The 40,571-nt window shown below is 61.7% G+C and carries 38 protein-coding genes; 16 read left to right on the forward strand and 22 right to left on the reverse strand.

All coding sequences use genetic code 11. From position 1 onward, the window contains the following. The 5 genes from iolD to VF436_RS18875 form a co-directional block, all read right to left on the reverse strand. Nucleotides 1-1,465, reverse strand: a 1,465-nt coding sequence (iolD, locus tag VF436_RS18855; protein ID WP_330905588.1) for a 3D-(3,5/4)-trihydroxycyclohexane-1,2-dione acylhydrolase (decyclizing), incomplete at its 3' end; no start/stop codon positions are given. Then, the gene (locus VF436_RS18860) at nt 1,462-3,414 is read right to left on the reverse strand and encodes a bifunctional 5-dehydro-2-deoxygluconokinase/5-dehydro-2-deoxyphosphogluconate aldolase (RefSeq protein WP_330905589.1); all 1,953 of its coding nucleotides are present in this window, start codon (nt 3,412-3,414) and stop codon (nt 1,462-1,464) included. The genes VF436_RS18860 and iolD, both read right to left, overlap by 4 nt. Before the next feature lie 155 nt (nt 3,415-3,569). Then, entirely contained in the window at nt 3,570-4,373 is an 804-nt protein-coding gene (locus VF436_RS18865) for an ATP-binding cassette domain-containing protein (protein ID WP_330905590.1), read from the reverse strand. An 11-nt stretch (nt 4,374-4,384) separates the two neighbouring features. Continuing rightward, the gene (locus VF436_RS18870; protein ID WP_330905591.1) at nt 4,385-5,512 is read right to left on the reverse strand and encodes an ABC transporter permease; all 1,128 of its coding nucleotides are present in this window, start codon (nt 5,510-5,512) and stop codon (nt 4,385-4,387) included. Nucleotides 5,513-5,576: 64 nt separating this feature from the next. After that, nucleotides 5,577-6,623: a sugar ABC transporter substrate-binding protein gene (locus VF436_RS18875; protein ID WP_330905592.1), complete on the reverse strand. Its 1,047-nt coding sequence runs from the start codon at nt 6,621-6,623 to the stop codon at nt 5,577-5,579. A gap of 263 nt (nt 6,624-6,886) precedes the next feature. Between VF436_RS18875 and VF436_RS18880 the strand changes: the two genes are divergently transcribed. From VF436_RS18880 to VF436_RS18890, 3 genes are all read left to right on the forward strand, one after another. Further along, the gene (locus VF436_RS18880; RefSeq protein WP_330905593.1) at nt 6,887-7,753 is read left to right on the forward strand and encodes a MurR/RpiR family transcriptional regulator; all 867 of its coding nucleotides are present in this window, start codon (nt 6,887-6,889) and stop codon (nt 7,751-7,753) included. After that, on the forward strand, nt 7,746-8,747 hold the full coding sequence (iolG, locus tag VF436_RS18885; protein WP_330905594.1) for an inositol 2-dehydrogenase: 1,002 nt from the start codon (nt 7,746-7,748) through the stop codon (nt 8,745-8,747). Before VF436_RS18880 ends, iolG begins: the two co-directional genes overlap by 8 nt. Before the next feature lie 230 nt (nt 8,748-8,977). Beyond that, the gene (locus VF436_RS18890; RefSeq protein WP_330905595.1) at nt 8,978-10,003 is read left to right on the forward strand and encodes a Gfo/Idh/MocA family oxidoreductase; all 1,026 of its coding nucleotides are present in this window, start codon (nt 8,978-8,980) and stop codon (nt 10,001-10,003) included. Here the strand turns inward: VF436_RS18890 and dbpA are convergent. From dbpA to VF436_RS18920, 6 genes are all read right to left on the reverse strand, one after another. Continuing rightward, nucleotides 10,000-11,376 carry an ATP-dependent RNA helicase DbpA gene (gene dbpA / locus VF436_RS18895; RefSeq protein WP_330905596.1) on the reverse strand — a complete coding sequence of 459 codons (1,377 nt, stop codon included), beginning with the start codon at nt 11,374-11,376 and terminating at the stop codon, nt 10,000-10,002. The genes VF436_RS18890 and dbpA overlap by 4 nt on opposite strands. 14 nt (nt 11,377-11,390) lie before the next feature. After that, complete coding sequence (locus VF436_RS18900; protein WP_330905597.1) at nt 11,391-12,803, reverse strand: DUF2867 domain-containing protein; 1,413 nt, start codon at nt 12,801-12,803, stop codon at nt 11,391-11,393. A gap of 13 nt (nt 12,804-12,816) precedes the next feature. After that, complete coding sequence (locus VF436_RS18905) at nt 12,817-13,134, reverse strand: metalloregulator ArsR/SmtB family transcription factor (protein WP_330905598.1); 318 nt, start codon at nt 13,132-13,134, stop codon at nt 12,817-12,819. 163 nt (nt 13,135-13,297) lie between these two features. Further along, nucleotides 13,298-14,017 (reverse strand): pseudouridine synthase, encoded by a 720-nt coding sequence (locus tag VF436_RS18910; RefSeq protein WP_330905599.1) that lies wholly within the window; start codon nt 14,015-14,017, stop codon nt 13,298-13,300. Nucleotides 14,018-14,140: 123 nt separating this feature from the next. After that, nucleotides 14,141-14,914 (reverse strand): ABC transporter permease, encoded by a 774-nt coding sequence (locus tag VF436_RS18915; protein ID WP_330905600.1) that lies wholly within the window; start codon nt 14,912-14,914, stop codon nt 14,141-14,143. Beyond that, a complete protein-coding gene (locus VF436_RS18920; protein ID WP_330905601.1) occupies nt 14,911-15,870 on the reverse strand; it encodes an ABC transporter ATP-binding protein in 960 nt (319 codons plus the stop codon). Before VF436_RS18920 ends, VF436_RS18915 begins: the two co-directional genes overlap by 4 nt. Nucleotides 15,871-15,959: 89 nt before the next feature. Between VF436_RS18920 and VF436_RS18925 the strand changes: the two genes are divergently transcribed. Next, nucleotides 15,960-16,706, forward strand: coding sequence for an FAD-binding oxidoreductase (locus VF436_RS18925; protein WP_330905602.1), 747 nt, complete (start codon nt 15,960-15,962; stop codon nt 16,704-16,706). 152 nt (nt 16,707-16,858) lie between these two features. Here VF436_RS18925 and VF436_RS18930 read toward each other — a convergent pair whose 3' ends face one another. The 4 genes from VF436_RS18930 to VF436_RS18945 are packed head-to-tail and all read right to left on the reverse strand — an operon-like array spanning nt 16,859 to nt 21,530. Continuing rightward, on the reverse strand, nt 16,859-17,878 hold the full coding sequence (locus tag VF436_RS18930; RefSeq protein WP_330905603.1) for a spore coat U domain-containing protein: 1,020 nt from the start codon (nt 17,876-17,878) through the stop codon (nt 16,859-16,861). Next, nucleotides 17,875-20,289, reverse strand: coding sequence for a fimbria/pilus outer membrane usher protein (locus VF436_RS18935; protein WP_330905604.1), 2,415 nt, complete (start codon nt 20,287-20,289; stop codon nt 17,875-17,877). Before VF436_RS18935 ends, VF436_RS18930 begins: the two co-directional genes overlap by 4 nt. After that, nucleotides 20,246-20,983: a molecular chaperone gene (locus VF436_RS18940; RefSeq protein WP_330905605.1), complete on the reverse strand. Its 738-nt coding sequence runs from the start codon at nt 20,981-20,983 to the stop codon at nt 20,246-20,248. Before VF436_RS18940 ends, VF436_RS18935 begins: the two co-directional genes overlap by 44 nt. A gap of 16 nt (nt 20,984-20,999) precedes the next feature. Then, nucleotides 21,000-21,530 (reverse strand): Csu type fimbrial protein, encoded by a 531-nt coding sequence (locus VF436_RS18945; RefSeq protein WP_330905606.1) that lies wholly within the window; start codon nt 21,528-21,530, stop codon nt 21,000-21,002. Between the two features lie 304 nt (nt 21,531-21,834). Between VF436_RS18945 and VF436_RS18950 the strand changes: the two genes are divergently transcribed. From VF436_RS18950 to VF436_RS18975, 6 genes are all read left to right on the forward strand, one after another. Further along, the gene (locus tag VF436_RS18950; protein ID WP_330905607.1) at nt 21,835-22,482 is read left to right on the forward strand and encodes a hypothetical protein; all 648 of its coding nucleotides are present in this window, start codon (nt 21,835-21,837) and stop codon (nt 22,480-22,482) included. A gap of 20 nt (nt 22,483-22,502) precedes the next feature. Next, nucleotides 22,503-22,700 carry a helix-turn-helix transcriptional regulator gene (locus tag VF436_RS18955; protein WP_330905608.1) on the forward strand — a complete coding sequence of 66 codons (198 nt, stop codon included), beginning with the start codon at nt 22,503-22,505 and terminating at the stop codon, nt 22,698-22,700. A gap of 7 nt (nt 22,701-22,707) precedes the next feature. Continuing rightward, the gene (locus tag VF436_RS18960) at nt 22,708-24,300 is read left to right on the forward strand and encodes an alpha/beta hydrolase (RefSeq protein ID WP_330905609.1); all 1,593 of its coding nucleotides are present in this window, start codon (nt 22,708-22,710) and stop codon (nt 24,298-24,300) included. Beyond that, on the forward strand, nt 24,297-25,031 hold the full coding sequence (locus VF436_RS18965) for an ATP-binding cassette domain-containing protein (RefSeq protein WP_330905610.1): 735 nt from the start codon (nt 24,297-24,299) through the stop codon (nt 25,029-25,031). Before VF436_RS18960 ends, VF436_RS18965 begins: the two co-directional genes overlap by 4 nt. Beyond that, nucleotides 25,028-26,233 carry an ABC transporter permease gene (locus VF436_RS18970; RefSeq protein ID WP_330905611.1) on the forward strand — a complete coding sequence of 402 codons (1,206 nt, stop codon included), beginning with the start codon at nt 25,028-25,030 and terminating at the stop codon, nt 26,231-26,233. Before VF436_RS18965 ends, VF436_RS18970 begins: the two co-directional genes overlap by 4 nt. A 146-nt stretch (nt 26,234-26,379) precedes the next feature. Continuing rightward, nucleotides 26,380-28,080: a dipeptidyl-peptidase 3 family protein gene (locus tag VF436_RS18975; protein WP_330905612.1), complete on the forward strand. Its 1,701-nt coding sequence runs from the start codon at nt 26,380-26,382 to the stop codon at nt 28,078-28,080. A 148-nt stretch (nt 28,081-28,228) separates the two neighbouring features. Here VF436_RS18975 and VF436_RS18980 read toward each other — a convergent pair whose 3' ends face one another. Continuing rightward, the gene (locus VF436_RS18980) at nt 28,229-29,068 is read right to left on the reverse strand and encodes an alpha/beta hydrolase (protein WP_330905613.1); all 840 of its coding nucleotides are present in this window, start codon (nt 29,066-29,068) and stop codon (nt 28,229-28,231) included. Next, a complete protein-coding gene (gene hemH, locus VF436_RS18985) occupies nt 29,055-30,173 on the reverse strand; it encodes a ferrochelatase (protein WP_330905614.1) in 1,119 nt (372 codons plus the stop codon). The genes VF436_RS18980 and hemH overlap by 14 nt, the downstream gene beginning before the upstream one ends. Nucleotides 30,174-30,297: 124 nt before the next feature. Here hemH and VF436_RS18990 point away from each other — a divergent pair, with 124 nt between their 5' ends. The 4 genes from VF436_RS18990 (at nt 30,298) to tatC (ending at nt 32,455) form a co-directional block, all read left to right on the forward strand. Beyond that, complete coding sequence (locus tag VF436_RS18990; protein ID WP_330905615.1) at nt 30,298-30,984, forward strand: lipid-binding SYLF domain-containing protein; 687 nt, start codon at nt 30,298-30,300, stop codon at nt 30,982-30,984. A gap of 81 nt (nt 30,985-31,065) precedes the next feature. Continuing rightward, nucleotides 31,066-31,293: a Sec-independent protein translocase subunit TatA gene (gene tatA, locus VF436_RS18995; RefSeq protein ID WP_330905616.1), complete on the forward strand. Its 228-nt coding sequence runs from the start codon at nt 31,066-31,068 to the stop codon at nt 31,291-31,293. Nucleotides 31,294-31,311: 18 nt separating this feature from the next. Then, nucleotides 31,312-31,704 carry a Sec-independent protein translocase protein TatB gene (tatB, locus tag VF436_RS19000; protein ID WP_330905617.1) on the forward strand — a complete coding sequence of 131 codons (393 nt, stop codon included), beginning with the start codon at nt 31,312-31,314 and terminating at the stop codon, nt 31,702-31,704. Then, the gene (gene tatC, locus VF436_RS19005; RefSeq protein ID WP_330905618.1) at nt 31,691-32,455 is read left to right on the forward strand and encodes a twin-arginine translocase subunit TatC; all 765 of its coding nucleotides are present in this window, start codon (nt 31,691-31,693) and stop codon (nt 32,453-32,455) included. The genes tatB and tatC overlap by 14 nt, the downstream gene beginning before the upstream one ends. Before the next feature lie 319 nt (nt 32,456-32,774). Here tatC and VF436_RS19010 read toward each other — a convergent pair whose 3' ends face one another. The 4 genes from VF436_RS19010 to VF436_RS19025 all read right to left on the reverse strand — a co-directional run bounded on the left by VF436_RS19010 (nt 32,775) and on the right by VF436_RS19025 (nt 37,502). Next, nucleotides 32,775-33,773: an alpha/beta fold hydrolase gene (locus tag VF436_RS19010; RefSeq protein WP_330905619.1), complete on the reverse strand. Its 999-nt coding sequence runs from the start codon at nt 33,771-33,773 to the stop codon at nt 32,775-32,777. A gap of 3 nt (nt 33,774-33,776) precedes the next feature. Continuing rightward, nucleotides 33,777-34,907, reverse strand: a complete 1,131-nt coding sequence (locus tag VF436_RS19015) for a DUF6624 domain-containing protein (RefSeq protein ID WP_330905620.1) — start codon at nt 34,905-34,907, stop codon at nt 33,777-33,779. A gap of 91 nt (nt 34,908-34,998) precedes the next feature. Next, complete coding sequence (locus tag VF436_RS19020; protein ID WP_330905621.1) at nt 34,999-36,861, reverse strand: M1 family metallopeptidase; 1,863 nt, start codon at nt 36,859-36,861, stop codon at nt 34,999-35,001. A gap of 146 nt (nt 36,862-37,007) precedes the next feature. Beyond that, on the reverse strand, nt 37,008-37,502 hold the full coding sequence (locus VF436_RS19025; RefSeq protein ID WP_330905622.1) for an Lrp/AsnC family transcriptional regulator: 495 nt from the start codon (nt 37,500-37,502) through the stop codon (nt 37,008-37,010). A gap of 120 nt (nt 37,503-37,622) precedes the next feature. Here VF436_RS19025 and VF436_RS19030 point away from each other — a divergent pair, with 120 nt between their 5' ends. Both VF436_RS19030 and VF436_RS19035 read left to right on the forward strand, forming a co-directional pair. Then, nucleotides 37,623-38,534, forward strand: a complete 912-nt coding sequence (locus VF436_RS19030; RefSeq protein ID WP_330905623.1) for a DMT family transporter — start codon at nt 37,623-37,625, stop codon at nt 38,532-38,534. 33 nt (nt 38,535-38,567) lie between these two features. Further along, complete coding sequence (locus VF436_RS19035) at nt 38,568-39,254, forward strand: glutathione S-transferase family protein (protein ID WP_330905624.1); 687 nt, start codon at nt 38,568-38,570, stop codon at nt 39,252-39,254. Between the two features lie 192 nt (nt 39,255-39,446). Here VF436_RS19035 and VF436_RS19040 read toward each other — a convergent pair. Further along, nucleotides 39,447-40,571: membrane-targeted effector domain-containing toxin (locus tag VF436_RS19040; protein ID WP_330905625.1), on the reverse strand; the 1,125-nt coding region annotated here is incomplete at its 5' end.

A 40,571-nucleotide genomic window follows, 5' to 3' on the forward strand; every position in this document is an offset into this window, starting at 1 on the left:
TCACAGAGGTGGCTATCTCGGCATTAAGCATGAGGTAGCTGCCGTCGCCAAGCATCACGATCACCTCGCGCTCGTGCCTGGCCATCTTCACACCCAGGCCGCCGGCAATCTCGTAACCCATGCAGGAGTAGCCGTATTCCATGTGGTAGCCGCCAGGCGTCGAGGTGCGCCACAACTTCTCCAACTCGGCAGGCAATGTGCCAGCGGCACAGACGACGATATCGTCTCGTGCCGAATCCTTCGATGACCGCTGCACGGCCCCGATGACCTCCCCGTCATAGGGCAGCATATCGGCCGGTAACTGTCGGCGCTGGGTGATCGTGTCGACGATGTCGCGCCATTGGGCAGCTTCGTCGATGGCGCGCTGAGTCCATGCCGCGTCGCCCTGCCAGCCCCCCAGGCTGGCGGACAAGGCCTGCAGGCCCAGATCGGCATCGGCCTGAATCTCCACGTTGCCCTTGATCAGGTCGTGGCCGTTGACATTGAGCGTGATGATGCGTGCGTTCGCGTAAAGCGCGTTCGAGCCGGTAGTGAAATCCTGCAAGCGCGTGCCGACCGCGATCACGACATCGGCCTCGGCCAGCAATGCATTGGCGGCGGTCGAGCCGCATACCCCTGCGGGCCCCAATTGCAGTGGATGATCCCAGGCGAACGTGCCCTTGCCGGCCTGGGTTTCGGCAACCGGCACGCCATGTCGCTCGGCGAAAGCGCGCAGCGTCTGGCTGGCACCGGCGTAAAGCGCTCCACCGCCGGCGATCAATACCGGCCGACGAGCATGTCGCAGCACCTTGGCGGCTGCTTCGATGTCATGCGTGACGGGTGGGAGCTGACGGATGGTATGCCTGCGTTCGGCGAAGAAATCCTCCGGCCAGTCATATGCCTCGGTCTGTACATCTTGTGGCAGCGCCAGCGTGACCGGGCCGCACAGCGCCGGGTCTGTCAGTATGCGAAGTGCGCGTGGCAGCGCCGTGAGCAATTGTTCGGGCCTGACGATACGATCGAAGTAGCGCGATACCGGACGCAGGCAATCATTGGCGCTGACCGTGCCGTCGCCGAAGTCCTCCAGTTGTTGCAGCACTGGGTCCGGCGCACGCGATACGAAGATATCGCCGGGCAGCAAAAGCACTGGCAGGCGATTGACGTGGGCCAGGGCAGCGGAGGTCACCAGGTTGGTCGCGCCCGGTCCAATCGACGTCGTCACGGCCATCATGCGTCGGCGCATGTGCGCCTTGGCATAACCGATGGCCGCGTTGGCCATCGCCTGTTCGTTGTGCGCGCGGTAGGTCGGCAGTGCCTCGCGCAGTTGATACAGCGCCTCCCCCAGGCCGGCCACGTTACCGTGGCCAAAGATGGCGAATACGCCACCAAATAGCGGTACGGCATGGCCTTGGTCGTCATCCATGCGCTGCGCGGCAAGATAACGAACCAGGGCCTGCGCCATCGTGAGGCGAACCGTGGAACTCATGCAGCGGCTCCCACGGCCTTGGCGCTGGTGCGTGATTGTCGCGCTTCACGCCATAGTGCGGCCAGTTCGCCAAACTTCTGCGCGGCACGCCGGACCAGTTCGTCGTCACCGATGTCACCACGAAGCCATGCACCAGCCGGTTCGCTGAAAATGCTGCGCCCCACGGCGAAGCCTCGGCAGCTTGTACTGTGGGCGGCTGCGCGAAAGCCCTTGGCCAGCTCGTCGAACGGAGCGTTCAATCCCAGTAGCAGCACGCCACGGCAATGCGGGTCGCGTTCGGCGATCAGCGCATCGATCGCTTTCCAGTCCTGCGTGGCGACGGGGGCGAGCTTCCACCACTCGGGGCGAATACCCAGGTTGTAGATGCGCTTGAGCGCACGCAGCACGCGCTCGCCCGGCGTTGTCCCGGCATGCGGAAGATGGGGTGGGATGACTTCCAGCAGCAGCTCATGCCCGCTGTGACGGGTGGCATCGTACAAAGACAGCAGTTGGGTTTCCTGCTCCAATCGCCTTTCCGGCGAATCGTCCGGGTCGAAAGCAACCAGGCACTTGACGACGTGCTCGGCGGGCCAATGCAACAGTTGCGTACCGACGGAGCGGCCGTATTCGAATTCCAGCGGAAGCGAGCCGGGCATCTCGACCGGTCGCCCAATCCACCATCCTCGGCCAGTGGCCGCATGCAGCGCGTCCTGGCCGTAACGCTGATCGGCCAGCAGGCCCACGCGACCCTGCAAATCCAGGCTGCGTGCCGCCAAAGCCACGGCGTCTACCAGCAGCCGCTTGAGATGCGGTATGCGTGTTTCAGTCGCGCCGCTATCGCGCGCGAGTTCGAAGAATTGATTGCGGTGATCAAAGGCGAAGATGTGAAGATCGTCCCAGTGGGAGCGCTCGACCGTTACGCGGTGCAGGTGCGCCAGCTCGGTGTCGCGATCGGGTTGTCGCAGGCGATCGGCGTGCGCGAGGAAGTAGTCAAGTTCCTGGCGGCTGGGCATCGCCGGCGCGCAGCCATGGCGCGATACGACGATGGCGCCGCATGCGTTGGCAAACGCGCAGCATCGGTCGATCGGCTCGCCGCGCAGCCAGCCGTAGAGAAAGCCGGACATGAAGGCATCGCCGGCACCAAGCACGTTGAGCACGTCCACGCGTGTGCCCAGGTAGGTCGGCGCGTCGTCGATGCGTGCCGGTACATCACCGTCGATGACACTGCAGCCCAGGGCGCCTCGTTTGACCACCAGCAAAGCCGGCGTCAGTTCGCGCACTTTGCGCAGCGCCACGATGAGATCCTGGCTGCCGCCGGCGATGTGGAATTCTTCCTCGGTGCCGACGATGAGATCGAACGCCGGCAAGATGCCTTGTAGATGCGTGGTGACCCCATCGTTGGCAATGAAGCGCGTCTGTCCATCACCACGGCCGGTCAAGCCCCATAGGACGGGACGATAATCGATGTCCAGTACGGTCTTCACGCCATGGCGGCGCGCATGGCGCAGTGCCAGTGTGCTGGCAGCATGTACGGAAGGGGTGGAAAAATGCGTGCCCGTGATGGCCAGGGCGCGGGCCGATGCGATAAAAGACTCATCGATATCGCTTTCCTGGATACCCATGTCGGCGCAGTTCTCGCGATAGAAGATCAGCGGAAACGTGTCGCGGTCCTTGATGCCAAGCAGCACAAGGCCAGTCAAGCGCTGCGGATCGGTCGACAGATGGCTGGTATCGCAGCCAACCTTGTCCAGCGTCTCGCGCAGGAAGCGCCCCATGTGGTCATCGCCGACGCGGGTCAGCATGGCCGAGCGCAAGCCCAAACGTGCAGTGCCGAATGCGCAGTTGCCCGATGACCCGCCGAGATATCTGGCAAAACTGGAAGCATCTTCCAGGCGGGCACCGTCCTGGTGGGCGTACAGATCCACGGCGAGGCGGCCGAGGCAGATCAGATCGTAGCGAGGTTCATTCATGGCGGTACTTCTTCGGAAAAGTGTGCCCACGTTTGCGGGACAAGGCGGCGAGGACGGGCGCGGTGTACGACGGATTCGGAGCATGCCGTCAAAAACGTGCGGTCCGTACCGGGGGGAGGGATGTCGCACATCGCCCCCGTCCCCGCCATAAACCATCAAGCGGCGGCGCGACCTTCCAGTTCGTTGAACAGACTCTGGATCTCGGTACCGCCGGCCATCATGTCCAGCACCTGCTCCTTGCTGATGGTGTCCTTGGCGAAGGTACCCATCGACTGGCCGCGATTGAGCAGGGTGAAGCTGTCACCGATGGGATAGGCGTGATGCACGTTGTGGGTAATAAAGATCACCGAGATGCCGCGCTCCCGCGCTTTGTGGATCAACTTCAACACATTGCAGCTCTGCTTCACGCCCAGCGCGGCTGTGGGTTCATCCAGGATAAGCACTTTGGCGCCGAAGTGGATCGCGCGTGCGATCGCCAGGCATTGCCGCTCGCCACCAGACATGGTGCCAACCGGCTGGTGCGGCGAGCGTACGTGGATTCCCATCTCGGCCAACTTCGATTCGGCGACCTCCGCGGCATGTTGCAGGTCCATCACCGGCAATACGCCAAACAGCTTCTTCATCGGCTCGCGACCGGCAAAAAAGTTGCGCGCCACGCTCATCAAAGGCACCAGGGCCAAGTCCTGGTAAACCGTGGCGATACCCTTGTCGAGCGCCTCGCGTGGCGATCTGAAGTTAACATCCTGGCCTTCGACCAGATAACGTCCCTTGTTGGGTCGGTGCACGCCGGCCAAGGTCTTGATCAGGGTGGATTTGCCCGCTCCGTTGTCGCCAAGGAGGCAATGCACCTCGCCGCGGCGCAGTCGCAGCGTTACGTCTTGCAGGGAGATCACCGAGCCGAAGTATTTGCTGATGCCTTCGAGCTGCAAGATGTAGTCGTCTGTTTTTCCATCGGTCATGGCCGCGCTCCTTACTTGCTCGCCGTGGCGCGCGAGCGGATGTAGTGATTGAACAGCACCGCCAGTAGCAACATGCCGCCGAGGAAGACGCGGTACCAGTCCGAATCGAAGTTGGTGTAGGAGATACCGATCTGTACCACGCCGAAAATCACTGCGCCGAAGCATGCGCCCAGCACCGAGCCATAGCCACCGGTCAGCAATGCGCCGCCAATGACTGCGGCGATGATCGCTTCGAATTCTTTCTGCAAGCCGCGATCGGCCGCAGCCGAGCCCACATCTGCCACCTGCAGTACACCGAACAGGCAGGCGCAAAACGCGGTGAACACGAACAGGCTGATCTTCACCCGGCGTACCGGAACACCTACATTCTGGGCTGCATTCGTATCGCCACCCACCATGAAGATCCAGTTGCCAAAGCGCGTGCGCGAGAGGATGAAGCCAGCGATCGCGGCCACACCGAGCCACCACAGGATCACCTTGGGCAGGCCGGCGACGACGGGCTCACCGTTGGGTAGCTTTTCTATCAGGCCAAGACTTGCCATCCAGCTGAACAGCCCATGTAGCGTGGTGCCTTGGAACAGCGTATGCACGACCGGGTCCGCATCCAGCTTGTCGCCGACGCCGCTGACAATGGTGGAGTTGGAGAAATGCGTGGACAGCACAAGGGTCAGGCCGCGCAGGATGAACATGAAAGCCAGTGTGACGATGAAGCTGGGTAGCCGGGTACGTACCACCAGATACCCGTTGAGCCAGCCCAGCGCCATGCAACCGACGAAGGCGAACAGCATCGAGGCCCACATCGGCCAACCGAGAAACATCGCCGGTACTGCCATCATCATGCCGGCGAAGCCGATCATCGAGCCAATGGACAGGTCGAATTCACCGGCGATCATCAGCACGCATGCCCCTACGGCGATGATGCCCAGGTAGGCGGCAACGGTAGACCAGTTCATCACGCCATCGAGGTTGAACATCCCCGAATCGCCAGCGAAAACGCCGAACAGCATGAAGATCAGCACAGTGCCGGCGATGGAGCCCAGTTCGGGCCGGTGGAGCAGGGCGCGCCACGGTGAAATGCGCCGCACGCGTTCGTCTGCGGGCCTGGCGGCCGATGGGGTTTTGCTGAGGGATCCGGTCATGTTGGGACTGATTGCATTCATGGATGGCCTGCCTGGACTTGCTCGATGGACAACATGCACACGGTCAACGGTACTGACCGGCGTATTTCTCGACGGTCGCCACGTTGTCCTTGGTGACGAAGGCTGGGCCGGATCGCACGCCGTCCTGGGTGTAGATCGGCTCCAGCCCATAGGTTTTCAGGCGTGCCTGAAACTTCGGGTTGGCCTTCAGCGTGGCGATGATCGCCGCTGGGTCCTTGGTCTTGTCCTCATAGGCAATGATCGCGGCAGCGACGGACATGTAGCCTTGCAGGTACGGTTGCTGATCGATGGCGAAGTTGAGCTCGCCCTTCTTCACAGCATCAATGATGGCCGGTGACAAATCGAAGGTGCCAAAGTAGATCTTGCCTGCCTTGCCCATGCGCTCAAGCACCTGGATGGTCGGTTCGGCCGAATTTGGCCCCAGGGCAAGCACCGCACCGGTATCGGGACGGCTGCGCAGATACGCTCCGACCTTGCTGGCTACCGTGCTCGGGTCCACGCCGGTATCGATCATCGAAGATTTGTAGTCCACGCCGATCGCATCGGCAAAGCCCTTGCAGCGCTGCATGGAGGCGACGTTGGTGGCGTAGTGGTTGACGCAGACAAAGGACTTCACCCCTGCGGCCTTGGCCCGTTCGCCCGCCGCCTTGCCAGCGTCGTATTCGGGTTGGCCGATATGCATGATCGCGCCGAGCTTGCGGCTTTCCTCATCGGTGCCGGAGTTGAGCGTGACGACAGGAATTCCTTTTGCGGTGATGCGCATGGCAGGCTTGGACAGCACGTCGTAGTCAGCGATGTCGAAAGCTACGCCGTTGTAGTTGCGTGCGGCGGCTTGTTCGAGCAGTCGGGCCATGTCGGCCAGATCACCATTGGGTGGGTTGCGATAGTCGACCTGCACGCCGAAGTCCTCACCGGCCTGCTTGATCGAGTTCTTCACCGTGTTCCACCACGAATCCGAATCGGGAGCGTGGCTGATCAGCACATACCGCTCGTTGGCGTGGGGGCCGTCTGCGGCCAGGCTGGTCGTCGGCAACGCCATGGCTCCTGCCATCAGTGTCGCGAGCCACAACGAAATCTTCCGAACGCGCATATCAAGCCTCCGCTGAATGTGCCGGCCTTTACGTATCGAGCCGACGTGGGTTACGGGATGCCATGCACGGGGCACGGGCATCGAGGTGGGCCAGGCGAGCATAAGGACGCTACGACGCATTTTGCAATTTGCATTGCACAATGAAAAAAACTGGAAGAAAAATTCCATGTGAGGCATAACATGCGCCGAGGCGGGCGATGCCCGGCCAGGGAAGCAGGAGCGCCTGGACGGCTTGGTTTATCTGACGATCGGGTGGAGAACGCATGAGCAAACGGAGCGCCGTTGACGAATTGTTGCAACGCATCGCGGACGAGTTCGACAGTCTTCCGCGCCAGTTGCAGGGCGTGGCGACCTATCTGGAGCAGCAGCGCGCCAACATCATGGTGCAGCGTGTCAATGAAGTGGCCGACGGCTCGGGGGTACATCCTTCGGCTGTAGTGCGTTTCGCACAGCGTTTCGGCTATTCCGGTTTTTCGCAAATGCAGGCGGTCTTTCGTAGCACCTATACCGAGGCCACCACTCCGGCTCGCAGTTATCAGCAGCGCATTCGCAAGGTCATCGCCGACGGCGCCGAACCGATCAGTCCTGCGCAGATGGCGCTGCGCTTCATCGACGCCAGCCGCGTTGGCCTGGACGAACTGGCCGGCGAACTCGATGCGACGCAGTTCGAAGCCGCAGTGGAACTACTGGCCAAGGCCGAAAACATCTACGTGGTGGCCGTGCGTCGCACTTTCGGCATCGCCAGTTATATCGCCTATGCGCTGCAACATACGCAAAAGCGCGTGCACCTGGTCAGCGGGTTAGGCGGCATGTTCCGCGAGCAGATCCGCAGCATCGGGCCCGGTGACGCGATGATCGCGATCAGCTTTCCCCCGTACGGCAAGGAAACCCTCTACTGCGCGCGCGTGGCGCACCAGCACAAGGCAAAGGTCTTGGCGGTGACCGACAGCGCTCTCGGACCGCTTGCGCGTGACGCCCAGGCCGTGCTCAAGGTCAACGAAGGCAGCGCATTCGCCTTTCGTGGCCTGACCAGCACCATCTGCCTTTGCCAGGCGCTGTTCGTCGCCCTGGCGTATCGCCTCGAATTGAAAGTTGAAGAAACCTCGCACCCTGGAGAATACGATGACTGAAACCATCAACGTGGCCGTGTTCGGCGCCGGCCGTATCGGCAACATCCACGCAGACAACGTGGCACAACATCCGCATGCGTGCTTGCAATATGTGGTCGACGTGCACGAGCCATCGGCTGCGCAACTGGCAGCCAGACACGCTGCGCAAGTAGCCTCGGTGGAGCAGGTGCTCGCCGATCCAGGCATAGGCGCGGTAGTGATCGGCTCAAGCACCGACACGCATGCCGACCTGATCCAGCGCTCGGCTGCGGCAGGTAAGGCGATCTTCTGCGAGAAGCCAGTCGATCTGGATGTGCAGCGCGCGCGTGCCTGCGCGGAGGCAGTCAGGAAAGCGGGTGTGACCTGCATGATCGGTTTCCAGCGCCGCTTCGATCCCACCTTTGCCGCGTTGAAGGGGCGCCTGGACGCTGGCGAGATCGGTGAGCCGGAAATGCTGGTGGTGACCAGTCGAGACCCGGCGCCGCCGCCAGCATCGTACATTGCACGCTCCGGTGGCGTGTTCAAAGACATGTTGATCCACGACTTTGACATCTTCCGCTGGATACTCGGTGGCGAAACGGTGAGTGTGCATGCTACCGGCGGCAGCCCAGGCCTGCCGGAGGTGGCGGCTGCCGGGGACATCTCGCATGCAGCTGTCACGTTGCGCACGCGTGCGGGTAGTTTGTGCCAGATCAATACATCGCGCCGTGCGGCCTATGGGTATGACCAGCGCTTCGAAGTGCTGGGGAGCAAAGGCTTGCTCCAAGCGGGTAACGTGCGTCCCACGCAGGTCGTTGCTTGGGGTGCGGACCATATTGCCAGCGACAAACCGGAAGCTTTCTTCCTGGAACGATATCGTGCGGCGTACGCACTGGAAATAGCGCATTTCTTCGATGCATTGACTCACGGAACACAGGTGCGCACCACCATCGAGGACGGCATCAAGGCATTGGAGCTTGCCGAACTGGCGACGCAATCGTGGCGCGAAGGTCGTGCAGTGGAGTGCTCCGTGTGATCAAGCGGGGCGTGCACCCCGAGCCGCGGCATGGATGCTTTCAAAGCCCCAGTCTGTAATTGCATTGTAGATTGCATCGCGACTGGAGTCGCTTCTATCAGGACGCCGCACTGTGTTTTAAAGGTTTCAGCAGCGGCGAAAAGGTCGGTATGACGGGGTCGGCGATGCGACGCGAATAGCTGCCCCGTGATTCCACGAACTGCCTAAACACATCCCGATTCGAGATCATCATGAACCAGACTTCTCTTCGCATTGGCCTGGCTGGACTTGGCCGGCTTGGCCGCCGTTATGCGGAATATCTGGCCCGTGCCGTACCGCGGGCGCGCCTGGACGCCGTGTGCAGTCCTGTCGCCGACGAAATCGACTGGGCGCGCGAGACGCTCGGTACTCCGCGCCTCTATGCCGACTACGCAGCGATGCTGGCCGACACGGAACTCGATGCCGTGTTCCTGATAACGCCGACCTCGCTGCACGCCGAGCAGATCGAGCAGGCACTCGATGCCGGTAAGCATGTGTTCTGCGAAAAGCCACTGTCGCTGGACGTACCGACTTGCTTGCGTACTGTTGAGCATGCAAAACGTTACCCTCATCTGCGCGCGATGGTCGGTTTCGTGCGCCACTTCGATGCCAGCTATCGTGCAGCCAAGTCACGCATCGAGGAGGGCGGCATTGGACGCCCGTTCATGGTGTACTCGCAAACTGCTGACAAACTTGACCCCAGCGGTGCCTTCGTCAAGTTCGCGCCCACCAGCGGCGGCCTGTTCCTCGATTGCTCCGTGCACGATATCGATCTGGCCCGCTGGCTGCTCGGTCGTCCGGCGGCCCGGCGCGTCTACGCCATCGGCACCACGGCGATGTATCCCGAACTCAAACCTATGGGCGACGTCGACAACGGGGTGGCCGTGTGCGAGTTCAGCGATGGCAGTATGGCGATGTTCCATGCCTCGCGCACCCAGGCGCATGGGCATGACACCCATACGGACATCGTCGGTACGGCAGGCAAGCTCAGCGTGGGGCGCAATCCACGCCTGGATCGCGTCGAAATCGCCGATGCCCACGGTGTGCGCAGTTTGTCCTTGCCGAGCTTTTTCGAGCGTTTCGAGGATGCTTTCCTGGCGCAGTGCCGGCACTTCGTCGACGCGGTGCTCGATGGGCAGCCATTCGACCTGACGCTCGACGACGCCGCCGAAGCCACGCGTATCGCCACGGCCTTGCGTCAATCGCAGCAAACCGGCCAGCCGGTGGATCTTGGCTAGCCGAGCGAACGCACCCGGAAACTGCGGCCCTTGATCTTGCCCGAACGCAGGCGCTCCAACGCCTTGTTGGCCAGCGAGCGGCGGATCGCGACATAGGCGCGCGTGGCATAGATGTCGATCTTGCCCAGGTCATCGGCGGCCAAGCCTGCCTCGCCAGTCAATGCGCCGACGATGTCACCGGGGCGGAGCTTGTCTTGTCGGCCGGCATCGATGACCAGGGTCTTCATGGGCGCCAGGTGCAGGGTTTTGCCACGTGGTGCGGTGATCTTCAGCGGGTGCCATGGCAGCGACGCGCCGCTGAGCTCTTCGATGTTTTGCGCCTTGGGTCGCTCCCTGGGCGTGACCAGCGTGACGGCGTGGCCGGACTCCCCGGCGCGGCCGGTGCGGCCGATCCGGTGGGTGTGGGTTTGCGGGTCATGGGCGATGTCGTAGCTGATCACCAGCGGCAAGGCGGTGATGTCCAGGCCGCGTGCTGCCACGTCGGTGGCCACGAGCACCGAGCAACTGCGATTGGCAAAGCGCACCAGCACTTCGTCGCGGTCACGTTGCTCCATGTCACCGTGCAACGCCAGGGCCGAGAAGCCACGACGATCAAGCTCGACGGTGACGGCATCGACGTCACGACGCATATTGCAGAACACCAGCACCTGCGCGGCGCCTTCCGCACCTAGCAGTTGTGCCAGTGCATCGAGCTTGCGATCCGGTTCCACTTCGTGGAATCGCTGCTCGATCGTGGTTTCCTCGGGCGCGGTGTCTACCGTGACCTCCACCGGATCACGTTGCAGCCGTCTGCTGGCCTGGCGGATGTCCTGCGGATAGGTGGCCGAGAAAAGCAGGGTCTGGTGGTGCTTTGCGATGCGACCAGCGACATCGTCGATCGCCTCGGAGAAGCCCATGTCCAACATGCGGTCCGCTTCGTCCAGCACCAGTACCTTGATGCCGCCACCATGCAGGCTGCCACGCTTGAGGTGCTCCTGCACGCGGCCGGGGGTGCCGACCACGATATGCGGATCGTGCGTGAGCGAGGCCAACTGTGGCCCCAAAGGCATGCCGCCGCAAAGCGTGAGCAGCTTGATGTTCGGGATGGATGCGGCCAGCTTGCGGATGGCCTTGCTCACCTGGTCGGCCAATTCGCGGGTGGGGCACAGCACCAGGGCTTGCAGGCGGATCAGCTCCGGATCGAGCTGTTGCAGCAAGCCCAGTCCGAAGGCGACGGTCTTGCCACTTCCAGTACGTGCTTGTGCGATCACGTCACGCCCGTCGAGTATGGGCGGCAGGCTTTGATCCTGCACCGGAGTCATCCCGGCATAGCCGAGCGTGTCAATGCTGGCGAGCAGGGCAGGTTTGAGTGGCAGGGTGCGGAAATCAGTCATGCGCCATGATCGCATCAATGAGGGTGTTGTGCAGAAAGGCATGCGCTTTCTGTTGAAAACGCATGCTGGGCAGCCATCCGAAGCATCGCCGGGCTGACATAGTGGCGGTGCGTGGATTCGATCAGTGCCATGTAGACGTGTCCGAACAAATTGGTGCACAGCACTCGGTTGGCCAGTGTGATTTCGACGTGATTACGCTCGTCAATACGCACACCCACGCAAGAACGAAAGCGCAGATGTTTGTCATTGGCACCAAGAATGACCTGTGCATGGCGGCCGTCCTCGCTGACGCGCTGTGCTCGCACCGGGTGCCGGCCCAGGAACAGGTTCTCTTGCGCAGGCGACAGCAGCGAGGATACCGGGCAACCCAGCGGCGATGTACGCAGGCCAAACGGGCGTGCCAGGATATTGCGAATGGCCATCAACCGTGTCACGCCGGGAGGCGGATTTGCGACGAAGCTGTCGAGCAGGCGGCCCAGTAGCGGTGCGGCCGATGCACCGATCTGATCGAACTTGCCGAGCGCCATGGTGAAGCTGTCCTGATGCTGGAAACGATCAGCCAGTTGGCCGTGCAGCAGCGAATCGACGGCCAGGTTCGCCTGACATCGTACGCTCAGGCGGTCCTGGCTGGCGGCAACGAAGCCCTTACCTGGGAGCCAGTGCACGGCGCGATAGCGAAAACCGCCCAGCATGCCGCGCACCATGTGACAGAAGCGGCCGAGCGCGGAAGCCGGTGGTGCATCCAGTGCGAGTCGCGTGGTCGGTACCTGCCATTGACGCCAGGGCGTGGCGCGCAGCAGATCATTCACTGCTGGTGGCAACAACTCGGTCAGCGCGGGAATGGACGCATCGCCATGTAGCACCTGGGCTCGTAGCGATTCGGGCAGGTCGCCGCCGAGCTCGTTGGTGTGGCAGGAAAGGGCGAATAGAGTGGGATGCCTGCTGCCATCGCGCAGTGATGCGAACTGGTGCCAGGTATTTCCCCCGAAGCGCACGGTGAACATGCAGTCCGGTGGAATATCCACGGCATGCAAGCTACGAAAGAAACTCGACGGATCGTCGGCCAATTGTGCCGACGTTGCCGACGAGAAGCGCAACTGGGCGCCGCCACTGCCGGAGACCGCGGTAAATACGCGATGGCCCGCATGGCGGTGAAACGGGTGGCCGCGATGGCTCACCGTAAATGTGTAGAGCGACGTCGGGTCGCCAGCGAGGAAGTGGCTGGCGCCAATTCTGGCAGAAGGCTCATCCAGCGCATCCACGAAATGTATGTGGCTTCGTTGCCTGGCCGCTACGCCGGCATACAATTGATCGCCGGCTCCCGGCCCCAGTTGCGCCACCAATACCACTTCAACCGGGACTGCCCCCGGCTCTGCCGGCAGGGTGACGGAGGGAAAAGTCGCAATACGATGAATGGGCTGGCGCATGGAGGGTTTCCGGTTAGCGGGCAGGCTTGGGTGCCCGCTTGCGCGATTCGCGCTTGAGCGAGCCGGCAACCGGGCAGATTTCAAAAGCGAATCCGGTCAAGGTGTTGACCAGACTGTCGCGATTGAGCCGATACACCACGTACTGGCCACGGCGTTCGCTGCTGACGAGGCCGGCGTTTTCCAGGACCGACAGATGGCGCGAAATAGCGGGTGCGCTCATGGCGAATCGGCTGGCGATATCGCCAGCGGTGAGCTCCTGTGCCGACAGATAAGCGAGAATCTCGCGGCGAGGACGTGATGCAAGTGCTTCAAAGACCTTATCGATAGCCATGCATGTTTAGTTATTTAAGATATTGGTTAAATATCTAACTATGCAACGACTGCGTCAAGTGCCTCGGCCGCTGGTCAGCCCTCGCGCATCTGGATGAACTGGCCGCTGGATAGAGCGGGGACGGGGAAAATGCGCCTGTGGCGGCCCAGGCGCATCGCCACGGTCACCACTGCGTGCGATGGGGCAACAGGCCCTTGAGCTCGGCGTCGGTGAGATTGCGCCACTGGCCTGGCTTGAGATGGCCGAGCTTGACGTTGATGATGCGCACCCGGCGCAGTTGGGTGACGCGGTAGCCGAATTCCGCAGCCATCAGGCGAATCTGCCGGTTCAAGCCCTGGGTGAGCACGATGCCGAAGCCGAACTTGGCAATCTTGCGCGTGCGGCAGGGCTTGGTCATCTGTCCGTGGATGCGTACGCCGCGCGCCATGCCGGCAAGAAAAGCATCGGTGACGGGCTTGTTCACGGCTACGAGGTATTCCTTCTCGTGATGGTTTTCCACGCGCAGGATTTCATTGACGATGTCGCCGTTGCTGGTCAGCAGGATCAGCCCTTCGGAATCCTTGTCCAGGCGCCCGATCGGGAAGATACGCTCCTGGTGATCGACGAAGTCCACGATGTTGCCTTTCACGCTCTGGTCGGTCGTGCAGGTGATACCCACCGGCTTATTGAGCGCGATGTATACGCCGCGTTTGGCCGCAGGCGTGGATGCCAGCAGGCGTGGCTTGACCACTTCACCATCGACCCTTACCTCATCGCCCTCCAGCGCCTTGGCTCCTGTAGTCACCACTTCGCCATTGATCGTCACGCGCCCGGCCAGCAGCATCTCGTCCGCCTCGCGGCGGGAGCACAATCCGGATTCGCTGATGTATTTGTTGACGCGCATTTGGGGCGTTAGGGGCTGCAGGAGTGAAAGGTGGGGGGCAAAGGCGTCATGGTGCGCGTGGCAAGGAAGGGCGAGAGGGCTTTGGCTCTTGATGTCGATGCGCTGCCCCCTCTGCCTAGTTCCTTACGATCGCATGCCCACGCCACGGCGCAGCAACGACAGTGCAACCGCCGACAGGCCGATCACGAAGGCCAGCATCACCGCAAAGGCGGTGACGATATTGACGTCGCTGACGCCCAATACGCCGAAGCGGAAGGCGTTGACCATGTACAGGATCGGGTTGATCTGGGACATCGTGTGCCAGGGTTCGCCGAGCAGGTCGATGGAATAGAACACGCCGCCGAGATAGGTGAGCGGCGTCAGCACGAAGGTCGGCACCAGGGCGATATCGTCGAATTTCTTGGCGAATACCGCGTTGACGAAACCGGCCAGCGAGAACACCGTAGCACCGAGCAGCACGGCGAAGAACGTCACGAAGATGTGCGTGATGTGCAGGTCGGTGAAGAACAGCGCAATGCCAAGCACCAGCGCACCCACGATCAAGCCGCGGGTGACCGCGCCGGTGACGTAGCCGAGCAGGATCACCCAGTTGGGCATCGGCGACACCAGCATTTCTTCCACCGCTCGGCTGAACTTGGCGCCAAAGAAGGAGCTGGAGATGTTGCCGTAGCAGTTGGTGATGATGCTCATCATGACCAGGCCGGGCACGATGTACTGCATGTAAGTAAAGCCATGCATCTGGCCGATGCGGCTGCCGACCAGCTTACCGAAGATCACGAAGTACAGCGTCATCGTGATCGCCGGCGGAATCAGCGTCTGCGTCCAGATGCGCATGATGCGCACGATTTCGCGGCGGACGATGGTGCCAAGGGCGATGAGGTTGCCTGACGCGTTCATGCCGCCTGCTCCTGGCTGCCATGGCGGCCTTGCTCGACGAGCCGCACGAACAGCTCCTCCAGGCGGTTGGTCTTGTTGCGCATGGAAGTCACGGTAATGCCATTGGCCGATAGTTCGGCGAAAAGGGAGTTGAGGTCATGGGAGCGGGACATTTCCGCTTCCAACGTGTGGTCGTCGATGCGACGCAGGGTGACGCCGGGCTGCGCGGGCAGTATGGCGGGCAGCAGCGTGCTGGTGTCGAAGACGAAAGTTTCCACGTCCATGGTGGCAAGCAGGCGCTTCATCGTGGTGTTTTCCACGATGGTGCCGTGATCGATGATGGCGATGTTGCGGCACAATTGCTCGGCTTCTTCCAGGTAATGCGTGGTCAGGATCACCGTGGTGCCGGCGGCGTTGATGCCGCTGACGAACTGCCACATGGAACGGCGAATCTCGATATCCACGCCGGCAGTGGGCTCGTCCAGGATCAACAATCTGGGCTCGTTCATCATGGCGCGCGCAATCATCAAACGACGCTTCATGCCACCGGACAGCATGCGCGCCTGATCCTGAGCCTTGTCCCAAAGGCGTAGTTCCTTGAGGTACTTCTCTGCGCGTTCGGCAGCGATGTCGCGTGCAATGCCGTAGAAGCCTGCCTGGTTCACGCAGATGTCGAAGGGCTTTTCGAACTGGTTGAAATTGATTTCCTGGGGTACCAGGCCGATCAGCTTCATTGCTTCACTGCGCTGCTTGTTAACCGAGACGCCGAAGACGCGAGCGTCGCCGTCGCTGGCGTTGACCAGCGATGAAAGAATACCGATAAGGGTGGATTTGCCTGCGCCGTTGGGGCCAAGCAGGGCGAAGAAGTCGCCGGGTTCCACCGTGAGATTGATACCTTTGAGGGCCTGCACGCCATTGCCGTAGGTCTTGCGCAAATTTTCTACGACGAGCGCGGGAGCGGAAGAAGTGGACGTCATGGGCTGCACCGAGGGGGCTAGCCCTCTATTATAGCCGGCTGGTCCGGGTTCCCCACCGGACAGACCGTTCTCTATCCGGTACCTAATCCATGGCTGAACAGTTCACCCTCCGTCTCGTCGACAGCTACATGCTGGCCCAGACCGTGCGCCACCTGATCTTCGAGCGCGCCGACGGCCAGGCGCTGGCCTTCATCCCGGGTCAGTTCCTCCAGGTGCATTTCCATTACGACGATGGCACCCCGACCAAGCGTAGCTATTCGGTCGGCACGGTGGGCGACGGCTCCGGCCCGGTTCATCGCATCGAGATCGCGGTCAGCTACGTCGAGGGCGGGGCAGCCACCAAGCTGCTGGGCGGCCTGGAGCAGGGCCAGACCGTCGAGGCCAGCGGTCCTTATGGCCGTTTCTGCCTCCAGGCGGGCGACAGCCATCCGCGTTATCTGCTGCTGGCGACCGGCACCGGCGTCACTCCTTACCGGGCCATGCTTCCCCAACTGGAAAAGCTTCTGGTCCAGGGCGGCCGGGAGGCGGTGCTGCTGTACGGGGCCCGCAACGAAGAAGAGCTGCTCTATGGCGAGGAATTCGAGGCCTTCGCCCAGCGCGTGCCCGGTTTCACGTTCCATGGTTGCCTCAGTCGCCAGCCTCGCGCCGTCCCACGCCCGCACGACCGTAGCGGGCATGTCCAGAACGTCCTGGCCGAGCTCGCTCCCGCCGCCGACCGCGACATCGCCTACCTCTGCGGCAACCCCAACATGGTCGACGCAGCCTTCAACGCCCTCAAGGAATTTGGCCTGCCTGTGGCCCAGATTCGCAGGGAAAAATACGTCTCGTCGCGGTAGGAGCGAGCGACTTCAGTCGCGAAGCCATCTGCGATTCAGTCGCAGATTGGGGTTTTAGAACCTTCAAGCCGCGACCCAAATCCTATTCTTGCATCGCGAATGAATTTGCTCCCACGAGCAAGCCGTGGCAAGCGTTCGACTGCCCGCAGGCGTCAGTAATACACCGACACCGTAATCGTATCGGAGTAGGTCCCCGCTCCCGGCGTCGTCTGCGCAGGCACCCGACCGTACACAGTGACATTCTGCACCGCGCCGTTGCCGGTCGCCGCAACTGTATCGGCGCCATACGTATTGCCCCATCGCGTACTTCGCGAGGCATCCTTGTACAGCTCGTAGTTGATGAATTCTCCTCCGCCAGCCATGCGGCGGGTGCCGCTGGCGTTGCGCCCGTTGTCCAGGCCGATCTGGTAAGAAGTGCCGTTAGTGCATTGGGTATGCACCGTGGTGGTCGAATCGACCACGCCATCGAGTACGCCAGTGGCCGGGAACGTCAACGTATCGGCCGAGACGTTGCAGGTCTTGTTGACGTTGGCGCTCACCGTGAAGCTGAAACTGCCCGCGTTCGCGCTGCCGCACGTGGCGGGAAACGTGCCGAAACCGGTGGAGTATGTGCCGGAAAACATCGCGTCGTTACCGCTGAACGCACTCGAATAGCTGCCGGCTGTCACGCCCATCTGTCCAAGCAGGATCTGGCCGAACAAGGTGGCGTTGCCCGTGGCATGTCCAGGGGTGACATTGAAGAATCCGGTGATCGATGCGGCTGGAACCGTGAACTTGCGCATCAGCGGGTTGGGATTGGCCGAAGATAGCAGCGATCCCCAGATCACCTGATGCGCGGCGTCCTGGTACAACTGGTAGGCCAGGTCCTGGCCAGAGGTCGTGCTCATCACGCGGCCACCGCCGCCTGTGCCGCCGCTGCCCGCCCCGATGTTCAGGCACAGGGTGACATAAGCCGTGGAAAATTCGGTGTTGCTGCAATTCCAGCTGACGTTGTTGCTGGCGCTGTCGTTGGCGGTGGCAATCAGGCCATCCACGGTGCCGAAGTTGATGTTGGGTGCATCGACCACCTGACAGCTCACGTCGGCGTGGGCGTTGCTCGTGGGCAGCATCCACAGCATGCCCAGGGCGAGCAGGAGAACCCAGGTCCACCAGGGGCGCGACAGATGTTTCATGGTGCGGATTCCTTGGTGCATGTGACCGGGCCGATCTGCGGAATGCCATCGCCCTGGCGCTGGAAATCGAAACTCGCGTGGCAATGGCTGCCCTCGGCATCGTCCACGTCGAGCACGTTGTGCGCATCGAGCGTGTCCAGGTAGACCTGGCCGTCGTAGCCCACGACAGCGGCATCGCCGTCGTGGCCGTGCACGCGCACCTGGGTACCTAAAGCAAGAGGCTTACCATCGGCGCCTTGTAATATCACTAGCGCGGCGCGTACCGGATGGATACCGAAGTTGACCAGGGTGCCGGTACGGTCGGCCGGGGTGGCGACGGTCTTGACGCGATCGATGCGCAGGTCGGCTGGCAATTGCATGGGATCGATCGACAATTGATTGCTCTGGTACGAATTGAGTGGCGTGACCAGCAAGTAGCCATGGCGGTCGGTACTGCCGATCGCGCGGTTTTCCAGCTTGACCGGGACGTCGGCAACGCCATCGGTGGAGACCAGGGCGAAGGCGTCGTCCACATGACGGGTGGCAAACAGGTGGCCGCCCATGAAGGCGACCGAGCCGCTGGCTTCGCCATAGGCGTAACGCACATTGCCCACCGAATTCACGCCGGCATCGACCCTGCCGTAGCGGCCCAGGTAATCCAGTTCGGCGGTACCGCCGCCGGAGTCGGCGCCCATGCGGCCTTCGGCGCGGTAGCCGAAGCCGCCTTCGGTTGGCACGGCCTTGCTGGCGTCGACGGTCAACGTGCTGCGACCCTGGTCGCGTTGTGCACTGGCACTGAGCGTGGTGTTGTCGGCCAGCGCCAGGGTATAGCCCAGGAACAGGCTGCGATCGCGGCTGTTGTCCAGGTTCTGCGTCACGTTGATGTTCACCGATCCGCTGCGGCCGACCGCACGAAACCAATAGGCTGAGCCGTAGCGTGTGGCAGCCTGTCCGGGAAAGCGCAGGTGCAGGTAGCTCATGCCAAAGCTACCCAGATGCTGGCTGGTATAGCCGATCAAACCGCGTGCGCTGACTGACGGTGCGGGAGCGCCATACAGCGACGCCAGGTCGCGGTAGTCGCCGCGTGTATGAATGCCGTCGACGGAGAAATTGAACTGCTCATTGCGCCACTCGTAGCCCAACTCGAACTGCGAGCCGGCGCGTCCACGATTTTCGCTGTGTACGGCCGAGCCAGAAAGCACACCAGCCTGGCCCAAGAGCCACGCGCCGCCGGCGCCGGCATTGACCAAGCCATCGGTCGCCTCGGCATGGGCTTCGGCGGTGAATTGGTTGGACACACCGTAACGCCAGCTGCCACTGCCTGCCGGCTCGTGGCCATAGTCGAACGACTTGATGCCATAGTTTTCGCGCACGACGCCCAGCTCCGCCGACCAGTCCGACAGGCCGGCCTGCAACAGCTCATGGGCGTCATACAGGGAAAAATTGACCGTGGTGGCGCGGCCCAGCGCGTCGGTCAGCACCACCTGGGCATTGCCCGAGCCGGTAATGTTGGGGATGGTGTTGAGCTGGAACGGACCGGCTGGCACCTTGCCCGAGTATTGCTTGATGCCGTTGACGTACAGCTCCACATCCGATGGCAACGTGGCCGACCCCAGGAACGAAGGCAGCGGCGTGTTGATGCGATACGGTTGCAGCGCAAAGTTGCGCGACAGCTGGATACCGGCGATGCGCGTGGCGCGCGACCAGGGCAGGTAGCCCGTCAGCGTGTCGCCAATACGCAGCGTCATCAGGTCCTGGGGAAACGAAGTGCTCCAGGTTGTGTCCAGGCGCACCGTATTATCGTCCCAGCCGCTGCCGGCACCGTGGGTCATCTGGGTCAAGGTGGTATTGCTCAACACGCCCCAACTGTTGAACGCGCGCAGTTCGGTGAATGCGTTGAGGCTGCTTGCGTCATGCTGGCCTTGCGTACCGTACAGATCGTAGTTGAGCAGGATGCCTGGCGAGGCGGTGGCCTTGTTGGCGGTCTGCTGAGGTGCGCCCAGCACGGTGGTGGCCAGGTTCAACAGCTTCAGGGGCGCATTGATGTTTACCGTCTGGCGCGAGGCATCGTAGTCGGCCTGGACGCCTTGCAGGCTGTTCAGGCGCACCGGATCGGGCGTGCCTGGTGGCAGGTTGAAGCCCAACTGGCGTAGCGTGGCCGCGCTGGCCCACAGCTCGTTGTTGCGCATGGCGAAATGCGCCAATCCGCTGGGTGCGCCGTTGAGGGTGACATCGAGGTAGAGATCGGAGCCATCGGGCCCGGCGATCGCATCGGCGCCATCGACCGTCAGTCCGGGAGCCGATACGGGCGCGGCTGCACCCGCCGCAGCCGGTCCTGCCTCGGCGGCGTGTACCGCCGAAGCAAGCAGCGCTTGCAGTAGCAGCGTTTCAGCGAGTGGCCAGCGATATTGCTTGCGAGGCCTTCTCGCCATTGACCGTCCCCTCGATCGTGCCTCCGTTGGCAAACATGGCCAGCGGATGCTTGAGCGTCCAATGCACCGTTGCGCCCGGCAGTACATAGCCGAACAGTCCGGAGTTGATTTCAGTGCGATGACCGGCCTTGTCCGTGAAACTGATGGCCGAGAGCTGTGCGTGCGCCGTGCCACTGTTCTTCACTTCCAGCACCGCATGATCGCCATCGCTGCGCATCGACCATTGCAGTTGCGATGACGTGGCTGCGCCACCTGCTGGCTCTACATAGATCGGAACCGAGTAACGCAACACGAATTGCAGGCCCTTCTTGCCGTCGGTGCCTACCGGCAATTCGTCTATGATCACGCGGTAACTGGCTTCAGGCTGGCCGGCCGCAGGCGGCGCGCCAACGCGGATCGCGCGGACCAGTTGGTGATCATTGCCGGCGAGTTGAACCATCGGCGGGCTGATGACCAGATCGCGCGATGGTTCGAGTTTGTCCTCGCCGCCTTCCTGGGTCCACTTGAACACGCGCACTTGTGCATGCAAGGGGTCTGCGGTGGTGTTGCTCAACCACAGGCCATCGGCGTTCTGCGAAGCCTGGAGCGTGAGTTGCACCGGCGACACCTGCAAGCCGCTGGCGGCCGCAGTACCACTTGCCAGCGCCAAGCTGGCAAGCAGGCCTATGACAGGAAGGAGGCGAAGGACGTGCACCGAAACGATCCCCGAATCAGTACGTGACGTTCACGGTCACGGTGTCGGCGTAGTTATCGGGCGTCACGTTGATGTTGGTCGCCGTGCCGTACACCGTGAAGTTGGTGCCGCTACCCACGCCGTTGCCGGTACCGGCCACTTCGTTGCCTGCGGCAGCCAGCGTGCCGGTATTGCCCCACTTGGTGCTGCGGCCGGCGTCGGAGTAAAGCTGATAAGCGACGGTATCGGTGTTGCCGCTGGTCTGGCCGGCCATGCTGCCGGCGCCAGTGGCGTTACCGTTGGAGGGCACGAGGCCGACGATGTAAGGGGTCTTTTTTGAGCAGGCCACCGACACGCCGTTGCCCGAGCTCTGGGCATTGACCGAACCGCTGGAGTTGGCATCGGTCGCGGCGAACACGATCGGGTTGGCGCTGACGGTGCAGGTCTTGGTGATCTGCATCGATACCTGGAAGGTGGTGGTGGACGGATTGGTCGCCGCACCGGCGGTCATCGCGAAGCCACCAACAGCGATCAGGGCGGCGGCAATAAGAGCTTTCTTGCACTGCATGGTGAATCTCCGGTTTTGAAATTGTTACGTGGACGTCAAAAGCAACGGACGTGCCATTCGCCTGCGAATGGCTTCACAGCGCCGTTTGAGAGATGTCGGGGAACCCCTGGGAACCCTTGCCAGACCCAATCCATGGGTCCGTCATGCCCAAAAAATGCAAATTGGGTCACAAATTTGTACATCAGCCCTCAAGTTTTGGGTAGGGGTGCCGAGGGGTTTCGTTCGTCGTGTAAAGGATGCTTGACAGGGCTGGCGTGTCGGCATAGCCTCCATGTCAAGTCTGCTTGACATATGGCGGGGGCCCATGAGCAAGTCATCCATGCCGATGCGCGGAGTGCATCGGCGTTACTACAAAGAATTCTTTCCGGCGATGCTCGCTTACGTGGCCATCATGCTGTTTGTCTGGCCTTACCTGAGCGCCATCGAACAGCCGGTGCTCAAGGGGGTGCTGGCCTTGTTGCCGGTATTGCCGATCGCGCTGGTCATCCGCGCCATGGTGCGGCTGGTACTGGGCAGTGATGAACTTGAGCAACGTACGCACTTGGTCGGCCTGGCAGTGGCCAGTGCGCTGGTCGCGGTCCTCAGCCTGGCCGGTGGGTTCCTGGCGGCGGCGCATCTGGTCACGCTGGATGGCACGATCCTGCTGAGCGTGTTTCCCTGCATGTTGGTGGCCTATTCCGCAGCGCGCAGCTGGGCCAATCGACGCTATGGCGTGGATGGCCTGTGCATGGAAGAAGTGGGCTTTCAATCGTGGCATTTCCTGCTGGCCGGCGGCGTGTCGTTGCTGGTGGCAGTGCTCGGTCGCGGCCATCTGAAGGATTACCAATTGGGCATGCTGACCGGCATGGGCAGCAGTTTCCTGGCTATCGCCTTCGTGCTGGCGGCGATGCGCTGGCGACAGTCGCGCCGTGACGAGGCGACCCATCGCGACAGTGTCGGCCAGGGCGATTGAAGCGCCACGGATAGCCATCCATGAACAACCAGATCCGCGTCTTGCGCAGCCAGTTGGGCTGGTCGCAAGCAGACCTCGCCGAGCGTCTGGACGTATCGCGGCAAACCATCAACGCCATCGAAACCGGTAAATACGACCCGAGCCTGCCCCTGGCATTCAAGCTCGCGCGTCTGTTCGGCCGTTCGATCGAGGCGATCTTCGAACCAGGAGAGGAGTAAGCGGAACATGGCGATCAAGGGACGTACCGCATTGCGCATCGGCGTCGTGCTGATCGGCTTGGGGGTATTGGGGTGGAGTCACTTCCACCAGACCCCGCAGGCGAAGACGGCCGACGATGATGTGCCCGACGCGCCAGCGGCCGCGACCAGCGCTTCGAGCCTACCGGCTGCGCCCACGGTGCAGTCGGCCTGGAAGGTTGGCTCATTGACCTTCACGCCATGCGAACTGGGACAGCCCAATAGCGGCCTGTCGACCAGTGCATGGTGTTCGCCCTTCGAGGTGCCGGAGAACCGCGATGATCCGCATAGCCGCAAGATCAAGCTGAAACTTGCCTTGCTGCGGGCCGGTGCACAGGTGCCGCAACCAGACATGGTGGTCATGTTGGCCGGTGGTCCTGGGCAGGCGGCCACCGAATCGTGGACCGGTGTAGCGGGCGCCCTGGTGCCGCTACAGGCACAGCGCAACATCGTGCTGCTCGATCAGCGTGGTACCGGTGGCTCGAACCCGCTCGAATGCAAGCCGCCGCAGGCGACCGATGCCAAGTCTGATGAGGGGGCATTTGATCCGGTGCATCTGCGCGAGGAGATCACCCAGTGCCTGAAGCAGATCCAGAGTAAGGCCGATCCTCGCTACTACACCACCACGATCGCTGCGCAGGATCTGGAAGATGTACGCAAGGCGCTGGGATCGCCGACCTTCGACCTGATCGGCGTGTCTTACGGTACCCGCATGGCGCAGCAATATGCCACGCGCTATCCACAAGGCGTGCGCAGCATCGTACTTGATGGCGTGGTGCCCAATTCGCTGGCACTGGGCGAAGACTTCGCGCAGAACCTGGACGAGGCGCTGAAGAAGCAGTTTGCGCGTTGCGCCGAAGATGCCGCCTGCAAGCAGCGTTTTGGCGATCCCTACCAGACGCTTTTCCAACTGCGCGATGCGTTGCGGGCCAATCCGCACGAGGTCAGCTTTCGCGATCCGCAGACCTACCAGACCGTCAAACGCACGCTGGACGAATATTCACTGGCCAGCGTGGTGCGCATGTTCGCCTATACGCCGGTGACCTCTGCGTTGCTGCCGTTATCGATCGACGCGGCGGCCCATGGCGATGTCGGACCACTGCTGGGGCAGGCCAAGCTGTTGTCGGGTGATCTGGCCGACACCATGGACGGTGGCATGCAGTCGTCGGTGATCTGTAGCGAAGATGCCGATCTGCTGACGCCCAGACCGCAGGATGGACAGACCATTCTTGGGACCCGCATGGTCGATGCCTTGCAGACGGTGTGTTCGGTATGGCCCAAGGGCACGCGTCCAGCCGATTTCCACCAGCCGTTCAAATCGGACAAGCCCACGTTGCTGTTCTCCGGACAGTTCGACCCGGTCACGCCGCCGCGTTACGGCGAGGAAGTGCTCAAGGGCCTGAGCCACGGGCGCCACTTGGTGCTGACCGGGCAGGGCCACAACGTCATTACCGCCGGCTGCGCACCGCAACTGCTCAAGCACTTCATCGAGGACATCGATCCCAAGGCGCTTGACCCCAAGTGCCTGCAACGGCTGCGACCCACCCCGATGTTCATCGACTTCAACGGAGCCTCCCCATGATCGAGGTCAAGAACCTGCACAAGGCGTTCGGCACGGTCAAGGCGGCCGATGGCGTGAGCTTCATCGCGCGCGATGGCGAGATCACCGGGCTGCTCGGCCCCAACGGCGCCGGCAAGACCACCACGTTGCGCATGCTTTACACGTTGATGAAACCCGACCAGGGGCAGGTGCTGGTGGACGGCATCGATGCCGCGGTCGATCCGTTGGCGGTGCGTCGCCAACTGGGTGTACTGCCTGATGCGCGTGGTTTGTACAAGCGATTGACCGCACGCGAGAACATTGATTATTTCGGTCGCCTGCATGGCCTGGACGAGGCTCAGCTCAAGGCGCGTCGCGAGGCGCTGATCCAGACGCTGGACATGACGGATATCGGCGACCGACGGACCGAAGGATTTTCACAAGGGCAGCGCGTAAAAACCGCCATCGCGCGTGCCCTGATCCACGATCCACGCAACGTGATCCTCGATGAACCGACCAACGGCCTGGACGTGATGGCCACACGTGCCTTGCGTCAGTTCATGCGGCACCTCAAGGATGAAGGACGTTGCGTGCTGTTCTCCAGCCACATCATGCAGGAGGTGGCCGCGCTGTGTGATCGCATCGTGGTGATCGCGCATGGCCGGGTCGTGGCGGACGAAACCCCCGAGGCACTGCGTGCCCAGACCGGTGAAACCAACCTGGAAGACGCCTTCGTGAAGATCATCGGCAGTGAGGAGGGCCTGGCCGCATGAACCAGACATCGAACCCGGTACGCAGGACGCGTGCCTTTTTCACCGTGTACTTCAAGGAAGTGCGCGAGAACCTGCGCGATCGCCGCACCATCATGACCGCGTTGATCACCGGCCCGCTGCTTGCACCGCTGCTGTTCGTGATGATGCTCAATATCGGCCTCAACCGCGAACTGGACAAAGCCGAAAAGCCGCTCAAGGTGCCCGTGATCGGCCAACAGTATGCGCCGCACCTGTTCGAAGCGCTGCGCGCTGGCGGCATCGTTGCCGGGCCGCCGATTGCCAACCCTGAAGAAGCCGTGCGTAACCAGGATGCCGACGTCGTGGTGCGGGTGACGCCGGACTATCCCAAATCCTGGCGCAAGGGCGAGCCGGTACAGGTCGAGGTGATTTTCGATTCCTCGCAACGCGATGCCAGCACGGCGGTCGAACGCGTCAGCGGCCTGGTCGATGCCTATGGTCACCAGCAGGGCGCCATGCGACTGGTCGCCCGTGGACTTTCGCCCAGTACGGCGTGGCCGGTGAATGTGGCGCGGCGCGACCAGGCCACGGCGCAGGCGCGCGGCGTCCTGATCTTCGGACTGTTGCCTTATTTCTTCGTGATCACCATGTTCATGGGCGGCATGTACCTGGCGATCGACCTCACCGCCGGGGAGCGCGAACGCCAGTCGCTTGAACCGCTGTTCGCCAATCCGGTAGCGCGTTGGCGAATCTTCGCTGGCAAGCTGGCGGCTATCTGCACGTTCTCTGCGGTAAGCCTGCTGATCAGCCTGATTGCATTTTCGGTGGTCGGACACTTCCTGCCGATCGAGAAGCTGGGCATGGAACTGGAACTGGGCGTGCGCTTCTGTCTCACCGTGCTGGTCATGGCCTTGCCGTTGATCGTGCTGCTGGCAGCTTTGCAGTCGATGGTTGCTGCCTTTGCCAAGAGCTACCGAGAGGCTCAGACCTACCTGTCGCTGCTGATGCTAGTGCCCGCATTGCCGAGTGTGCTGTTGATGGCGTTGCCGGTGAAGCCGCAGGAATGGATGTACGCCGTGCCGCTGCTGAGCCAGCATCTGGGCGTGATGCGCGTGCTGCGCGGCGACGGCGTGACGATGCACCAAATGCTGTTCTGCCTTGGTGGCAGCGCTCTGGCCGCATTGGTGGCGGTGCTGGTGACCGCACAGCTGTATCGCTCGGAGCGGCTGGCCATTTCCAGTTGATGGTGAGGGCCGTTTCGCGGCCCGCAAAGAGGAAGAGCCTGCGCGCGCTGGCTCTTCCTCTTTACCCTTTACCCGTTTCATGCTTTGCCCGCTCCGCGCTTGAGGGCGGTACTATCGGCTCCTTTGTCACACCTCAAGGAAGCCCCATGCGCCGTCGCCTGTTGACTCTATCCCTGCTTGCCACGCTTACCGCCTGTGGTTCGCCCGAGCAGCCCCAGGCTCCCGCATCGGCGGCGACGACGCCCGCGCCGGCCAGGTCGGCACCGGCCCAGCCTGATGCTTCCACCGATGCCGACCTGGCGAAGCAGGGCTTGGGCAATTACGCCAGCGTCAGGCTGACCGCCGATCTCTCCGGCTTCGATGACAAGCAAAAGCAGATGATCGCGTTGCTGATCCAGGCAGCCGACGTCACCAATGATATCTATTGGAAACAGGGTTGGGGTGACAGACAGGCGTTAATGCAGCGCATTGCCGATCCGTCGGTCAAGCAATATGCCCAGGTCAACTATGGCCCCTGGGACCGCTTGAATAATGACCAGCCTTTCGTGGCCGGCGTGGGCGCGCGTCCGCCTGGCGCGCAGTTCTATCCGGCTGACATGAGCAAGGACGACTTCGAAAAATCCCCTCTCAAGGACAAGGCGTCGCTTTACACCATCCTGCGCTACGACGCGCAACATCATCTGGTGAGCGTGCCTTATTCCCAGGCATATCATGATGATCTGCAAAAGGCCGCCGATCTGCTGCGCAAGGCGGCCGAACTTTCCAGCGACAAGGATTTCGCCAAATACCTGAAGATGCGTGCCGATGCCTTGCTCAATGACGATTATCGCCCCAGCGATTTCGCCTGGATGTCGATGAAGAACAATCCGGTCGATATCGTCATCGGCCCGATCGAAACGTATGAGGACCAGTTGTTCGGCTACAAGGCCAGCTTCGAGAGCTATGTGCTAATCAAGGACCAGGCCTGGAGTGCCAGGCTTTCACGCTTTGCCAAGTATCTGCCCCAATTGCAGACTCAATTGCCGGTGGATGCGAAATACAAACAGGAAAAGCCCGGTTCCGATGCCGACCTTAATGCCTATTTCGCCGTGTACTACGCCGGTGATGCCAACGTCGGCGCCAAGACGATTGCCATCAATTTGCCCAATGACGAAGAAGTGCAATTGAAAAAGGGCACGCGCCGATTGCAGCTGGAAAACGTGATGCGTGCGAAATTCGATACCATCATGTTGCCGATCGCCAGAGAGCTGATTGCCGATGATCAGCAGTCGCACCTGACGTTCGATGCTTTCTTCGAAAACACCATGTTCCATGAGGTAGCTCATGGCCTGGGTATCAAGCAGACCATCAACGGCAAGGGCATGGTGCGTACTGCGCTCAAGGATCAGGCATCGAGCTTCGAGGAAGGTAAGGCCGACATCCTTGGTCTGTACATGGTCACCAAGCTGGCCGACAAGGGCGAATTGGACAAGACACGGCTCATGGACAACTACGTGACCTTCCTTGCTGGCATCCTGCGTTCCGTACGATTCGGTGCGAGCGACGCGCACGCCAAGGCCAACATGGTGCGTTTCAATTTCTTCAAGCAGCAGGGTGCTTTCAGTCGCGATGACAAGACGGGCCGTTATCGCGTTGACTTTGACAAGATGACCGCGGCCATGAACGCGCTCTCGGCAAAGCTGCTGACCATCCAGGGCGACGGCGACTACGACGCGGCCAAGCAGCTGACCGATACCCTCGGCAACGTCGAAGCCCCATTGGCCGGTGATCTAAAGCGCCTGGATAGCGCGAAAATTCCGGTGGATGTCACGTTTGAGCAAGGGCGTGATGTCTTGGGTTTACGTTGAGTCGCAAGGGATGCTGATGCCCGTAAAGCCACTCGCATTGCTCGCTGTAGAGCGCGAAGAGGGAGATCTGACCCTATGGAGGTTCTTCCTCTTTACAGGCAGTGGAGCCGCCGCCCTTACTTTTTAGAGCTCGCGCAAGCGGGCGGCTTCACGCACCCAGCCAGCGAACCACCTCATCGGTTCTTTCCAGATGCAGATGGTGTCCCCCTTCCATGTGCGTGACCGCGATATTCGTCACGCATGCGGCGCGCTCGGTCATCAGGGACGTTGGCAGGTACGGTGTGTTGGGGGTGGCCAGGAGCAGGCGGGTAGGTGTGCCGATGCCGGCCAGCAGGGCGCGTACCTGACTTTCGGCCATGCGTAACGGTGTGCTGCGGGTCAGGCGCGGATCGCTGCGCCATTGCCAGCCGTCGGTAACCGCGATCAGGGCGCGTTCGATGATGGGACGCGCAAGGTCCGCGCGCAGGTCGGTGGCGATGGCTCGTGCGCTGGCGGCCTGGTCGATATCGCGAAAGACCCGCAACCCGCGACCAGGGCTGGATGGCTGTTCAGTGAATGCGTCGCGCCAGCGCGAAAGAGTGTGCGAGCCGTCATCGGCCACCGGGCCCAGGCCTTCGACCAGTGCCAGCTTTGTGATGGCTTCGGGGCGCGTGGCAGCAACCAGCGAGGCGATTCCCGCGCCCATGGAATGGCCAAGCAGGGCGTAACGCGAAAGTCCCAGGTGATCGGCGGCGGCCAGCACAATGCGCACGTAGTCGACGAAGTGGTAATGCATGCCCGGCGGCAGGTGACCGGCGTGGCCGTGGCCTGGTAGATCCAGCGCCATGACTTGCCATTTGTCGGTTAGGCCCGGGGCCAGCGTGGAAAAGCTGGCAGCGTTGTCGAGCCAGCCGTGCAAGGCCAGCAGGGTTGGTGTGTTAGAGCGCCCCCAGCGCAGGCCGGTCAGTGTCAGATGAGGCAGTTCGACGGTGAACTCAGTGGGCGCCATGGGCCCGGGCTCGTTCGCGTGCAGCGTGCTGGCTTGCCTGGGTGGCGGCGGCATCGTAGTCGGGAGAAAATTCCTCCCAACCTTGGGTATGGCGCAATACCAGTTGCGTCAGGCTGTCTATTTGTCCGGCGCTGTCATTGAGGCAGGGAATGTAGCGCAGCTCGCTGCCGCCGGCTTCGACAAAGAAGTCGCGGTTCTGCATGGCGATTTCTTCCAGCGTTTCCAGGCAATCCACAGCGAAGCCCGGGCAGGCGACATCCAGCCGCTTGACTCCCTGGGCGGCCAGTTCGCGCACCGTAGCATCGGTGTAGGGATGCAGCCAACGCTCGCGACCGACGCGCGACTGGAAACTCACCACCATCTGCGTGGCATCCAGTTGCAGGCGTTCGCGCAGTAGGCGCGCCGTAGCGTGGCATTGGCAGTAATACGGGTCGCCGGCGTGCAGGTAGCGCTCGGGGATGCCGTGGAAGGACAGCAGCAGCCGGTCGCCGCGACCTTGGCGATTCCACCAGTCCTCGATACTCCGGGCCAGCGCCTCGATGTGCGCTGGATCATTATGGTAGTCGTTGACGATGCGCAGCTCGGGCGGCCAGCGCAGTTGCTTTAGACTGTCGGCTACCGCGTCGATGACCGAGCCCGTCGAGGTGGCCGAATATTGCGGATACAGCGGCAGCACCAGCAGCCGGCGTACGCCTTCGCGTTGCATGCGGGCTATCTGGCTGGCTACCGAGGGTTGTCCGTAGCGCATGGCCAGTTCCACCTGCACAGGACCGGGACGCAGGGATGCCAGCGCCCGTCCCAGGCCACGCGCCACCGCCTCGCTGCCCACCCGCAGCGGAGAGCCTTCGGGCGTCCATACGCGCTGGTAGGCGTGCGCCGAACGTGCCGGTCGGATTCGCAGGATCACCCCGTGCAGGATCAGTCGCCATAGCCAGCGTGGGTATTCGATGACGCGAGGATCGCCGAGGAACTGGGCCAGGTAAGGACGAAGTGCTCCTGCGGTGGGGGCCTCGGGTGTGCCAAGGTTGACCAGGAGTACACCGGCCTTTAACGGCTGGTCATGGGAATACCCGGACAGGCCGGTATAGTGATTGGAGTTTGGCATGCGTCGCGATGACATCGAGTCAGTGCAACGAGTCTGCCACAAGCCACCTGTCACGCCGCGATCCCGGTTGTCGCAGTGCCGCGGGCTGGCCCCGATCCGACTCTACGTTCCAAGGAGCTTTCCCATGTCTTTTCGTTTGCTGCGTCGCTGGATGTTCGCCGCACTGCTCGTTCTGCCGGCTTTGGCCGTCCATGCGGAAGACCCGCCGCTCAAGCGCGCTGACAATGCGGTGCGCGTGCTGCGTGAGATCATGGACGCGCCGGACAAGTCGATTCCGACCGATCTGCTGCGCGATGCACATGCCATCGCGGTCATCCCTGACATGGTCAAGGCTGGCCTTATCTTCGGGGGGCGTCGTGGTGAAGGCTTGATCTCGGTCAAGAGCCCGGACGGTACTTGGTCCAACCCCAGCTTTGTCACCCTGACCGGCGGCAGCGTTGGTTTCCAGGCCGGTGTCTCATCCACCGATGTGATCCTGGTCTTCCGCACCCAGCGCGGCGTCGACTCCATTGTCAACGGCAAGTTCACGTTGGGCGCGGACGCCTCGGCCGCGGCAGGTCCGGTCGGCCGCACCGCCACCGCCGCGACTGACAGTCAGCTCAAGGCCGAGATCTACTCCTACTCGCGCTCGCGCGGCCTGTTTGCGGGCGTTGCCCTGGACGGCTCGGCCCTGCGCATTGATTACGACGCGAATGCATCCATTTATGGATCGGGTGTTACCCCTCGCCGCATTTTCGAGGGGGGGGTCAGCAACGTCCCAGGGCCGGTGGTGGACTTCCGCGATCGCCTTGAGGAGTACACTCAACGCTGAATCGGAAAGACCGGCGCCCCAGCGACCTCGACCTGGGGCGGCACTTTTCCGGACTTGCTCCGTTTTCAAAGGCTTAGTCCCATGAGTATTACCCACCTGATCATTCTTCTCGTCGTTGTGGTGCTGCTGTTTGGCACCAGCAAGCTGCGCAATATCGGCTCGGACCTGGGTGGTGCGGTCCGCGACTTCAAGAAGGGCCTGGACGGCGGCGAAGATGCCGACAAGACCAAGGACGAGCAGCGATTGAAGGCCGATCCGCCCGCCTCCAGCCAGACGCAGCGCGAGCGCGACACGTCCGAGACCAAGTAAGCCTGGCGTGTTGGCACCATGATCGAGATCAGCTTCGGCAAGCTGGTACTGCTCGCGCTTGTCGCGCTGATCGTGCTCGGGCCTGAAAAGCTTCCGCACGCCGCGCGTACCGCCGGCGCCTTGTTGCGCCGTGTGAGGCTGGGCTGGGAAAGCGTGCGCGCCGAGGTGGAGCGCGAATTGCAGGTAGAGGACATCCGTCGCCAAGCGCGAGAGGCGGCCGCCAAGGCGGAAGCGGCACAGGCCGAACTCGATGCCACCTTGAAGAAGATGCGCGATACGGTCGCCGACATACCGCCCAAGGCGCTCGACGAAAGCCAAGCCCCAGTAGATGCGGCGCTACCCGCATCGAACAGCGAAACCCAGCATGCCGGCGAGCCGCCGGGCAAGGACACCCCGCATGGCGGCGCCTGAGCAACCGGAACTGGATGGCCTGGAACAAGGGTTGTTCTCGCACCTCATCGAACTGCGCTCACGGCTGCTCAAGGCCACTATCACGGTGCTGGCGGTGCTGTTGGCCCTGGTGCCGTTCGCCAACCATCTATATTCGGAGCTCGCCGCGCCGCTGGTAGCGCGCCTGCCACAGGGTGCGCACCTGATTGCTACCGAAGTAGCCAGTCCCTTCGTGACGCCACTCAAGCTGGCGTTCTATTGCGCCTTGTTCATCTGCATGCCGATGGTGCTGTACCAGTTGTGGGCATTCGTCAGCCCAGGCCTTTATAAGCATGAGAAGCGCTTGGCACGCCCGCTGCTGGTCGCTGCGCTGGTGTTGTTCTACTGCGGCTGCGCGTTTGCTTATTTCCTGGTGCTACCGGCGGCGTTTCGTTTCCTCACGGCGGTGACCCCGCAAGGTGTGGAGATGATGACCGACATCACACACTATCTCGACTTCGTGATGTTGATGTTCTTCGCCTTTGGTTTGTGCTTCGAAGTGCCGGTAGCCGTGGTGATCCTGGCCGCGATTGGCCTGGTCGATGTCGAAAAGCTCAAAGGTGCACGTCGCTATGCTGTCGTGGGTGCGTTCGCGATTGCTGCTTTCATCACACCGCCGGATATCACCTCGATGATCATGCTGGCGATTCCGATGTGTGCGCTTTACGAACTGGGCATCTGGGCGGTGCGCTGGCTGGTACCGGCAAAAGACCCGTCAACCTCGTCACCGTAAGAGCAACCGCAAGAGCCCGTAGGCGCGACTTCAGTCGCAGATTGGAGCTTTAAATCCCCAAGCCGCGATTACGTCGTGAATCGTTCTTCGCGGTTGAAGTCGCTCATGCGAGAAGGGGAGGCAACATCGTGCATCGGTCAGCCCTCTGCTTCCAAAGATGCCAAGAAGACAAATTCATTCGCGATGCAAGGTATGCCCCTATCGTCGATGGCGTCGATTGAGGCAATCGTTCAATGCTCCCACTCTGGCTCGCATATCTCGCGGCCTCGACGGGGCGCTCAGTTCAATGTCCCCGCCGCCCGCCTCTGCAAGCAAGCCATCAATGCGATAACGCGAACGCCGTCAAGATGCGCGCGACTTCGTCAGGCTTCTCCAGTAGCGGCATATGTCCGCAGCCATTGAGGATGCTTGAGCTGATGGCGCTGGATCTGGTCAGGCCGCCGCGTAGGCTTTCCAGGCCGGAGATGTCCATGACCTTGTCCTGCTGGCACCAGATGCCGAGTACTGGCATGGTGAGCTTATCCAGGCGATTTTGCACTGATAGATACTGCGATGGATCGGTAAGCTCCTTGAATACCTTGTCGTTGAAAGCGCGGTTGGCGATGTTGCGCTTGACCAGCACGTCGATGAAACGACCCGGTACCTGCGGTGGCTTGGCGAAGGTGAGTGCGGTAGCGCGCTCGAAGCCGGCGCGATCGTCATAGTCGAACAGGTTCTTACCGTCCAGGCCTGCGCGTGTGAAGTCGTTGGGATGGGTCTTCAGTCCCAACGAATCCATCAACACCAGTTCGGCGACATGCTCGGGATGATCGGCGGCATATACGCCTGCGATGGCGCCGCCCATGGAATGGCCTACCAGCACGAAATGTTGCAAGCGCAACGCGTCGACGAATCCGGCCAGGCGCTCGGCCTGTGCGTCGATGTTGTAACTGGCGCCATCCAGGCGTGAGGATTCACCCCAGCCGGGCAGGTCAGGGATCACCAGGTGAAAGTGCTGACCCAGGATCTTGGCCTGCTTGAGCCAGACGTTCTTGTCCGCGCCATAGCCGTGCAGCAGCACTAGAGTGATGCTGCCCTGACCGCCTTCGTAGTACACCCAATGGCTATCGCCGACGTTGACCGAATGGGTCTCCAGGCTGGCACCCATCGCCTGGCGCGCGGCGTCTGCGCGCATAAGCCATTGCGGCGCGAACAGATAGCTGCCACCGAGTGCGACGCCGATGATGACGGCGACGATAAGCAGGAATTTCAGGCGGCGGATCAGCAGGCGCTGCCATAGAGGGCGCGGGGAAGGCGTGGGAGAGGTCTTGGTATTCATGGATCAGTGTGAGGTGGTGGATGCGGCGGGCGCATACATCGCGTCCGTTTCCTTCAGATAATCGGCTAGGGGTTCCAGCGCCATGGCAGCTCGTCGTTCGTCGACGTGCGCCAGATCTTCGGTAGGCAGCGGTATGCTATGGCCGTCCTTGTCCTGTATCTGCGAGCCATAACGTTGTGGCTTGCCCTGTGCAATCAAGACTCGGTCGGTCATCAGTGCATATTGCTGGCGGGAAAGCTCGCCAGCGCGCATCCGCTTTGCCGCCTCTTCCAGGACCTTGGCCTGAAAGGCCGGATCGGCATCGGCATGTTGCACGAGGATGAAGAAGTTCGATACGCCGCTGCGGCCGACCATCTGGGCATCGGGAAAGCCCACCTTGTCGAAGATGGCCTTGATGCGCGGCAGGTGCGCGGCATCGATGGCAGCCACATGCTTGAATTCCGGCGAGCCCTCGCGCATGCCATTCATCACGAACACGTTGCGGGCTACTTGTTCGGAGGCCACCATTTCGTGCAACTGACTACGTAGTTGTGGATTGGTGACCGGGTGCAACTCGGTGGACAGCCGCGGGGTTGCGGCGGCATCTGTCAGCGGCTTGCCGTCGTCGAGAGCGGCCTGTACTTGCTTAAGATAGGTGTCCAGGAAGGGAAGGCCTATCGAGTCGCGATAACCATTGGCGACTTTGGCCGATGTCGTAGGCGAGGTGACGACCTTGCCCTGATCGAGTGTGAGCAAGCTGCCAAATTGCTGGGGACGTCCGTGTGCCACTTCGATGCGGTCGTTGAGAACGGCATAGGCCAGCGGGTCGATGTCGATACCGATGCGCGTACCGTAATACTGCTCGCCGTCGCCCTGGAAGTTCTCGTCGGCACCGGCACGCACGAGCAAATCTCCGATGGCATCCACGCCATCGCGTCCGGCACTCTTCACAGTGGGCCAGCCGTATTGCGCAATCAGGAATTTCAAGCGATGCAGGTGCTCGTTATCGAGCTCCGTGTCCGACTGTTTGTCCAGGGCGAGCAGGGCATCGTGCAGGGCTGGCTGAGCGGGAGCTGCCTCGGCACCCAGGCAGGGAAAGGGAACGGCCAGTACCAGGCCAAGTGCGGTCCATGCCATGCGTAGCGATGCTTTCATGCGAGGTCCTTGGTGCGGCGGGCCACTGCCGCCGTGGTGGAACCACTGGCCACGTCGGTCCTAAAGGAACGACGCGGCCAGTGGGCGCTGCTTACTTGTTGCCTTCGGGGTGTGCCTTGGCCAGCAATTTATCCACGGCCTGCTGGGTCAGCGGGTGGTAGCCCGGCTTGGCCTTGGCGTAGACCGACTTGGCAAAGGCCAGGCCGTCGGGCGTGGCGGTCAGCGCCTTGTACAGCGGCAGGGTGAGATACATGCGGCCGATGCGCGTCATGTGCTCGGCGGCGGCCGGCCACACATCCTTGTCACCGGCGGCGATCGCGTGGGTGTACCAACGCATGCCGATCTCGGCGTTCGGTGTGCCGGTCAGGTGCCAGGCGTCGTCGAGTTGCTTGATCTTCTCAAGCGGGGTGACGTCTGGTAAACGATCGAGGAAGTACATCCACTCCTGCGTGTTCCAGCCCTTGGCATCGAGCTTGCCCACGTCGAGCTTGCCGGCGAGAAAATCGCTGCGCTCCTTGTCGATCGCGTTGAAGCGCGGCGAATCGGGCAGCGGCGCATCCTTGGGAACACCGGGCTGGTAGATCCAGGCCTTGACCTCGTCCCAGCTCATCTTGCCGGGGTATTTGTCGATCAGGTTCGGCTTGAGGTAATCGAGCATCTGTTCGGTGGTGATGCTCTGGAAAGCGAAGTGCGCGAAATAGCCCTTCAGGTAGGCATCGAAGTTATCGCGGCCGAAGCGCTGTTCGAGCGTGCGCAGAAACCATGAGCCTTTGTCGTAAGCCACATCGGACAGCGCGTCGTCGGCGCCAATGCCGCGCGGATCGGGTGCGAGCTTCTGCGCGTTGGCGGGCATGTCGGTCAAGCCCTTCTGGAGCGCACGTGCCGATAGCAGCGCTTCTTCGTCTGCCTGCGCCTTGCCATATACGGCTTCGGTGATACGGCCCTGCACGTAGGTGGTGAAACCTTCGTTCAACCAGATGTCGCGCCATGCAGCACTTGTGACCAGATTGCCCGACCACGAATGCGCCAGCTCATGCGATACCAGCGAGACCAGGCTCTTGTCGCCGACCAGGACGGTAGGGGTGGCGAAGGTCATGTTGGGGTTTTCCATGCCGCCGAACGGAAATGAGGGTGGCAGCACCAGCAGGTCGTAACGGCCCCAGGCATAGGGACCGTAGAGCTTCTCGGTGGTCTCGATCAGCTTTTCGGTGTCTTCGAATTCATGCGCGGCCTTGTCCACTACGCTCGGTTCTGCGTAGACGGCCGAACGAGGCCCGGTTTCCTTCACTGCCAGATCGCCGGCAGCGATCGCCAGCAGGTAGGAAGGAATCGGATGCGGCTGTTCGAAACTGAAGTCGCCGTTGAGCGGATGCTTGGCATCGTTCAGGGCACTCATCACCACGCGTACGTCCTGCGGTGCGCTGACGTGGGCCTTGTAGGTGAAGCGGATGGCGGGGGAATCTTGCAGCGGCACCCAGGAGCGCGCGTGGATGGATTCGGACTGCGAGAACATGAAGGGCTGCTTCTTGCCCGCTGTCTGTGCCGGCGTGAGCCACTGCAAGCCACTGGCCTCAGGCGAAGTGGTGTAGCGGATGCGCACTTCCTGCGGATGTGTGGGCGCCTGAATGGTCAGTTTGCTGCCCAGTTCCTTGTCGCGCGGTGCGAGGGCGTAGGGCAGTGTGGTGGCCTTGCCGCTGGCATCGACCGCCTCGATCGAGGCGATTTTCAGGTCACGCGTATCGAGCACCAGGGACGGCGCGTTGGGTCTCTTCCAGTCCAGCGTCAGCGTGGCTACGCCATCGAGCTGCTTCTGTGCGAAATCGACCTTCAGATCCAGGTCCAGGTGGGTCACCCGCACTATGGCGGGTTGGGCGTAGGAATGCGGGTCGGCGGCGTGCGCGGCCAGCGGCAGAGCAAGCGCCACAGCAGCGGCCAGGAGGGGGAGGTGACGCATGAAGACTCCGGGTGTTCGGGGCATGAAAGGTCGAGTATATAGGGGGCGTTACCGGAGGCGGGCAAGGTCGCTCGTCGGCGTTCGTAGTGAAGGAAAGGAAGGAGGCTGACTCGCGGCCCCCTTCACCACGAGCCCTGCGAGCGATGTCACCCGGCAGACCAGGCCAACCCAGACACCAGCATCGCCTTCGTGACCGGGCGGTTCTCGTGGGGGGTCTGAAGGATGACCAGAGTGGTGGTGCTAATGCTGGGGTGGATCTTAAGCAGGCGGTCGAGGATGCTCTCCAGGTGCGAGACGGACATCGCTACGACATACAGAGAAGCCGAGTCCTCGCCGGCGAGGCGTCGGCAGGAGATCACTTCGGGGATGTCAGCAACCAGTTCGCCCACGCGCGCGCAGATACCGCCATCACAGCGCAGGCGCACCATGGCGTCCAGTCCAAAGCCCAGTGGCTTGGGGTCGACCACGGCGCGATAGCCGCGAATGACACCGGCTTCCTCCATGCGTTTGACCCGTTCGGCAACGGCCGGCGCAGATAGGCGCACCATACGCCCCAGTTCCGCATAGCCCAGGCGCGCGTCACGCTGCAAGGCTTCTAGGAGCTGCCAGTCCTTGCTGTCGAGTTCGAGTTTCGATGCCATGGCGGTCGAGCCCAGTTTTCGTTGAATCGATGGTGGAAAGTTAGCCGTGCTTATGTTCCATCATTCACCTGCCTCCCGGCCATCACTACGATAAGCGCGTTCTCTCGCCCCCGGTGTGTCATGGAAAACGAACGTCTGGACGGCCGCGCCTTGCTGGCGATCGCGGTCGCACTTTTGACCTGGTCTTCGGCCTATGCCGCGATTGCCTATAGCCTGGCTTCGTTCACGCCAGGGCAGGTGGCGTTCTCGCGCCTGCTGGTGGGGTCGCTCTGTTTTGGCCTGTTGTTGCTTGTCAAGCGTGTATCCATGCCGACGCGGCGTGATTGGCCAGCGCTGGCGCTGTTGGGCTTGATCGGCATGACCGTCTATCACGTATGCCTGTGCTTTGCCGAAACGCGCATTGCCAGCGGCACGGCGGCGATCCTTATTTCACTGGTGCCTGGCGCGACAGCTGCGGTGTCGGCGATCTGGCTGCGCGAGCGTATGAGTGCGCGCAAGTTGTTTGGACTGGCGGTAGCGTTGGCGGGCGTGGTGCTGGTGGTGTCGACCACGGGCAAGCGCCTGAGCTTCGAGCCGATGGCCGCCCTGGTGCTGGTATGCGTGATGGCCTCGGCCATCTACTTCGTCGGTCAGAAGCCGTTCTTCGCACGTAGCAGCACGCTTGGAGTGACGGCGGTAACGTTCTTCGCAGGCACACTGGGCGCGCTGCCATTCGGTGCATCTGGTCTGGTCGATGCGCTGTCAAAGGCACCTCCCGCACATGTCGTCAGTCTGCTGTGGCTGGGTGTCGCGCCCACGTTCGTAGGGTATGTGGCATGGAATATCGCGCTCAAGCGCGCTCCCGCTTCGCAGGTCAGCAGTTTCATTTATCTGTCACCGCCGATCGCGGTGCTGATCGGCTGGTTCTGGCTGGGTGAACGTCCCACGTGGCTGACCCTGGCCGGAGGTGCCTTGACCGTAGCCGGCGTGTTTCTTGTCAATGCACGCCGGGCCGTTACCACCCCGGTGCAGGTGGCGACGGCGAAGCCCTGAGCAGACCTGTTCGACTTCAGCGAAGGAACATGCGTGTACACCCTCTACATTGCCAATAAGAATTATTCCTCCTGGTCACTGCGGCCGTGGGTGTTGATGCGTTCGCTCGCCATCGCATTCGAGGAACGCATCCAGCCTTTCGATGGCAGTTCGGGCTTCGTGCAGTTCAGACCCGTTTCGCCGAGTGGACGCGTACCCTGCCTGCACGATGGTGAGACGAAGGTATGGGATTCCCTTTCCATCGTCGAGTATCTGGCCGAGCGGCATCCAGGCGTATGGCCGGAAGATGCGTTCACGCGTGCCTGGGCGCGCAGTGCCACAGCGGAAATGCACAGCGGCTTTCAGGCATTGCGTGATCATTGCCTGATGAGTTGCGGTGTTCGCATACGGTTGCATGAGACACCGGCGGCCGTGGCCGCGGACATCTCCCGCATCGATCAGTTGTGGAACGAGGGCCTGGCTCGCTTCGGGGGGCCGTTCCTGGTGGGAAGCACGTTTACCGCGGTGGATGCCTTCTACGCACCCGTGGTGTTTCGGGCGAATACTTACGGGCTTTCCCTCGGGGCAGTCGCGCAGTCTTATGTCGCACGTATGCTTGCGCAGCCAGCCATGCTTACCTGGTACGAACAAGCCGTGGCTGAAACCTGGCGTGATCAGCCTCATGAGGAGGCCATCTGGCGCATGGGTGCCATCATCGAGGATCGTCGCGTCGGAGCTTGAGGCTTGCCAGGCCATGCATGTCGACGAACGCAAACCTGTCGACATGCCGGCGGTTTTCATCGCCATCTTTCCGGGCATGTTTCCTGATGATTGGCGCGCGTACAACGAACGCCTCGCCTTGGGTTTCTCGCGGGAGCTTCAGTCGTGCTCCCGCAAAGATGTCATTGCGTCCGATGGCGGATTTCTCGCCGCTCATGCCCGGGTTAAAAGCAGGTCGGCCTGCCACCAGTACATCAAACCTGGTGCCTCGATGGAGGAACCAGGATCGAATATCACCGTGCTTGGTGTTCCTGCCGGCGCTTGACTGACACGTACACTCGGCACGCCGGTGGCTTGCGCGAGTCCCGCTACATTAACGGTGCCTTCCGGGGAAGAGTAACGGTAGTTGCCAATATGTGCCGCGCCCTCGAAGGCTACCCATTTCCCGGCGCCGGGTTTTGACTGTTCGCTGTTGATGATCATCTGCGCATAATAGTTTTGTGCTTGAATACGCTCTGGACCACCTGGCGGGCCTTTAATTGTTCTGGCAGCCAAGCTATCGATGGGAATCACCTTTATGCCATGGTGCATGGCATGCTTGATGACATCTTTCCATTTGGCTTCGCCTCGGGGCGGTAAGGCGGGCGGGGAATTAAAGCCCATCTGGTACCGAAGTTCTTGGTTAATCAGGCTGGATAAATCCCATTCATAATAACCTTCCGCGTATAACGTCGTGACGCCATTCTCTCGGAGATCGGCCATGTGGGTGATTAAAAAATCTCTGGCGGTCGTCTCGGTGTGTAATTCACCAATTACCATGCCGTGGTTTTTGCTATAAATAGCTTGGATGAGGGACTTTTCGTTATTGTTGACCTGGGATATATCCGGGAGTTTTGCATCGAAAAACTTAGTTACGGCAATATCGGCAAGGTTTTTTTCTGCATCGGTCAGTAGTTTGTTCGCTCGATCTATGGCCGCATCAATAACGGGATTCTCACCGCTTGGAACTTCGAACAGCTCCTTTTCCGGTGCGAGGGATCCATCCCCGGCGTTGTCTTTGATGAAGCGTCGCAGCTCAGGTATATCTTGGGCGGGTGTCAGATATTGGTCCTGCTGCCTTACCCTGTGCATGCCGCCGCGTCCGACCGATGGCGGCATGACATCCCATCCATTGCCGCTACGGCGAATGGTTATGCGATGTGAGGGGTTGCCATCGTAGATATAGCGGCCGTTGGCGTTTTGTGCGGAGCGGTAGTAATTGCCGTCGATGCGCACATAGTCCTGGTTGTCGAGGCGATAGACGCCATAGCTGGCGACCTCGGGCAGGTTTGCCGGTCG

Origin of the sequence: Dyella sp., assembly GCF_036384435.1 — a bacterium.
Classification (GTDB): Bacteria; Pseudomonadota; Gammaproteobacteria; order Xanthomonadales; family Rhodanobacteraceae; genus GSA-30.

Coding starts and splice junctions, on each gene's coding strand:
- VF436_RS18965 (WP_330905610.1), top strand. CDS start 24,297: ATGATCGAGGTCAAGAACCTGCACAAGGCGTTCGGCACGGTCAAGGCG.
- VF436_RS18980 (WP_330905613.1), bottom strand. CDS start 29,068: ATGGCGCCCACTGAGTTCACCGTCGAACTGCCTCATCTGACACTGACC.
- VF436_RS18890 (WP_330905595.1), top strand. CDS start 8,978: ATGAACCAGACTTCTCTTCGCATTGGCCTGGCTGGACTTGGCCGGCTT.
- VF436_RS18875 (WP_330905592.1), bottom strand. CDS start 6,623: ATGCGCGTTCGGAAGATTTCGTTGTGGCTCGCGACACTGATGGCAGGA.
- VF436_RS18860 (WP_330905589.1), bottom strand. CDS start 3,414: ATGAATGAACCTCGCTACGATCTGATCTGCCTCGGCCGCCTCGCCGTG.
- VF436_RS18970 (WP_330905611.1), top strand. CDS start 25,028: ATGAACCAGACATCGAACCCGGTACGCAGGACGCGTGCCTTTTTCACC.
- VF436_RS18900 (WP_330905597.1), bottom strand. CDS start 12,803: ATGCGCCAGCCCATTCATCGTATTGCGACTTTTCCCTCCGTCACCCTG.
- VF436_RS19015 (WP_330905620.1), bottom strand. CDS start 34,907: ATGAAAGCATCGCTACGCATGGCATGGACCGCACTTGGCCTGGTACTG.
- tatB (WP_330905617.1), top strand. CDS start 31,312: ATGATCGAGATCAGCTTCGGCAAGCTGGTACTGCTCGCGCTTGTCGCG.
- VF436_RS18960 (WP_330905609.1), top strand. CDS start 22,708: ATGGCGATCAAGGGACGTACCGCATTGCGCATCGGCGTCGTGCTGATC.
- hemH (WP_330905614.1), bottom strand. CDS start 30,173: ATGCCAAACTCCAATCACTATACCGGCCTGTCCGGGTATTCCCATGAC.
- VF436_RS18920 (WP_330905601.1), bottom strand. CDS start 15,870: ATGACGTCCACTTCTTCCGCTCCCGCGCTCGTCGTAGAAAATTTGCGC.
- VF436_RS19030 (WP_330905623.1), top strand. CDS start 37,623: ATGGAAAACGAACGTCTGGACGGCCGCGCCTTGCTGGCGATCGCGGTC.
- VF436_RS18870 (WP_330905591.1), bottom strand. CDS start 5,512: ATGACCGGATCCCTCAGCAAAACCCCATCGGCCGCCAGGCCCGCAGAC.
- VF436_RS18865 (WP_330905590.1), bottom strand. CDS start 4,373: ATGACCGATGGAAAAACAGACGACTACATCTTGCAGCTCGAAGGCATC.
- VF436_RS19020 (WP_330905621.1), bottom strand. CDS start 36,861: ATGCGTCACCTCCCCCTCCTGGCCGCTGCTGTGGCGCTTGCTCTGCCG.
- VF436_RS18945 (WP_330905606.1), bottom strand. CDS start 21,530: ATGCAGTGCAAGAAAGCTCTTATTGCCGCCGCCCTGATCGCTGTTGGT.
- VF436_RS18905 (WP_330905598.1), bottom strand. CDS start 13,134: ATGGCTATCGATAAGGTCTTTGAAGCACTTGCATCACGTCCTCGCCGC.
- VF436_RS19010 (WP_330905619.1), bottom strand. CDS start 33,773: ATGAATACCAAGACCTCTCCCACGCCTTCCCCGCGCCCTCTATGGCAG.
- tatA (WP_330905616.1), top strand. CDS start 31,066: ATGAGTATTACCCACCTGATCATTCTTCTCGTCGTTGTGGTGCTGCTG.
- VF436_RS18990 (WP_330905615.1), top strand. CDS start 30,298: ATGTCTTTTCGTTTGCTGCGTCGCTGGATGTTCGCCGCACTGCTCGTT.
- VF436_RS18910 (WP_330905599.1), bottom strand. CDS start 14,017: ATGCGCGTCAACAAATACATCAGCGAATCCGGATTGTGCTCCCGCCGC.
- VF436_RS18975 (WP_330905612.1), top strand. CDS start 26,380: ATGCGCCGTCGCCTGTTGACTCTATCCCTGCTTGCCACGCTTACCGCC.
- iolG (WP_330905594.1), top strand. CDS start 7,746: ATGACTGAAACCATCAACGTGGCCGTGTTCGGCGCCGGCCGTATCGGC.
- VF436_RS18950 (WP_330905607.1), top strand. CDS start 21,835: ATGAGCAAGTCATCCATGCCGATGCGCGGAGTGCATCGGCGTTACTAC.
- VF436_RS18930 (WP_330905603.1), bottom strand. CDS start 17,878: ATGAAACATCTGTCGCGCCCCTGGTGGACCTGGGTTCTCCTGCTCGCC.
- VF436_RS18880 (WP_330905593.1), top strand. CDS start 6,887: ATGAGCAAACGGAGCGCCGTTGACGAATTGTTGCAACGCATCGCGGAC.
- tatC (WP_330905618.1), top strand. CDS start 31,691: ATGGCGGCGCCTGAGCAACCGGAACTGGATGGCCTGGAACAAGGGTTG.
- VF436_RS18925 (WP_330905602.1), top strand. CDS start 15,960: ATGGCTGAACAGTTCACCCTCCGTCTCGTCGACAGCTACATGCTGGCC.
- VF436_RS18915 (WP_330905600.1), bottom strand. CDS start 14,914: ATGAACGCGTCAGGCAACCTCATCGCCCTTGGCACCATCGTCCGCCGC.
- dbpA (WP_330905596.1), bottom strand. CDS start 11,376: ATGACTGATTTCCGCACCCTGCCACTCAAACCTGCCCTGCTCGCCAGC.
- VF436_RS19025 (WP_330905622.1), bottom strand. CDS start 37,502: ATGGCATCGAAACTCGAACTCGACAGCAAGGACTGGCAGCTCCTAGAA.
- VF436_RS18935 (WP_330905604.1), bottom strand. CDS start 20,289: ATGGCGAGAAGGCCTCGCAAGCAATATCGCTGGCCACTCGCTGAAACG.
- VF436_RS18955 (WP_330905608.1), top strand. CDS start 22,503: ATGAACAACCAGATCCGCGTCTTGCGCAGCCAGTTGGGCTGGTCGCAA.